The organism is Kitasatospora sp. NPDC127035 (assembly GCF_042726075.1).
Lineage (GTDB): Bacteria > Actinomycetota > Actinomycetes > Streptomycetales > Streptomycetaceae > Kitasatospora.
In genome coordinates this window covers 1-43,410 of record NZ_JBHXDN010000080.1, presented here as the reverse complement: position 1 = coordinate 43,410, position 43,410 = coordinate 1, and the positions used below count along the sequence as shown (strand labels likewise).

Genomic DNA, 43,410 nt, shown 5'->3' with positions numbered 1-43,410 from the left:
GCCCACCGAGGCGGGCACCCGGACGCTCGACGACCTCGATGGAGATGGAAGAGATGAAAGACAAAGGGGAGGCTCCCATGTGCAACGCCGAATGGCGGCGTGCTCGCGTTCAGGCGCAGCGTCTCGCCGATCTCGCGCGGCTGCGCCGCGTCCGCGACCGGATCGACAGGGAATACGCGCAGCCGCTGAACGTGGAGGCGCTCGCCCGCGATGTGAACATGTCCGCCGGGCACCTGAGCCGGCAGTTCAGGGCCGCCTACGGCGAGGCGCCGTACGCGTACCTGATGACGCGTCGCATCGAACGGGCGGCGGCGCTGCTGCGGCGGGGTGACCTCAGCGTCACCGAGGTCTGCTTCGAGGTCGGCTGTGCGTCGCTGGGGACGTTCACCACCCGCTTCACCGAGCTGGTCGGCATGCCGCCCGGGGCCTTCCGTCGCCAGGCGGCAGAAGCGGCGGATGCGGCGGAAACGACGGCCGACCGTGCCGATGCCCCGGGTACGGCCCCCGATGCGGGGTCGGCGATCAACGTGGAGGGCATGCCGGCGTGCGTGGCGAAGCAGGTCTCAAGACCGGTCAGGAATCGAGAAGCCCCGACCGCCCCACAGCCCCTAGCGTGATGGTCATGGCAACCACCGCTTCCACCGCAGCCCACACGTCCCTCGCGTCCGTCACCCTTGAGGTGGCCGACCCCGAGGCCGCCCGCCGCTTCTACAGCGCCTTCGGCGTGGACACGTACATCCACCTGCGGGCGTCCGAGACGCACTCCACCGGGTTCCGCGGCTTCACCCTGGCGCTCACCGTGTCCGGGCCGGCCACCGTCGACAGCTTCTTCGGCGCCGCCGTGGACGCCGGCGCCACGGTCCTGAAGCCCGCCGCGAAGTCGCTGTGGGGCTACAGCGGCGTCGTCCGGGCCCCGGACGGGACGATCTGGAAGATCGCGACCTCGGCGAAGAAGGACACCGGCCCCGCCACCCGCGAGGTCGACGCGGTCGTCCTGCTGATCGGCGTCGAGGACGTGAAGGCCACCAAGCAGCTCTACACCGGCCGGGGCCTGACCGTGGCCAAGAGCTTCGGCGGCAAGTACGCCGAGTTCGCCCCCGGTCAGTCCAGCCCCGTCACGCTGGCGCTGTACAAGCGCCGCGCCCTTGCCAAGGACCTCGGCGTCCCCGTCGACGGCACCGGCTCGCACCGCATCGTCCTCGGCAGCACCGCCGACGCCTTCACCGACCCGGACGGGTTCGCCTGGGAGGCCACCGCGTCGCTCGCCCCCACGCCGTCCTGAACCCCGGCCCTGTCCTACCGATCGACCGGCGAACACCCGCCGGTGTGACAACCGGGCACCGGCCCGGACGTCCGGCACGTACACATCCACAGTGCAAGGAGCAAGACATGAAGGCGCACGTCAGCTCGATCCTCCTCGGTGTCCGCGACATGGACCGGGCCAAGCAGTTCTACACCGAGGGGCTCGGCTGGAAGATCAAGGACGACTACGGCGTCTCGGTGTTCTTCGACTCGGACGGCGCCTCGCCGGTCGGCTTCTACGGTCGCGAGGGTCTGGCCGGGCAGGTGGGCACCGACCCGGAAGGCAGCGGCTTCAGCGGGCTGGTTCTGACCTACGTCGTCCGCAGTGAGGCACGGGTCGACGAGATCATGACGGAGGCCCAGAAGGCCGGTGCCACGATCCTCAAGCCCGCCGGCGCTCTGCCGTGGGGCGGGTACGGCGGCACCTTCGCCGACCCGGAGGGCTACATCTGGAGCCTCGGCTACAGCGCCCCGGGCCCGGGGGCCGACCAGCCCTACGCCGAGTAACCACGGTCTCCTGGCCTTACAGCCGCCCCCAGGACACGGCGACGGTCCCGGTACGGGACGTGGGAGCGGCTGGATCGGAGCCGGGCGGGCGCCGGATCCACGGTGAGCCTGCAGAACGACAGGAGAAGGATCATGAAGTTTCGGGCCCACGTCGAACCACCCGAGCCCATGCGGGGCCTGGAGGTTCCGCCCGACGTGGTGGCAGCGCTCGGCGGCGGCGCGCGGCCGCCAGTGACGATCACGGTCAACGGGCATTCCTGGAAGAGCCGGGTCGCCATCATGCGCGGCCGCCACCTGCTCGGCCTCAGCAACGCCAACCGGCAAGCCGCGGATGTCGCGATCGGCGAGGAGGTCGAGGTCGAGCTGGAACTCGACACCGAGCCGCGCGTCGTCGTCGAGCCCCCGGACTTCGCCCGAGCCCCGGACGTCGACCCGGTCGCCCGCGCCACGTACGACAACCTTTCCCAGAGCCGCAAGCACGAGCATGTGCGCGCCGTCGAGAGCGCGAAGAAGCCCGAGACGCGCCGGCGGCGCATCGAGAAGGCCATCGCCACCCTGCGGGACTGACCCCCGAGAGCAGCGACTCCGGCGGCACTGCCATCGCCGATCCGGTCACTTCGGCAGATCGGCGGACAGGAAGGGATCAAGGAGCGCGAACAACGCGTCGGGGCGGTCGAGGGGGATGATGTGGCCGCAGTCCTGGAGGTGGTGTCCGACCAGGTCATCGGCGATGGGGCGGAGTTGGCGTTCGAGCCCGGTGCCGACGGGGTGAGAGCCGACGGCCATGGTGGGCATGGTCAGCCGAGCCGTCGCGGCGGCGTCCTGGATCTGCTGCGCGCTGGTGGGCAGGGCCCGGTAGTAGGAGAACGCGCAGCGAAGGGCCTCGCTCCCGGTGTACGCGTGAACGAAGGCCGCACGGATGTCGTCGGGTACTCCTCGTCCGAGCGTCCCCGAGTCGAGGAACCAGTCGATGTACGGGGCCTCGTTACCGGCCAGGACGGTCTCGGCGAGGCCGGGGACGGCGTGGAAGCCGAACCACCACGGGGGGCCGCCCGCGACGACGTGTTCGGCTCCGGGCAGGCGGCCGAGCAGTGCCTCCATCACGACCAGGCGCCGGACGAGGCCGGGCCGGCGCAGCGCGAGCAGGACGGCGGGGGCGGTGCCCGCGTCGATGCCGACCACCGCTGCCGAGGGCTCGCCGAGTGCGTCGAGCAGCCCTTCGGCGTCGGCGGCCAGGGTGCCTGCGTCGTAACCCTCGACGGCACGTGCACTGGCGCCGAAGCCTCGCAGGTCCGGGGCGATGACCCGGTGCCGTCCGGCCAGTCGGCCCATGATGCCGCTCCAGAGCTGCCAGGTGTGCGGGAAGCCGTGCAGCAGGAGGACCGCAGGTCCGTCCCCGGCGATTGCGACGTTGAGTTGAACGCCGTTCGTCGCGATGCGGCGCAGGTGGTGTGCGGTGGTGACGGGCATGACGGCTCCTCCGACTGGTTACCATTGGTGACCACAGAACGATAGGTAACTGTCCGGCTGCTTCCTAGACGGCACTTTCAGGGAAGGTGGTGAGCCACAGGTGACCACCCCAGGAGCCGGGGCCGCCGGTCGTGGGGTACGCGGCGATCTGTTCGATCCCCACTGCCCGACGCGGCAGTTGCTGGACCGCATCGGCACGAAGTGGACGTCCATGGCCGTCAAGACGCTCGCCGATGCCGCACCGGACGAGGTGCGCTTCGCAGAGCTGAGACGCCGGATGCCCGGCGTCTCGCAGAAGATGCTGTCCGTGACGCTGCGAAGCCTGACCCGCGACGGGCTGGTGTCGCGTCGGGTCGAACCGACCGTACCGCCGCGGGTCTTCTACCGACTCACCGGACTCGGGCTGTCCCTGGAAGCCGCGCTTGCAGGGCTGCGGACCTGGGCGGAGGAGCACATGGCCGAGATCGACCGCGCCAACCAAGCCGTCGACCAGGAGGTCGACGAGGGATAGGCAGGCCGGTTCCGCGCCCGGTACCGGTTGGCTCGGCTACTCGGTGCGGCCGGCGTCGCCGCCCTGCCACCACGTAGGAGATGGAGGGGATGTCGCCGGCGCGCGGTGGTTGGTGACGAAGGAGCCGGCGATCGACGTCGTCCCCTGTCAATCCTTCCGTGCCTCCGGGAGAACGAGATCTGCTCCCCTGAATGACACAGATCCTCTGGAGGCCGATGTCCGTCCAGTCGACGTGGCCATCCTCGAAGAGTTGGGGATGGAGGTTTGCCACCTCCTCCCATTCGATTCTTTCGATCGGGTGCTGATCACTTTCCGGCCGACACTCTGCGCGGGTGATAGGGAATTCGTAGCCCGACGACCGCCCTCTCCCCTGCGATCCGTCAAGATCACTTGGCAGAGGAGTGCCGTCTGGCGCCGCCCGTGATCGCCAGGACAACGCCCGGCTAGCACGACAGGACGGGCGACTCCGGCTTCGCACCGGCCGCGCTCAGCCTGGCGAAGCCCTTCAGTCCGGGGGAGAACGCCAGGGTGGCCTGGACGGTGGCCCGCACGGCGGTGGCCTGGTCGAAGCCGGTCGAGTTGTACGGGACGGCGCCGCGCTGCTCCGGAGCAGCGGCGCAGCGCAGCTGGCGCGGCTCCAGCCACTTGAAGGCCCGGTATCCGCCGCTGGAGCCGACGGTGAAGAGGGTGTGGGATGCCCGGCCCGTGGTCACGGCGTTGGGCTCGGTGGCGCCGGGGGACACGAAACCGCCGTCCGGGCGCTGCTGGTTGACCAGCCAGCCCATGGCGTACCCGGAGGAGCCCGCGCCGTTTCCGGCGTTGAAGCCCTGGATGCCGAGCGCGGTGGCGTCGGGGTCGCCGGTGCAGGTGGTCGGGCCGAAGGCAGCGGGGTAGCCGCCGGTCAGGCACTGGCCGGCGCTCAGGAAGCCGCGGGCGCTCTGCGGGATACCCGCCGCAGTGCGCGAGAGGGCGATCAGGGCGAACGACTGGCTGGCGACGTCGCTACGGTCGCCCGACTGGGAGCGGTCGGCGAAGCGGCCGTTCGGGGCCAGCAGCGAGAGGAGCCGGGCGACGAGGTCGACGCCGCCGAAGTTCGTCGGGTCCAGCCCGCGGACCTGGGCGAGCAGCAGCAGCTTCGCGGTGGGGCCCGCGTAGGCCTCGGTGGTGCCGTCGCCGAGGTAGTCGGCGAGGATGTCGGGGCGGGCCAGCCAGGCGGTGGCGCGGGCTCCGGCGTCGTCAGCGGTGGCCGCGGCGGCGAAGGCCAGCACGGCGTCGACGGTGAGGTCCTGGTCGGGGCGGACGGTACCGGCGACGACCCTCTCGAAGTGGTCGCCGTCCACGAGTTGCCGGGCCAGCCAGCCGGCCGAGACCTCGCGCGGCAGGAGGGTGGTGACCAGGGCCGGCGAACCACCACCCGCGGCGGGGAAGGCGGTTGCGGGGGCGATAGAGAGCGGCAGAAGGACGGCGGCCAGCGCCGGTGTCGCGAGCAGGCGAACGAGCCGGTGACGCGGGGGCATGGGGTGCCTTTCCGGGCCCGGGCACGGGAGATCCGCCGGGCGAGGCGCGGCCCCGGGAACCCCGGTCCCGCGGACCACGACGGGAGGAGGGGACGACACACCCGTCGACGGGCCCCGCCGCCGACCGGGGACCGACAGCCCTACCCAGACGGGCCGGCGCCGGGTACGGGGCGGACTCCCCCGTCGGCGGAATCGTTATGTGACGGTCCATCATGTTTACGTCGGGGCAAGGGGGTCAAGACTCCTCCGTGTCCGGATGAGGCCAGCTCGAAGGGGTTCCTCCGCAGGCGACCGCACGGTGCCGAGCGGCTGGGCGGCCACCCACGGCGCACCCCACTGAGCACCGTGCCGAGGGCAGCCGCCCGCTGCCCTCCCCGCGCGGGCGGGGGGTCGGGTCGGGCGCCGGTATCGGCATCTCCCGGACGACGTTCGAGCAGGTCCTCCCCGCGCGGGACGGGGGTCAGCCTGTAGCGCGTCTGGTAGACGGCTTCGTGGGCCACGCGCATCTCCGGCCGCTCCGGGGAACTGCGCCCGCAGAGCCCGGCCTGTCTGCTCCGGACTCCGCCGTTCGTCCAGCATCACCCGGAGCGTGTCCGTAGCTCCGGAGGGGAGCGACCTCGCGGCCCTCAGCGCTCGCGGAGCCGTGAGTCGGTCCGGGGGGCGCAGCGCGGCGAATTCCCCGTCGGCGACTTCGAGATCTACGCCGCTCACCGCGTGAACGTCTCCGCTGCTCGTCGCATAGGTCCGGTGAACTCCGGAAAGACTGACGCTTGCCATTTCTTCTTCCTCGTTGATCCGGTGCAGAGTGGGCCGCCCCGGCGAGGCGGCCCACCGGGTGTGCCCAAGCCCGAGTCAGTGGATATTCCGCGTCAGCACCGAGTCGACGCCGAAAAGAAGCTAGCAGCGCAGGGAGCGCCATGCACTCACTGGCTTCATCACTCCGGCCGATTACTCGGAGTTATCGATTCCGCTTTTACTCCGTCCACTATCGCATGCCGCTTTTGCCTGATTGTTCCTGGAGGATTGCAGGGAACTTCCCTGCACGCCCCGTCGATCCTTGTGGAACTTCGCGACTCGGTGTGGTCGCACAGGCGGACCGACCGGGGAGTGGAGCCACGTGGGGTTGGCCCCGCGTAGCGCCCGTTCGTGCGGGCACTACGCTCCCCGGACCGCGTCGAGGCCGCGAGGCGGCCGGCTCTCGTCGTTCAGCTGATGCAGGGGGTCGGCTGATCGATGGTTCCGTTCGCAAGGGACGAGCGGTACACGGATGTTGTACGCGCCGCCGCGTCCGCCCCGGGGAGGGGCGCGCTCGCGGCCACCCGGAAGAACGGCGCACCTGAGGGCACTACGCCCCGACGTTCCGCAGGACGCGGTCGGCCACCAGTTCCGGCCGGTCGGTCGGCAGGGCGTGGCCGGCGCCCGGCACGATCTCGACCCGGACCGAGGGCGCGACCCGGCCCAGGCGGTCGGCGACGGCGCGCGAGTCGTGCAGCGCGCTGCGCGCCCCGAGCAGGAGCAGCGCCGGGACCCGGACGCGGCCCAACTCCTCGTCGGAGAAGACCGGAGGCACCGGGAGCGCGCGGCGGAAACCGGTCGAAGCACGCATCAGGCGCATCAGCTCGCCCTCCAGGATCGCGCTGTTGCCGACCAGCCGAGCCAGGCCGGGGCGGAGCGGACGCGGCGCGGTGGCAGCGAGGGCGCCGACGATCAGCCAGCCGTAGAACCGAGGCCCGAACCCGGCGAAGCCCGCGGGGTCGACCAGGGTGAGCGAAGCGGTGCGGCCGGGACGGTGGATCTGGTGGCTGAGCGCGAGCCAGCCGCCGTAGGAGCAGCCGACGAGGTGGGCGGCCGGGACGCCCAGGGCGGCCAGGAGTTCGTCCAGCCAAGCTGCACCGTCGCGGCCGTCGGCCATCGGCGCGGTCTGCACGCTCGCGCCCGGTTCGCCGACGGTGTCGACGGCGAGGACCGGACGGCGCCGGGCCAGGACCTCGACGTACCGGTGCCACATCAGAGCGTTCCCGCCGGAGCCGGGCAGCAGCACGATCGGGTCCTCGTCGGGACCGTCGCTCGGTGGTCCCGTTCGGTAGACGCGGGTGGTCCCGAAGGTGGTCGGCACGTCGAGCGCGGTCCGCGCTCCGGGCCACAGTTCCGCCAAGGCCCGCTCGTAGGCAGTCCGGTATCGCGCCCCGGCCTGGTCGTTCTTGAACCGACTGATTCGCATGGTACAGGTGTATCACGGCATGATACGGATGTACCAGGGAGGTGTGGATGAAGGTCGACCACGAGGAACGCCGCCGACAGATCGCGGAGGCGCTGCTCCGGATCGCCGACACTCAGGGCCTGCAGTCGGCCAGCATGCGGGCGGTGGCGACCGAGGCGGGCGTCTCCCTACGGCTCGTGCAGTACTACTTCGAGACCAAACAGGGGCTACTCCTGGACGCACTGACCAGGATCGCCGCCCAACTCCAGGCCCGGATGGAGCGGTGGATCGCCGAGACGGCGGGCTCCCCGCCCACGCCTCGCGGCGTCGTGACCGCGATCCTGTCGAGCATCCTGCCGACCGACCCGGAGAGTCGCCGGATCACCCGGACCTACGCCGCCTACTACACCCTGGTCCTCAACGACCCCGAGGTGATGGAGAAGCACGGCGCCCGGCAGCCCGAGGTGCTGGAGGGCTTCCTCGCGAAGCAGCTCCGCGCGGCCCAGGAGGCCGGGGAGATCGCCCTCGGCCGGGATCCCGGGATCGCCGCCGCCGGGCTGCTCGCCATGGTCAACGGCCTGGGCTCCAGCGTTCTGGGCGGCCAGCGCACGGGCGACGAAGCGCTGGCGATCCTGGCCCGCCACCTGGAGGAGCTGTTCCTGACGCCATGAGGGCGGCGGCGGGGCCGGGTGCGGCACCCTCGCGGTGACCCGGCACCGTCCATGCGCGAAGTCCTTTGTTCGGGTGTGGTGTTGACGGCGCCGGGCGCTCCGAACCGGCTGCGGGACGGCGGTAGGCTCGGGCACTTCTGGACGGCCGTCCGGGCAGCGGGGCCGGGACACCCGCCCGTTACCCGCAGGTAGGTGATGACGGATCGTCGGTTCACTGTGAGGCTCCCGGCGAGGGTCCGGCAGCCGGGCCCCGCGCGCCGCCTGTCACCCGCCCGGAAGAGGGACAGGTGCCGGTGATCCGGAGGTCAGTGATGAGGATGGCCCAGGAGCGGAGCGGATCACGGTTGCTGTCGATGGACGAGAGGGTAAGGCGCGAACCTGCCCATCCCTGCGTTCACATGACCAGCGGGTCGCCCGGCTGCGCAAGTTCGAGCGCCTCCGCAGGCGCTACGAGCGCGGGCGGCGGCCGTGTCAGCCGGGCGGGAGCAGGAACTCGCGCAGGGAACGCCGCACCTTGTCCAGGGACTCCTTGAGTTCCTCGGGGTCGTCGTGGCGCAAGGACCAGGTGACGCCCTGCAGTTCACGTCGGACTCCGGCGAGCCTGGTCTCTTCGTGCAGGACCTCGTAGTCACAGGCGTTCCGGGCCGCGTAGGCACGCACCGCCTCCTCGGCGAAGTCGCGGCCCAGGTACCAGACACCGCACAGATCGACCGCCCGCGGGCCGACCCTCGCCTCGTCCCAGTCCAGGGCGCCGGACAGCCTCCCGGAGGTGTGCAGGAGGTTGCCGGGCCAGACATCACCGTGGATCGGCACGACCTCGGCACCGGCGAACCACCGCCGATAGGCGGTGGCCCATCGTTCGAACACCTGTCGCTCGCGACCGGCCAGCAGGTCCGCGGTGGCTGCGGCCGTCTCGGCGTCAAGGACGTCGACCCCCCGTCCGGCCCCGTCCGCTCGGAGGATGCCCAGGAGCGGTTCGTCGCCGCAGTTGTGCAGCGCCGAGAGGAAGGCGGCCAGGTCACCGGTGAACGCTTCACGATCCGCGCGAGCGACGTCATCGTCCACGACAGCGCCTGGCAGCTTCCTGAGAAGCACGGCGCCGAACGGCAGCCGCGGCCCGGTCGGAAGCACTCCGAGCACCTCGGGGACGGCCAGCGGCAGGAGCGGCAGCCGCCGCAGGACCTCGGCAGTGTGCTGGCTTCTGCCCTTGGCTCCGGGAGTGCGCGGCACCCTGATGAGGACGTCGGCGCCGGCCCGGAGCACGACGTTCGAGAAGCCCCAGCCCACGATTTCGACGGGATCCCCGCTCCACGGGAACGGCAGGTCCTGCAGGCTTGATGCGACGGCTTCGAGCGTCGCGTCAGGGTCGAGGAGCATGAGCAGTCCTTGGTTGTTGAACGGTGCCGGTGTAGGCCGACGCAGGCCCGGCGGCGACGCCCACCCTGCTGGTGCCGCTGATTCGGACACTACTGGTCGTTCCAGATTGCTGTCCGGAGCCGCCGTAGGCGGATCATGCTGCAGGCGAGTTCGGGCAGGCCCGGGTTGAGGTCGGCGCGTCGCTCGTAGCGGGTACGGAGCCGTTTGAACCGGTGCAGCGGGGCGACGGAAGCAGAGCCACCCGCTCCCGCAGGTCGTCCGGAACAAGAACAGCACGCACCCGGATGCTTTCCGACCGAGATCGTCAAGCGCAAGACCTGCGGCTCAAGGCATCCGGGTGAGAGTCGTGTGGCAGCGGTGACCACGCCTCGCCAAGTCGGCACAACATGCCCGACGTCAAAGGGAATTGAAGGAGTCAGGTCGAACAGGCCTGTCCGGGTGCGCCTTTCGGGCACCGGCGGCAGGCCTTCAGGTCGCTACCCGCCGGTTCTGGATGACGCGGCGCCAGGACGGCTGTGATGCTCCTGCCGTCTCACTCGATCAGGAGGTCAGTGATGAAGGTGAAGAAGCCCGGTAGGACGTTCGCGTCGGCGGCCGTGATCGCTGCCACGGCGCTGGGGACCGCCGTCGCAACAGCGGGCACGGCCCATGCCGGAAACGTACAACTGACGGCGTACCGCCACCTGCAGTGCAACGCGAGGGGCGTCACCATCTTGCCGCTCATCCCCGAGGGGGGAGGTGTCTTCCCCTGCGGGGACAGGTTCAACGCGTTCATGCCCAGGGCGTCGATCAACGGCCTCACGCACGTCTTCGCCGTCGGGGCGGACTACGCCGTCTGGGTCTACTACGGCACGCAGTGGCAGTCACTCGGTGGTCGCGTGGGGCGGGATTGGGTTTCCATCCACGAGATCAGCGACTCCTCGCTGACGCTGCAGGTGTACGACACGAACACGAACTCCTGGTACAACACCCGTGATTCCGTCGGCCGTTGGACCGGCTGGCACCGGTAGCCGCCAGGAGGTGCCCCGGAGTGGGGTGTCGGCCCGGCCGACATCCCACTCCGGGCCTGCGCCGCGCTGACTCGCCGGACCTGGACGGCCGCGCCGTCGACGGCCCCCACACGTCCGGGCCCCGGAGGGGGTCGTGTCGGCCACTCGCGCGCCAACCGCACCCGCCTCGACTCCGAGCACCACCTGCCCGTGGCGCACGCGCTGCGTCGCCGCGACACGGCAGACATCCGGGCATCGCCACGCATTTCTTACCAACTGGCTCGCCAGTAGCTACATTTGACTCATGACCCTGCGAAGCCCGGACCCGTTGGCGGGAGTGGTGTCGACGACGGCATCGGGTGAGCGGCTGGTGTTCGTGCCGAGGAGGATCCAGGAGCTGGGACTCGCGCTCGGCGGCGGCGTCATGGTCCCGTTGTGGATCGCGGCCCCCATCCTGCTGCCGGTCCTCCTGGTCGCAGCGCTCACCGGTTCCGGACTCCTCTGGGCCGTCCTCTGGGCCGGCCTGGGGCTCGCGGTCGTGGCCGTGATCGCGCTCGCCACGGCCATGGTGTTCGTGTCGGCGGCCACGATGGTGCGGTGGATCGAGTTCCGCCCCCAGGGGGACGCGGCCCGCGTCGTGATCGCGCGTCTCCTTCGCTCCTCGACCGTTTCCGCAGCCGGCCTCCAGCGCGTCGTCGTCATCGAGCGGCTCAGGCTGGGGCGACGAAAGTCGATTGCCGTGGTCCTGCACACCCGCGAAGGGGCGGCAGTGAAGTGCGAACCGGCGTTCCGGGCCCCGCTGTGCGAGGTCCGCACGGAGGCACTGATCGACTGGCTGACCGCCCGACTCGGTCCGACCTCCGTGGCGGTGGAGCATCGGACGGAGGTCGACCGGGAATTCCTGTACCCCGACGAATGGTGGACGGGATCGGACCTGGCCGCCCTGTGGCACGTGCCTGTCAGCGCGGTCGACGAACTGGCCACCCGGCACGGCGTCCGCAGCCGCCGGTACACGCCCCGGGCCGGCGCGATGTACTCCGCGCCCGAGGCGGTGACGGTCTACCACCCCGGTCGGGCCCACGAAGTCGCCGGGGCACTCCGCGCGGAACGCGAGACCGGCCCGGAGACGAACGGGACTCCGCACCCGCCGGACCAGCCGCCCGACCACCGCTGAACACCGCTGAACACCGCTGACTTCCGCACGGCGAGTGGGTCTCCGAACCGGACAACGTCCAGGCGCTGACGCCCCCCGGCCGTCCTGGCTGTACGGGTGGTTCGCTCTCGGCACCGCGCCCCTCCAGCAGGTCGGCGACGACCTCGTCCACCGTCGTCGGCAGCGCGCCGCTCTCCCCCTTCACGGCGACCGTCCCCGTCTCGACTGCCGTGACCTGCTGACCGTACGGACTGTCCGACCGGGCCGGAGGGCGGCGACGGGCGCCGACCGGGGTGGCGCCCGTCGCCGCTGCGGGTCAGTCGAGCATGGGCCGGAGGTGCATCCCGGTGTAGAGGAGGAGCACGGCGATGCCGGACGCGAAGAGCAGGTCCGTCGCGTGGGCCGGGTCCGCAGTGCCGGCCAGCGAGGGGAGTGAGGCCAACAGGACCCCGCCCACCACCACCGCGTGTACCGTCTGGGCCACCGGCCGCCAGGCGAGGTCCTGGAGCCCGTCCTCCTCCGTGGCGAAGCCGATGGTGACCACGAACGACAGGACGAGCACGACGGCCAGGGCCAGTGCTGGAGCGTCGGCGCTTGTCAGACCCCAGTCGTGGTCGAGGTAGCGCGACATGTCGGTGGCGTAGTGCACGCGCCCGCCCAACTCCGGTGCGGAGGGCGCCCAGAGCACCTCGACCTTGGTGTCGGGCTCCGGTTCCTCGGGGGTGTACGCGCCCTCGGCCCGGACGGTGCCGCCGCCGGGCAGGGCCAGCGTCAGCTTCGAGAAGTAGCCGACCACGTCGCCGTCGCTGAAGTTCTCGCTGATGTCGTCCGCCTGGATCACCGTCGCGGTGGAGACCGAGGCTCCGGCGCGGACCACCGAGCGGACGGTCTCGGACTCGTACGCCTGGGCGAACCCGGCCAGCGCGGCGCAGGCCACGGGAAGCAGCAGCCAGACCGCCACCTGCCGGGAGTACACCCACCCCTTGCTGTCGAAGTCGAACGGCTCGCGTGACGAGAACCGGGAGCTGAACCGCCTGCGCGGCGCGTCCTTGACCAGGGAGACGGACCGGCGGCGGGTCGCCGCCCGTGACAGCCACCCGTGGTTGTCGTCCGACCACCAGAGCCAGAGTGCGGCGACCCTGAGCCAGAGCAGTCCGAAGGCGATCCAGGCGGCCGTCGTCAACCCGCCCACCGGCAGGGCGACTCCCCCGGGCAGCCCGGCGGTCCAGAGGACCACCGTGGCCATCGCGGCGTACGAGAGCGCGGACAGTATTCGAACAAGCCAGGTCAACACGACGTCTCTCCCCCGGATGATCAACAGTCGGGGCGAGTATCCCAGCCACCCCGGACGAGGGGGTAAGGGGGTCGTGGCCGAGGGGTCGCCTGTATCAGCGGTCCGACTGCCGGGCGGGACGTTCCATACTCCGGCACCGTTCCAGCAGCTCAGCGGCCGTCGGACACCGGAGCAGGCCCTCTGTGGTCAGGATGGTCCCACCACTCCCCCCGGCAACGGTCCATGGGGCGGCGGTGGTAGGACCGGCGGCACCGAGAACTCATCACCCAGCACGCCATCTCCGGTCGCAGGCTCCGTACCGGCGCCGTCGACGATGCCGGTCGGTTGCCCGGCCGGGCTGCGCGGGCCGAGCCGGGACCCGCTGTCGAGGTACGGGCGGTACACACGCTCAGGCCGGTGCGGGCGTTGCCTCCTCGGCCGCGCAGCTGACGTGCTCCCAGGCAGCCCAGCTGTCCGTCCGCTGCGTTGAGTTCACCGTCCGAGTCGGATCGACAGAGCAGCGGGGAGCGAGCACTCGCCGGGACCGGTGCGAGGGCGGCCTCCGGGCGGCTCGTCGGTGGCTTGCCCGGGGCCCGACGAGCCGCCCCGGGCATCACGCAGGAGCGCGTCACGGCCACGCCGGGGCGGGCCTCGGCGCGGTCGGCGGTTCAGCCCGTCAGGGTGGCGAGCCAGTCGGTCAGCAGACGGTTGACCTCCTCGGGGCGTTCCTGCTGGACCCAGTGGCCGCAGCCGTCCAGGAGGTGGGAGGCCGTCAGGCCGGGGAGGGTGGTGGGGAAGGCGGCGATCGCGTCGGACATCCAGGTGGTGGAGGCGTCCAGGGCGCCGCCGATGAACAGGGACGGCTGGGTGACCGGGGCTCCGCGGTGGGGGGCGAGGTCCTCCCAGTCGCGGTCCATGGCGCGGTAGCGGTTGAGGGCGCCGGTCAGGCCGGTGCGCTCGAACTCCCCGGCGTAGACGTCGAGGTCGTCCTCGGTCAGCCAGGCCGGCAGGGCGCCGGCGGGGAAGCGGTCGCGCAGCCGGCCGCCGCGGGCGACGAAGTGCGGGTCGGGCTCGCCCCGGGCGGGCATGGTGTCGGCGGACAGGGCCGCGTAGAAGCCTGCGAGCCAGCCCCGGACATCGAGCTCGATCTCCGCCTCGGCGCGGCCGGGCTCCTGGAAGTAGGAGACGTAGAACTCCTGCCCGGGGCCGCCGATCCGGTCGAACACCTCGGTGGGGCGGGGCCCGCCGGGCGGCGCGTAGGGGACGCTCAGCAGGCCGACCGCGCGGAACACCTCGGGGTGGAGCAGGGCGGAGGCGGCGGCGATGCTGGAGCCCCAGTCGTGGCCGACGACCACCGCGTCCTCCTCCCCGAGGGCCCGCACGACGGCCACGTTGTCCTCCACGAGGTCGAGCATCCGGTAGGCGTCGGTCGCCGCAGGCTTGGAGGAGCGGCCGTAGCCGCGTACGTCGATCGCCACCGCCCGGTAGCCGGCTGCGGCGAGGGCCGGTAGCTGGCGGCGCCAGGAGTACCAGGACTCGGGGAAGCCGTGCACGAGCAGGACCAACGGGCCGGTGCCCTGCTCGACCAGGTGCAGGCGCCCGGCCGGGGCCTCGACGATGCGGTGGCTCGGGGCGGCGGACGGCTCGGACTGCATGGGGAGTTCTCCTCGGTTCGCCGGTGATCGCGGGTGGTCGCGGGTGATCGCGGGTGATCGCGGGTGGTCGCGGGTGGTCGCGGGTACCCGTCGATCATGCGGCGCGGCGACCGCCCGAGGCGATCGGCGTTGCCGTTCTGGCAAACTCGCAGGACAGGGAGACGGTCGCCAGGTTCGTTCGGGAGGTGCAGCGGCGGTGGCAGATGACGACGTGGCCGGGACACTGGCGACGATGGGGCCCCGCCTGCGGGCCGTGCGCGAGCGCCGCGGCGCCACGCTCACCGGAGTCAGCTGTGCGACCGGCATCTCGCCGAGCACGCTGTCGCGGATCGAGACCGGCCGGCGCAAGCCCACCCTGGAGGTGGTACTGCTGCTGGCGAAGGAGTACGGCGTCTCCCTGGACGAGCTGGCCGGCACCGCCCCTGCCGCTGCCCCTGCGGCCGAACGCCGAGCCTCGGTGCCGCTGAGTCTCGGCGACGACAAGGCAGTCCTGCCGCTGACCCGCTACGTCGGCGGACTGCACGCCCACAAGCACGTCCTGCCCTCCGTCGACGGCCGGCCGGTGCGACCGCGACAGGTCTCCCACGACGGCTACGAGTGGCTGTGCGTCCTGTACGGGCGGCTGTGGCTCGCGCTCGGCGAACAGGACCTCGTCCTGACCGCCGGGGACGTCGCTGAGTTCGACACCCGCACCCCCCACGGGGTCGCGAACGCGGGCTCGGGCGGGCCGGTCGAGTACCTGATCATGTTCGGGCCCCAGGGCGAACGCCTGCGACCGCGCACCCCGCCCGCCACCGGCCGCGGGGCCCGGTAGTCAGCGGGGCTGTCGAGGGACGGTCGGCGGCGCAAACGACGCCCGGACGGTTTCGGTGGCCAGGTCCCGCAGCCAGGTGTGGGCGCGGTCGTCGTCGTAGCGCTGGTGCCACAGCAGGTACAGGGGAACCTCGGGCAGCGGGAGTGGCGGCGGCAGCGTGACCAGGCCGAGCCCCTCCCGGGCTGCGCGGGTGATCGCGTCGGGGAGGGTGACGACCAGGTCGGTGTCGAGGGCGAGCTGCAGCGCGAACGCGGCGGTGGGCCCGGCGGCGACGACGCGTCGTCCGAGGCCGCGGGCCGTCAGGGCGTCGTCGATCGGGTCGCGCAGGCTACCGCGTCGCGAAACGGTGAGGTGTTCGGCTGCCGCGTAGCGCTCGACGTCCAGCGGCCCCTCGCTGAGGGGGTGGCCCGGGCGGACGGCGACCACCAGCCGGTCGGTGCCGACGAGGCGGTGCCGGATGTCGGGGAGCGTCGGAGCGCTGGAGCTCGATTCGAGGTCGACCTCGCCCCGGCGCAGCTCGGCGTCGTCCGTCCCGGGTTCGGCCGACAGACGCAGCCGGACGCCGGGGGCCCGGTGGCGGACGGCGGTGAGCAGAGCGGTGCCGCAGGCGGCGGTCAGCGCGTCGTGCCAGCGCACGGTGAACACCCGGTCCAGCGCTGCCAGGTCGAGTTCCTGCTGCGCGGAGAGGAGGTGGTGGGCCTGCTGTACGAGGGCGTGGACCTGGGCGCGCATGGCCAGCGCGCGGGTGGTGGGAACCATGCTGCGGCCGGTGCGGACCAGGATCTGGTCGCCGGTGGCCTTGCGGATGCGGCCCAGGGAGCGGCTCATCGCCGGTGCGGTGACGTGGAGTCGGGCTGCGGCGCCGGCGACACTGCCCTCTTCCAGCAGTGCGTCAAGGGCGGTGAGCAGATTCAGATCCAATTGCATGTCAGTAATTCTACAAGTGAATAGCATGCACTTGTTGTTAATGACCGGGAGCCATACCTTCGAAGTGCAGGCGCGAGACCGACCGCCCGCGCACATCGAACCCGGGAGCCCGCCATGAGCACCGCCATGCCTTTCGCCGCCGACACGACGCTCCTGCCCGAGGTGACCGCCGCGGTGAGGACCGCAGGTCTCACCCTGCGCGGGCGCCACACCCCGCACGCCCGGGGTGTGAGCCTGGACGAGGTCGTCGCCGAGATCCACGCCAACGACGACGCGGTGCTGGACGTGCTGCGGGAGCCGCTGCTGCGGGCCCGGCCCGGATCGCAGTGGGCGGAGGACGAGCTGGCCGGCGGCGCGCTCCCGCCCGGGGAGTGGTGGGTCGTCGACCCCGCCGAGGGCAACATCAACCACGTCCACGGCATGGACGACTGGTCCGTGACCGCCACCCTGGTCCGCGACAACCGGCCGGTGCTCACCGTCGTCCACCTGCCGCTGACCGGCGACACCTACACCGCCGTGGCCGGCGGGGGTGCGCACCTCGACGGCCGGCCGCTGCAGGTGTCCGCCAAGACCGACCTGGGCGCCGCGCTCGTCGGCACCGGCCAGGCCAGGCCCGGCGAGGACGAGCGCACCTTCCGGCGGATCGGCGACTCGGTCACCGCCATGCTCGTCAACGGTCTGGTCGTGCGCGTGTCCGTTCCCGCCACCATGCAGCTCATCCACGTCGCGGCCGGACGCACGGACGCCTTCTGGCAGTTCTCCGACGTCCGCTCCGGGCTGGTCGCCGGTGCCCTGCTGGTCGCCGAGGCCGGAGGCACCGTCACCGACCTGGCGGGCGAGCCCTGGACCACGGGCAGCCGCGACTTCCTGGCCTCCGCCCCCGGCATCCACACCGCCGCCCTCGACGTCCTGTCCCCGCTCGTCTGACCGGACGCCCTCCGCCCCGCCCGCCTCACACCACAAGGAGCATCACCTCATGACCAGCATCGGCATCCTGGGCGCCGGCCGCGTCGGCGCCAACCTCGCCGGCAGGCTCTCCGCAGCCGGACACCGTGTCACCCTCGGGGTCCGGAACCCGGGAGAGGCCGCGGCCCTTGCCACCGGCAGCGCCCCGCGGACGGCCTTCGCCGACCAGCGCACCGCCGCCCGCACCGCGGACATCGTGATCAACGCGACGCCCGGCCACACCTCGCTGGACCGCTTGGCCGGCCTGCGCACCGAGCTCGCCGGGAAGCTCCTCGTCGATGTCTCCAACGCCACCCGCGACGCGGATGACGGCCTGCCCGGCGACCTGTGCTACCCCGGCAGCAGCCTCGCCGAGCAGCTCCAGGCCGCGCTCCCCGACACCCGCGTGGTGAAGACCCTCAACACCATGCTGTTCATGGTCATGACCGCTCCCGAGAGCCTGGCCACCCCACCGACCGCCTACCTCTCGGGCGACGACGAGAACGCGAAGAGGACCGTCACCGGCCTGCTCGGCGACCTGGGCTGGCAGCCCGCATGGATCGAGGACCTCGGCGGCATCGCCACGGCCCGCGCCACCGAGGCCATGATCCTCGTGGTTCCCCACGTCCTGCGCCGACACGGCTTCAAGCCGTTCGCCGTCTCCCTGGCCCGCTGACCCGTCGGGGCCGGTTTCGGAGCAACGCCGGGAGCGGGCCCGTGCGAGGCGGCCGGGAGTGCGATCCGGGCACGGACGGCGGTGCGCCGGATGAGGCGGTCGGCGGGTACGAAAGCCCGGTACCGGCGCGGCGATGAGTTTTCCGGCTCCGACAGGTCTACATCTCGACCGGGACGACCAACTCATCGGGAGTACGGATATGGGCCTCATCCACATCGAGCTGTTCACGACCCTCGACCTCGTCGGGCAGGCACCCGGCGGCCCCGACGAGGACCCCGAGGGGTTCCCGTTCGGCGGCTGGCAGGCACCCCTGCTCGACGAGGTCACCGGAGCGCAGATCCTGGCCGCGTACGAGGGCACGGACGCCCTGCTGCTCGGCCGGCGGACGTACGACATCTTCGCCGCCCACTGGCCGCACCAGGAGGGCGGCGAGATCGCCGAGCTGTTCAACAGCGTCCCGAAGTACGTGGCCTCCCGCGGCAGGCCCGACCTCCCGTGGGCCGGGTCCACGCAGCTCGGCCCGGACCTGGCGGGCGCGGTGCGCGAGGTCCGTGACCGGCACGAGCACGTGAAGGTCGTCGGGAGCCTGGACCTGGTGCAGACCCTCCTGCGCGAGAAGCTCTTCGACCGCCTCGACCTCTGGGTGCACCCGATCGTGCTCGGCGTCGGGAAGAAGGTGTTCGACGGCGGCGCGGTCCCCACGAACGTCACGCTCCTCGAACCCCCGGTGGCGGGCCCGCAGGGCGCCGTGTACCTGCGCTACGGGCTCGCCGACGGCACACCCGCGACGGGCGACATGAGCAGGCCCGACCGCGGTCTCGGGCACGACGACGACAACGGCCGGTGATCCGATGACCACCCTCGACACCGACGAGGTCACCCTGGGCATCGAGTCGTTCGGTGACCACGACGCACCGCTCGTTCTGCTCGCGGGAGGGCCCACGATGCTCTCCTGGCCCGACTCGCTCTGCGAGCGCCTCGCTGCCGGCGGGCACCGGGTGGTGCGCTACGACCTGCGTGACAGCGGGGAGTCCACGACGACGGATCCGCCGGCACCCGCCTACACCCTGCGCGACCTCGCCGCCGACGCCGCGGCCCTCGCTCACGCGCTCGGCGGTGCGCCCGCGCACCTCGGAGGGATCGGCGTCGGTGGGATGGTCGCCCAGGTGGCCGTGCTCGACCGTCCGGACGCTTTCTGCGCGCTCACCCTGGCCAACACCCGCGCGGTCGCCCCCGGCCCGCCCGACGACGACCTCCCCGACCACGACCGGGCGACGATGAGCCGGCTGTTCGCGCGTCCGATGCCCGACTGGACCGACCGCGAGGCGGTTGCGGAGTTCGCCGCCACCGGCGCGGCGATCCTCGGCGACGACCCCGACGGCGCGCGCGCCGTCGCCGCGCGCATCTGGGACCGCACGCCCGGCACCGCGCCCCCCGTCCAGATGGCCAACCAGATGGGCCTGGTCTTCTCCAAGCTGGACTGCACACCCCGCTGGCGCGAGCGCCTGCCCGGGATCGAGGTCCCCACGCTCGTCGTCCACGGCCGCCGCAACCGGTTCTTCCCGGTCGGCAACGGCGAGGCGATCGCGCGCGAGATCCCCGGTGCACGACTGCTCGTCCTCGACGAGGCCGCCACCGCGGTCCCCGACTCGGCCGCCGACGAGGTCGCCGGGGCGATGCTCACGCTCGGGCAGAGGACGGCGGGTGCCCCACGGGTCCGGCCTCCGGGCGCGTGACGGGCTGTGGCTCCGAAGGGCGGAACGCCGCAGGGCGGAACGGCGCAGCACCGGCGCGACGCTGCGCGAGCCTGGGAACCGACCAGCCACTTGGCATTCGATCAGAAGGCAAATTCCTGAACGGATCGTTAAATGCAAGGCCCTGGACCGACTTTGGGTGTAGAGTCTGAAGCACAGAGGGTGGCCCGAAGGGGCGGCGTCAGGGTGATGCCGCCGGATCACCCGTCGACAGGGGGAGCATCATGACCTACCACATCGACGTTGCGCGGGCGACGATAGACGACCGTCTGCGGGAGGCCGAGAAGCACCGCCTCGTGCGCGCGCTCCGCCTCAAGAGCCGCGCCGAGCGCAGCGCCCGACGCGCGCACCGGGCCCTGACGAGTCTGGCCGGCCCGACCGTATGAGCGCACCACCCCAGATGGGCCGTCACCACGACACCGGTGACGGCCCATCTGCCTTTCTGCAGCGGGAACCCTCCGCGAACCGGCCCGGTGCCGCCGTGCGGCAATGCGCTCGGCTCAGGTGTCGGCGCCGTGGCGCCGGTCGGGAGTGAGCAGGTAGGCGGTCGCCATGTCGCCGAGCTCGTCGGCGCAGCGGCTACCGTCGGAGCGCGTCCCGCGGGGCGCTTCTCGTCTCGCGCCCGGCCGGACGGAAGGGTCGTTCCCAGGTGCGGCCCCGCGGGGTCACTGCTTCAGCCGCGGGACTTCCGTGCCACCCACGCCCGGGCCTGCCGAGCCGACGCCGGCCCGCAGCCCGGCCTTGCCCAGCGAGCGCAGGGCCACGAGCAGGAAGCCGATGTCGTCCAACAGGATGGGGTCGGGCAGCAGGTCCACGGGGCTGACCAGATAGGCGATGGACGCCCAGAACAGGACCTTCTTCGACATCGGGATCCCTGATGCCCCCAACAGCTTCCGGGCCCGGACCAGCTTCACCACCAGAACGCCCGCGACCACGAGGGTGGCCAGGACCACCCCGGCCCCGACCACCCAGAACACACCGTTTCCGTCCATCCCGGCCACCTCTCGCTCGAACCGCCTCCAGGAACCTGCTCCGTGCCCGCCAGACCATGCGCACCAGCCCAACAGCATCAAGCTTCGCATCCACGACCGGGGCGGGATCCGCGGCTGGGCGGCCGGGGTGGTCCCACGGCCCGCAGCGCCGGAACGCGGGCATGACCGCGGGCCCGTCGAGTCAACGGAAATCGCGTTCCGCTGTCACCCCTGGAACGAGCTCGGCTCCCAGGCCCGTCCGTCGGCCGGGTAGACGTACAGCGGCCGGCCCTTCACCGCGCTGGTGCGAAACGGTGTGCCGTGGCCGAGGTCGACGGGGAGCGTCCCCTTTCGGTCACCGCTCGACCACTCCAGTTCCAGGTACCAGCTCACGTCGTGGGAGTCGGTCACGGCGGTGACCTCGATGGCCTCCGGGTCGCCCTCGCTCACCTTGACCGGCAGACCCTTGCTGCCCGCGGCCAGGACCGGCCGCGGGCGGGCCGCGTCCAGATCGAGGTCGTAGGAGTGGACGCCGACCCCACCGCCGCAGCCCTCGGCCATGGAATAGGCGTTCCAGGCGAGGGGACCCGCGATCCGGGTGACCCGGACGTTGAGGCCCGACAGGACCACGGTCTCCCTGCCGGTGCCCTGCACGATGAGCTCGATCGACTGGTGGCGGCCGGCAACCGCGCCGATCCCGGAGGCCCAGCCCGCCACGTCCGGCACCGCGGGCGGTCGAGGGACCTCGGACGGCGGGCGGTCCACCAGGTACTGATCGCACGAGCTGTTCCACCCGGACGGCCGGACCGAGACCGTGATCGGAGCGCTCGTGTCCGTCCCGCCGGTCGGCCCCGGCGAGCCCGAGCCCGCACCGGTGGAGGCGGCGGCCGAGACGGAAGCGGGGGTGGAGGCGAGAGCCGGGGAGGGTGGCGAGTCGGGGGTGCCCGGAGCCGGGGATCCGGCGGCCGACCCGCCGTTCGGGGCCCGACCGGGACCGGTGTCACCGCCCGTGGCCGACTTCAGCCCCATGGCGACGGCGCCGGTGGTGGCCAGCACCGCGGTGACCGCCACCGCGGCCAGGACCGCACGGTGGCGGACAGGCCACCGCCGCGGCGCCGCCCCGGGGGCAGGGTCCGGTTCGGCGCGGGCGACGAGGACCCGCCCGGCCTCGACGCCGCCTCCCCCGTCCGGCGCCGCCTCCACCTCCGCCTCGACCTCGACCTCGGGCTCCGTCCCCGTCCCTGCCTCCGTCGGGTCCGTCGGGTCCGCCGGACCCGTCTGACCTGCCGGTCCGGGGACGGGTGAGGTCCTGCTTCCCCGCGCCGAGTGGACGACGGCCCACAGTCGGTACAGCTCGACGCGTTCTTCCGGCGTCGCCCTGCACAGCCGCGCAAGGTGGTCCAGCGGGGCGAACTCCGTCGGCACCACGTCTCCCCTGCAGTAGCGGTGCAGCGTCGAGGTGCTCAGATGCAGCCTCTTCGCCAGCGCGCCGTAGCTGAGCCCCGACCGGCTCTTCAGCTCCCCGAGCAGCCGCGCGATCTCGTCCCGCTCCCCCAACTCCCCGAACCCCTCTGGCACCGTTCCTCCGCCTCGCTCTTGCATCCAGCAGTGATCGCGCCCCGCCGTCTCCGGCCGCCACCGGCGGTCGGGCGCGGCGCTGTCGCGTCCCCCCGCGGCCGGACCGACGTGAAGCGATCTCCGGGACAGAAGCACGCCGCTGACGCTCCCGTGGTTCCCGCCGCCGGCCACGCCGTTCCCCGGTCGCACGGACGCGTCCCAGGAAGGTTACGTCTTCCCAGGTCAAAGCAGGTAACGGCGTCCCAGCGTCCCAGATCGGGCGCCGGCCGTTGCTCCTGGGACGAACCGGCCGACAGGCTTTCGGTGATCACCGAGAAGGAGCGACAGTGAGCACTGTTCAGGCGACCCGGACCGCGATACGCACGGGCGACCGTTTCAACCGCAGCGCGGTGGCGCTGACGATGGGCGGCATTCTGCTGATGACCGCGGCCTGCGGCGACGGCGAGGGCGACGGGGCCTCCCGGGCGACGGGCGCCGCTGCCGCCGGCGGGCCGGCGGCCACGACTACCGCCACGACTACCGCCACGACTGCTGCCGCGCCTGCTGCCGCGCCTTCGGCCGCGACCGGGCCGAGGACGTCGGCCGCGGTGCTGAACGTCGAACCGAAGGACGGCGCCCGGGGCGTCGCGCCGAACGCGCTCCAGGTGTCCGTCTCCCACGGCAGGCTCACCACCGTCGACGTGACCGACAAGAACGGCAGGCCCGTCCCCGGCACGATCACCCCGGACGGCACCGGCTGGAAGCCCGCCGCCGCGCTCGCACCCGGCACGGCGTACACGGTGAACGCCCAGGCGGCGGACGCCGACGGTCTCGCGGCCGCCTCCACCACCGCGTTCACCACGCGCACGCCCGACAAGCAGGTCTCCACCAACGACAACATCGCCGACGGCCAGACCTACGGCGTGGGCATGATCGTCAAGGTGGAGTTCAGCACGAAGATCGTGAACAAGGACGCCGTCGCCAAGGGAATCACCTTCGAGACCGACAACGGCACCGAGGTGAAGGGCCACTGGTTCGGCGACAACCGGCTGGACTTCCGCCCGGCCGAGTACTGGAAGCCGGGCACCAAGGTCACCATCCACTACCGGCTGAAGAACGTCGAGGTCTCACCGGGCGTCTACGGCGACGTGGACAAGGACGAACCGTTCACCGTCGGCCGCTCGCAGGTGTCCACCGCGGACGCCGCCACGCACCGGCTCACGATCGTCCGGGACGGCAAGACCACCACCGTGCCCGCCACGCTCGGCGACGAGAAGCACCCCTCGTGGGGCGGCACCATGGTGATCATGTCCAAGGAGAAGGTCACCCACATGAACTCCCGGACCGTCGGGCTCGGCGACGAGTACGACATCCCCGCCGCCCCGCACGCGATGCGGCTGACCGAGAGCGGCACCTACCTCCACGGCAACTACTGGTACAAGGGCGACCCGTTCGGCAAGGAGAACACCAGCCACGGCTGCGTCTCGCTCAAGGACGTGGAGGGCGGCAGCGACACCTCCGTCGCGGGAACGTTCTTCAACAGCTCGCTGATCGGCGACGTGGTCACGATCGTGAACTCGAAGGAGAAGACCGTCTCCCCCGACAACGGACTCGGCGGCTGGAACCTTCCCTGGGCGAACTGGTAGACCCGTCCACTCGACCGCACCGCCCACCCGCGCACCGTCGTGGCCGGCGGCTCGGTCGAGGTCCACGACGAACCCTCGAACGGCGGCCGGCACGCCGACCGCCGCACCACGGAGGTCGTACAGAACCCCCCGTCGGATCCCCGTCGGATCCCCCGGCGGTACCCGGACCGCCGAAACGGACGCTGCTCAGGCCCTGCTCAACGAGGAGGAGCGTCGGCCGCCGCGGTGCCACCGGCGTGCCGGCGCGGGCCGTGAACCGGGTCGTTCAGCCACACGAACCGGCCGTCCGGGCGCACCGTCATCCCGTACTCGTACGGACCCGGCCGCCCGAGCTCCTCCCACTGCGCCCAGGCGTGGAGCAGTTCGTCACCGATGCGCCGCGGGCCGCCCTGGTACATGGTCGCGGTGCCGTCGCCGCCGGCCGACAACGCGGCCCAGGACCGGTGGCCGTCGTGCACCCACGCCAGGACGCCGTCCTCGTCCGTGCCGGTGACGACCACGGCGTCCGGCACGGCGACCCGCAGCGCGAACCTCAGGTTCCAGTCCGCGGCCAGCGGCGCGGGATCCCGATCCACGACGCGCTTCACCTCCGGCGCCGCGGCGCCGCGCACCGCGGCGTACCCCGCGTGCCCGCCCACGGGCGCCGGACCGGCGGCGCGGTCGCCCATGAACCGGGCCAGGCCCTGCACCCGCCCGCTCGCGCTGCGCCCGTCGTCGGCGACGGTGAGGGCGACGTGCCCGAGCCGGCCCCAGGGAACCACGAGCCGCCCGCCGGGCCGGACCGCCCCGACCCACGACCACGGCACCCGTTCGACCGCGTAGGTGGCGATCAGCCGGTCCACCGGGCCGTCCGGTACCGTGACGGTCGCGTCCGCCACCACGACGTCCACCCGCAGGCCGGCCGCGGCCAGACGCTCGCGTGCGAACGAGGCCAACACACCGTCGATCTCGGTGGACACCACCCGCCCCGGGCCGGCCCGCCACGCCGCCAGCGCCGCGTTCCAGCCCTGCCCCGTCCCGATGTCCCACACCCGGTGCCCGGGCTCCAACAACAGGCTGTCGAGCATGTCGACCACGACGCCCTGCGCCGACAGGCTCGACGACGCCGGCCCGTCCGTCACCTGGGTGACCGCGGCCGCGTCCTGCTCGCCGTACAGCTCCCGTGCCCAGCCGTCCGGATCGCTCTGCCGGTCCACCGGCACGTACGCCCGCCCGTCCCACCGCAGCAGCCGGTCCGGCGCGAACAGGTCACGCGGCAGCGCCGCCACCGCCTCCCGCAGCCACGGCGCCCGCTCGGGCCAGGCCCCGCGCTCGTCCATCGCCTCGTCCAGGCGCGCCCGCAACGGGGCCGGCCCGGTCACTTCTTCCCGTGCTTCGGGTCACCCGGCGGCAGGGGGACGGGCACCTGTCCGTCCGCGTTCCCGGGAGGCGGGGACCCTTGACCCGGACTCGGCAGCTCCGGCTCCTTCTTGTGCTTCCCCATCCGGACCCCTTCGCGCGCGACAACAACCCGGTCATCCTGACCCGCCCCCACACACAGGCGACAGAGGGTGAAGCAGGACGCAGGGGGCGCCGGACCCGGCCCGCACGCCGGGCGAGGGCATGGTCATCGCCGGTGACGTGCTGCGCGCAGGCCGACGCCTCCGCCCAGGACGCCGGACGCCACGGCGTTCGACAGCTCGGTCGTGTAGTCAGGCAGATCGACGCTGCTGACCTGCTTGCCCATCTCCAGCATCTTGTCGAGGATCCAGCGCCGGTTCAGCAGCCCGTTGCGCACCCGCAGCCCGGTCGCGGTGCCGGGCGCCAGGAACGGGCCGGTCCGGTCGCCGCCCTTCTGACAGCCCTGGGCGTAGTCGCGCACGGTGTGCTCGTAGCGGGCGAAGGCGGTGCGGTGGTCGCCGCAGGCCCGGGCCAGCTCGCCGGCCAGGACGTACGCCGCCACCACAGCGGTGCCGGTACCCATCCCGCCGATGGTGGCCCCGCACGCGGCGTCGCCCAACAGGGCGATCCGACCGCTGGACCAGGCGGGGACGTCGGCCCGGCTGATCGAGTCGAAGTACAGCTCGGGGGCCTGCCTCAGGCTCTCCAGGAGCCCGGGCACCTCCCAGCCGAGGCCCGCGAAGGCGTCCTGGATCAGCGCCTTCTGCTGCGCCACGTCGTGGCGGTCGTAACGGAGTTCGGTCGAGGCGAAGACGAAGAAGGCGCCCGCCCGAGTCGGGTCGCGGTGGTCGGCGCCGACGGCGGCCAGCCGGCCGGGGACGTTGAGGCCGACTGAACCAGGAGGCAGACCGAGGTAGTTGGGAAGCTGCCAGGTGGCCGCGTAGTAGCCGAGGTGGCGGACGTAGTCCTCCTCCGGGCCGAAGGCGAGCCGACGGACGTTGGAGTGCAGTCCGTCGGCGCCGATCACCAGGTCGAACTCGCGCGGCGCGCCGTTCCGGAAGGCCACCCGGACGCCGGTGGGCGTCTCCTCCATGGCGGTGATCGAGTCGCCGAAGAGGTACTCGGTGTGCGGGAGGCTGCGCCGGCGCAACACCTGGGCGAGCTCCCCGCGCGGGACCTCGACGTCCCCGCCCGCGAAGTCGGCCGGCAGGCGGAGCAGTTGACGGCCGCGCCGGTCGACGAAGGTCATCGGGCTGCCGCCGGTGTCGAGGGCGCGCAGCTCGTCGAGCACACCCATCCGCTCCAGCACCGTCAGGTGGGTCCGGCCTCGGAAGTCGACCGCCTGGCCGCCACCGCGCAGGGCGGGGGCCAGCTCGACGACGGTGGTCTCGAAGCCGTACCGCCCCAGCCAGTAGGCCAGTGCGGGGCCGGCGATGCTCGCGCCCGAGATCAGGACCTTGGTGCTCACGTGAACCACTCCATCCGAGCTGCCCGATTAACTGTGTCCCATGGACACTGTTTCTTGCTGTGTACGGTAGACGCAGTTGGGCCGCCCCGCAAGGGCAGCCGGAAGACACGAGACGGAGCGGGAATTGAGCGAGGAAGCGAACGAGGCGGTGCGGCTGCTCTGGGGACCGCCCGCCAGGCCGTCCCGGGGACCGAAGCCCGCGCTGAGCCTGGGGCGGATCGCCGCGGCGGGCGTCGCGATCGCGGACGCCGAGGGCCTCGGCGCCGTCTCGATGCAGAAGGTCGCCGGCCTGCTCGACTTCACCAAGATGTCGCTCTACCGCTACGTTCCCGGCAAGGCGGAGCTGGTCGCGCTCATGGTGGAGGCCGCGGTCGGCGAACCGCCGCCGGCCGTGGACGGACTCGGATGGCGCGAGCAACTGACCTCCTGTGCGGACCAGTTGGCGCAAATGCTCACCGATCACCCCTGGCTGCTCGACGCCACCGTCGGAGCACGGGTGGTGGGCCCCAAGGAACTCGGCTGGCTGGAGCGGGTGGTCGCAGCCCTGGACGGCCACGGACTGACCGGCCCCGAACGGATGGACTCCGCAGTGCTGCTGGCCGGGCACGTCCGGGGCATCGCCGAACAGGCCCGTGCGGCCCGGCCGGACGGCTCGCCCGAGGCGAAACTCCTGGCCGTCCTCGGCCCCCTGGTCCACCAGCACGCCGACCGCTTCCCCGCGCTCGCCGCGGCAATGGCCACCCAGGACGGCCGGGACCAGGCGCTGAACTTCGGCCTGGAGCGGATCCTCGACGGCCTGGAGGCCCTCATCACGCGCCGAGCCGGGTAACCCTCGGGGAGGATCAGCCTCGGCTCACCTCAGTGGGCCGCCCCGCGTCCATGCAGCACCGGACGGGGGCGGGCAGCCGCGGGTGGATTCGCGAGCCGGCGCCGTGGTGGTCGTGTCCCCGGGGATCGAGCACCCGGGTCCGGCGTGGACCAGGGGCTCAACCAGCCCCACCGGCCCAGACCGGGTCGACCGGGGTGAGGACTCCGAGCCGGTCCTCGATCGCCTCGGCCGCGGCCAGGCACAGGTCCTCGCGGAACGCGCGCCCGACGATCTGCACGCCGGACGGCAGCCCGTCGGCCGTCCCGGTCGGCACGGCCACCCCGGGCACGCCCACGAAGCTGGTCACGGTGCACAGCCGCATTCCCGACCCGACGCGGTCCCGCCCGGCCCGGTCGCGTGACTCAAGCCCCGGTTCGACGGGCGGTTCGGTGAATGACGGGCCGAGCAGGAGCGGGTACTCGTCGAGGAATTCGGCCCAGGAGCGACGGATGTTCATCCAGACGCCCATGAGCTTCATGAACTCCTCCGCGCTCGCGGGCGGCGTCTGTTCCATCATCATCCCGACGTAGCGGTCACCGCCCGAGCCGAGCAGCTTGCGCACCACCGGCCAGGTCGGGGCGAACTCGGTCACGGTGATCCGGCCGTAGGCGTGGAGCGCCTCGTCCAACCGTGGCACGTCCGGCACTTCGCGCACGTCGTACCCGGCGTCCCGCAGCGCGTCGGCCGCGGCGGCGACGGACGCGCGCACCGTGGGGTGGACGCCGTGCCCGCCGGGGTCCGCCACGACCGCGACCTTCACCGGCCCGGGGAGGGGCGCGCCGTACGCGGGCACCGGCACGGCGCGCGGGTCCCGTGGATCGGTGCCGGCCAACACCTCGTACGCCAGCCGGAGATCACCCACGCTTCGGGCGAACGGGCCGTCGGTGACGAGCAGTTGGGATGCAGGGCCGGGGTCGTCCGGGCCGAGGATCCGGTGGTCGGCGGGAAACCGGCCGGTGGTCGGCTTCAGTCCGGCCACACCGCAGAACTGGGCCGGGACCCGCACCGATCCCCCGGAGTCGTTGCCGAGGCCGAGCGCCGCCATGCCCGTGGCGACGGCCACCGCGTCACCCCCGCTCGATCCGCCGGGAGTCCGGCCACGATCCCAGGGATTGAACGTGTCTCCGAACAGCTCGCTGCGCGTGTGCATTCCGGCCAGGATCAAGGTGGGCATGTTGCTGTGCCCGATGGGGATCGCCCCGGCCGCGCGCAGCCGGGCGACCGGGGGCGCGTCCGCCGGCGCCACCAGATCGCGGAAGCGCGGAGTGCCGAACGTGGTCGGCACCCCCTCGACGGCCGTGGACTCCTTCACCGTGAACGGAACCCCCGCGAGCGGCCCCAGCTCCTCGCCGGCGGTCCGGCGCCGGTCCGTCCGCTCGGCGGCCTCCCGGGCGCGATCCGCCAGAAGCAGGGTGACCGCGTTCACCTCCGGGTTGACCTCGGCGATCCGCTCCAGATGGCTCTCCACCAGCTCGACGGCGGAGACCTCGCCAGCGCGCACGGCCTCCGCCTGCGCCGCAGCCGACAGCTTCCACAGGGCGTCACCCATGATTCTCGTCCTCCCCGTCCCACGTTCCGATGCGCTTGCATCGGAACTGTAGCCTGGGAACCGATACGACCGCATCGAATTACGCGTCGCCGCACGGAGGCCACGAGCATGCCCAGACAGGTTGATCACGAGGAGCGACGTCACCGCATCGCCGAGGCGGTCTGCCTCCTCGCCGACGAGCACGGACTGGAGGGCGTGACCCTGCGCGACGTCGCCGCCCGCGCGCAGGTGTCGATGGGCGCCGTGCAGCGCTGCTTCCGCAGCAAGGAAGAGATGCTCGTGTTCACTCTCGCGAACATCGGTGAGCGGATCACCGAACGCGCCCGGGCCTGCCTCGTCCGGAGCCCGGCCCAGTCGGCCGCCACCGCCCTGGGTCACGCGGTCACCGAAGTCGCGCTGCTCCGGGAAGAGCATCACTCCGAGGCACGGGTCTGGCTCGCCTTCGTCGCGCAGGCCGCGGTCAGTGAGCCGCTCGCAAACACGCTGAAGGCGAGCTACGCAGCCCTGCAGGAGGCGTTCACCCGGCTCATCCGGGAAGTCGGCGAGAGCGCCGGACACGGTGCGCCCGTCGACCCGCAGCACGAGGCCCGCACCCTCCTCGCCCTCGCCGACGGCCTCACCGTCCACGTCCTCATCGGCCGCCTCACCTCGCAGGAGGCCCAGGACGTCCTGCACGCGCACCTGGACAACCTCTGGGAGCGGCACTCCTGACGGGTCACACCACCCTCGACAGTCCAGGCCGCCGACCAGCCGCGAAGGCGTCGTCAAGGCGGTGCTGAGCGGTTCCGGCACCGTCGGCGAAAGGCCGATCACAGGTACACGTTCGAGCCTCTTTGCGCCAATCCCCGAAGCGCCATGGACCGTCAATATCCCCTCTTGTCAGGATGATTGACGCCTGGTCGCGTCCGGCCGGGTACAGACCGAGGTTTCGCTCGAAGGGAAACAGATGCACATCGATCGCCAACGGCCCACCACCAGGCTCGTCACAGCAGTCGGGTTGGCGGTCCTGACGGCCGCCGGTATGGCGGCCCCCGCCGCCGCCGCGGATTCCGAACCGGCCGGCGCGCCACGGACCCAGATTTCGCGGGTGCTGGGCGGCGTGGTCACGACATGGATCAACGGGAACGTCAGGTACGGACCGTCCACGGACTACGCCATCAACTACCCCGTGTCCGCAGGCTTCACTTCGTACGGACTCTGCTGGAAGACCGGCGGTTGGGTCAACGCCAACGGGGTCGCTCACGACAAGTGGGTCAAGCTCTCCGACAACGAGTGGATCTGGGGCGGCCTGCTCAACGGTGACGAGACCGGAGGCGTCAGCAACTACTGCTGACCACGGCAGCTCGGCCGCACACCCGGCGCCGGGCCTGAACGGCGCACCGCCGCGGTCCGTCCGACGCCCCAGTGGGCGGGTCGGACCGCGGCGGAAGTGTGCCGGCCCGGCCCGGCGTCACCAACTCGACCGGCGCCCCGGGTCCTGGGCACGGCTCCCCCGCCACCCGCTCCGTCCCCTCGTGCAAGCCCCCGGCCCGTCCGCCCGTTGCGGGCCGCCCGCATGTGAACCCACCCCCGCTCCCCGGCAGATCAACTCAACCCGCACCGAGTGCAGTTCGCCGGGATTTCGGCGCCCGCACCGGCGTGTCCCCGCCGCCTCGGGGTACCCGCATGGCGCCGCGGCAGAGCGCTGCGGCGAGGGCGCACAGAGCGGAGAGAGCGAGATGGCACTCCTCAGACGTAGCCGGTCGGCCGGGTCCGACAGCGCCGGCGCACCGGAGCAGAACCCCGACGACACGCCTCGGCGCTCCCCGGGCGACAAGGCCCCGCCCCGCCGCGAGCGCCGCCGCACCCCCTGGTACGTCGGCCTGCCGGTGACCCTGGCCGCGATCGTCGCGTTCTTCCTCGCCGGGGCACACCTGGGCCTGTTCCCCTCGATCCCCAACCCGCTGGAGCGGCGCACGGTGGACCGCAGCCAGCCGGTGCTGCTGCGCTCCATCCAGGACATGAAGCACTTCACCGGCGCGCAGGGCAACTTCCAGCTCGTCGTCGACCTCGACCGCGAGGCCGCCTTCCTGCCTTCGGCCCTGCTCGGCCACCGCACCCTGTACGTGGCGGCCGGCACGGTGGACGCCTACGTCGACCTCGCCGCCCTCGAAAAGGGCGCCGTGACCGTGTCCGGCGACCGTCTGAGCGCCACCGTCGTGGTGCCGCACGCCCAGCTCGCCGCGCCCGCCCTGGACGTGGGCCGCTCCTACGTCTACCTCCAGCAGCGCGGTCTCTTCGACCGGATCGGCGACTTCTTCAGCTCAAACCCCGGCAACCAGCGGCAGGTCGAAATGCTGGCCACCCAGAAGATCGAGCAGGCGGCCAAGGACACCGAACTCGCCCAGCGCGCCGAGCAGAGCACCCGCAGCATGCTGGAGGGACTGCTGCGCTCGGCGGGGTTCACCACCGTGACCGTCACCACGGCCCCCTGACCCACTGCCGCCCCACCACGGCGGGCCGGACGCGCCGGCCGTCCGCCGTCGAGGCGGCCGGCCGGACCGGCTCCGGCGGCAACCCCGAACCGGGGTTCCCGGAGGCCGTCGCCCTGGCCCGCCCAGGCCGGGGGCACGCGGAAGCGTGCCCCCGGCCTGCGGCGCTGCCTTGGCGCGGGCCGCGCAGAGCCGGGGCGTGATCCTCGCGGATCGCGCCCTTTCGCACTTCGGGAGCCTCGCTCCACGCTCTCGTGCGCACAGGAACCATTGCGCACGCTGGGATCGGGCGCCTCCTGCGACCGCCGCCTCCCGAGGCCCCGACAGACCGCGCGCGCCGTAAGTCGCCGGCTCCCCCCTCCAGTCCCCGTGACCGACCTCGTCGAGGGACGGCTTCGCTCCCTGTCGCCTCGACCGGAGCCACCGCTCCCGCATGCCGGCCGCCCGCTCGTCCGCTCCTCGGGGCCTCCGGGCCGGCCGAACCTCCAGCACGCGACCTCGAACGAAGGGGAAGACCATGACCACCCCCGTCCCGTCCCGCATCACCCTGGTGAACGGCAGCTTCGAGCAGCCCCCCATCGGCAGCGGCAACGCGATCCTGCCCGACGCCTCCCAGGCCTCCAGCCCGAACCACGTCCCGGGGTGGCTGACCACCGCCACCGACCACCTCATCGAGATCTGGCACGACGGCTTCAACGGAGTCCCCTCCGCCGACGGCGCCCAGTTCGCCGAACTCAACGCCAACCAGGTCTCCACCCTCTACCAGGACCTGCCCACCACCCCGGGCGCCACGCTGTACTGGCGGCTCTACCACCGCGGGCGGCTGGGCCAGGACACCATGGCCCTGGACATCGGCAGGCCCGGCGCGGCCGTCCAGCAGCGACAGTTCACCGACGGCAACACCGCCTGGGGCTTCTACACGAGCACCTACACCGTCCCGGCCGGGCAGACCACCACCCGCTTCGCCTTCCGCTCCGTCTCCTCCGCCGGCGGCAACCAGTCGGTCGGCAACTTCCTCGACGGCATCTTCTTCGGCACCGCCCCGGCCGTCACCCTCACCAAGTACGCCGTCCCCGACGGGCCCCTCGAAGTGGGTGACATCATCACCTACCGCGTGGTCGTCAGGAACGAGGGCGGTGGCAACGCCGACGCCCTCGTCCTGACCGACGCCGTGCCGAGCGGCACCACCTACCTGCCCGGATCCCTGCGGATCGTCAACGGTCCCAACACCGGCGCGAAGACCGACCGGCAGGGCGACGACCAGGCCCACTTCGACCCGGCCGGCGACCGGGTGGTGTTCAACCTCGGCAACAGCGCCACCGCCGACCGGGGCGGCAGCCTGCCCAACACCGACGCCCTCCCGAACGGCACGACGGTGGAGTACCGGGTCACCGTCGACGAGGCCAGCGCCGGCGGGCACGTCACCAACACCGCCACCGCCGCCTACGAGAACCGCCTCGGCCCCACCCCCCAGGCCCTCACCGCCACCTCCAACCAGACCGACACCCAGGTCCTGCCGGCCGCCGACCTGAGCGTCGTCAAGTCCGCCGACGCCACCACCGTCACCGTCGGCCAGACCGTCACCTACCGCGTCACCGTCCGCAACGCCGGACCCGACACCGCCACCCACGTGACCGTCGCCGACAGCCTCCCGGCCGGCCTGGTCTTCGTCTCCGCCACCGCCGACACCGGCACCTACAGCCCCGACACCGGCCTGTGGAGCGTCGGGACGCTGCCCGTCGACGCCTCCGCCACCCTCGTCCTCCGGGCGAAGGCCACCGCCACGGGCCCGGTCACCAACACGGCCAGGGCGCACGCGACCGAGACCGACCTCCACCCCGCCGACAACACCGACTCCGTCGCCGTCTGCGTCGAGGCCGCCCCCACCTGCTCGCCCTGCCCGAAGCCCGGCTCCGAGAAGGCGGGCGGCTGAGAGCCGCCCGGCGACCGCGCGGGCGACGTGGCCGTCCGGGCCCGGACGGTCACATCGCCCGTGGACCAGATCGCCGGTGCCCTGCGGTGTCAGGTCAACTCAGGTCGTACTCGTCGACGTTCGACGCCACGTCGTACCACGGGCCGTAGAGCCCGTCGTTCAGGTACAACTCGTGGCCGCCGTTGCGGTGGCCGATGCGCGTCCCCGCCACCTGGACGTCGATCGCGTCGTTGGCGGCCGGCCACCCCGGCGTCGATCCGGATCCGGCTCCGGGAGTAGATCAAGTATCCCCATACCCGGACGTGCTTGTCACCCTGCGCCAGAACGATCTTTTGTGGTGATTTGCGCGCTTAGGGTTGCCAACGACCGGCAAGACTCACCCCCTCGGGATTCTTGGAGCAGGAATGACACCCGAAGTCGCCGCGGTCGCGGCGGAGCTCGCGGACATGGCTGCGGCGGACCACCGGGCCACCGTCCAGGCGAACAGCGACGACTACGCGGAACAACTGGCGTGGCGTCGCCTGACCGCCCGGCACGCAGACCGTCTCCACGAACTCATGGACGCGTACGGCTGGCCCACCGCGGACCTGGTCGGCGAGGATGCGGCGCGGGCAGCGTGGCTGATCGCCCAGCACGCCGACCGGCAGCTCGACGTCCAGCGCCAGGCGCTCCGGCTGATGGAACAGGCGGTGGCAGCGGGCTCGGCGAGCCCACGGGAGCTGGCCTTCCTGCGCGATCGCACCCTCGTGAACGAAGGACGCAAGCAGATCTACGGCACGCAGATCGCCGGGATCCAGGACGGCTCGCCGATCCCGTGGCCCTGCGAGGACCCCGAGCGCATGGACGACAGGCGGGCCGAGGCAGGCATCCCACCGTTCGGCGAGTACGTCGCCCTGTTCTCGGTGTCCTGACTCGCCCCGGCCCCGCCCGGCGGATCACGCCCCGGCCCGATCCGGTCCGAGTCAGGAGGACAGCGTCTTGCTCGCCAGTACCCTCCCCTGGGCGTCGTAGGCGGCGAGTCGGATGCCGTCGAGCGGGTGCGCCGCCTTCGGGGCGTCGGGGCTCTTGCTACTGGGGCCCCAGACATAGCCGGTGGCGTAGCCCGGGTCGCCGGGGAGGGACGCGACGGTGGCCCAGTACGCCCGGCCCTCCACCTCGATGGTCATCCGGGCCACCTGCCCGGGCCCGTGGTAGACGAGGTTGTACAGGCCCTCGCGGTACTGCGGCGGGTTCCCGTAGTACTGCATGGTGATCTCGGTGGCGCCCGCCGCCCAGGAGTACCCGCTGCAGCCCGGGCCGCTGCCGTAGGCGGGAGCGTCGTGGACGCAGATCTCCTGGTCCTTCAGCTGCATCCACCAGTCCTGGCGGCCCAGCGGCAGCTGCGTGCCGGGCTCCACCACCACGGCCTCGGGAGCCGGCCCCTCCGGCACCTGCGGAGCCTGCGAGGCCGGTGCGACGGCCCGGGAGTCGTGCCGCTCGGACAGTACCGCCCCCGTGCCGGCCACCACCGCGAGCGCGGCCGCCACCGCCGACGCGCCCATCGCCACCCGGCGCCCGCGCCGCTGTCGGCGCACGTGAGCCCGCACGGGCCCGGCCGACCAGTCCGCCACCGCGACGCGGGCCGCCTCGTCCCGCAGAGCGCCGCGCACCATGTCCTCGGTGTCCCTCACTTGTTGCCCCCGTCCGTGCCGTCGATCGTTGAACCGGTACCCACCGCGTACGAGACCAGCGCCGGGTGGCCGCGCAGTTTCGCCAGGCCCCGACTGGCCTGGCTCTTCACGTTGCCCGGCGAGCAGTCGAGCACCTCGGCGACCTGGCCCTCGCTCATGTCCTCCCAGTAGCGCAGGACGACCACGGCCCGCTGGCGCGGCGGCAGCTCCGCCAGCGCCTGGAGCAGCACCGAGCGCTCCTCGACGCCGCCGTGCCCACCGCCCGCGGTGGACGCGCGGTCGGGAAGGACGGGCACGAGCAGCTGCCTGACGCGACGCCGCCGGTGACGGCTCAGGTTGTTGTTCACCAGCGCCCGGTGGATGTAGGCGTCCGGCTCCTCCAGACGGCTGATCCGGGACCAGTTCCTGAAGACCTTCGCGAAGGTCGCCTGCACCACGTCCTCGGCCTCGTGGTAGTCGCCAGTGAGCAGGTAGGCCGTGCGCACCAGCCGTCGCCAGCGCGTGGCGGCGAACCCCTCGAAGTCGAGCTCACGCGGGCCGGGGCCGCCCGCAGTAGCCGGTGCCGTCACGGGCCTCGGCCCGTCCTCCACCGGGATGTGCAATACGCTCGCGGTCATCCAAATCCTCTTCGCCTCCGCGCGACGACCCGATCGGACCGTCGCTCTGCCCTATTCACCGCCGCGCCGCCGCAAGGGTTGCACGGCACTGTCCGCGACCACGGGCTGCGGCTCACCTTCCGGGCGCCGTCGCCGTGACCGAGCGGCCCCCTGCCGGTCGGTCACGGCGACGGGGAGAACGGCGCGCCCACACGGCCCCGCCCCGGCCGAACAGGCGCACGGGGGGTCCTCAGCTGCGGACGGGGACACGGCCGAGGGTGCGGATCGGACGGGTGAGCAGGAGGGCGACGGCGGTGAGGAAGGCGACGACGACGCCCACCAGGAGGACCCGGTCGGTACCGAAGGCGTCCACGGCCGGGCCCGCCAGGGCGCTGCCGATCGGGTACATGCCGACGGATCCGGCGACCTCGTACGCGTGGACGCGGTTGAGGACCTCCCCCGGGACCTGGGTCTGCACGCTCGTGGCCCACATGACGCCCCAGACGCCGATGCCGACACCGACCGCGACCTGGGCGGCGGCGAGCGCCCAGACCGGCCAGCCGAGCACGATGCCGAGCGGATAGAGCGGGTAGGTCGTGATCGCCACGGCTCCGGCGGCGAGTGGGCGTCGCGGCTTGTAACGGATCGCCAGCAGGCCGCCCGCCACGGTGCCCGCGCCGAGGGCGGCGTTGAGCAGGCCGAAGGCGGACGCGCCGTACTCGGGCACGACGACACCGGCGGCCACCGTCAGTTGCGGCCCCCAGGAGAGCACCGCGAAGACCATCCAGATCACGATCACGCCCCAGAGCCAGGTGCGGGCGCGGAACTCCCGCCAGCCGACCGCCAGGTTGTGCCACAGACCACCGCCGGACGGCGGGGCGGGCACCGCGCCGAGCCGCAGGGCCGCCAGGCACACCGCGCTCGTGCCGTAGGCGACGGCGGAGAGCGCCATCACCCAGCCGGTGGCCCCGAAACCCACCAGGACACCGGCCAGCGCCGGGCCGCCGAGCCCGGTGAGCGCCTCGGAGGTGCGCAGGATCCCGTTCGCGCCCTGCACGTCACGGGCCACCAGGGGGACGGTCGAGGCGGAACCCGGCTGGAACATCGCGTTGGCGGTGCCGGCCGCCACCAGGAGGGTGTACAGCTGCCAGAGGTGGTCGATGCCGTGGAGGAACAGCAGGGCGAGCAGCACGTGGGCGACGAGGTTGGCCAGGTCGGCGGCGATCATCAGCCGGCGGGCGGTGAACCGGTCGGCGAGCACCCCGCCGAACAGCACCAGGCCGGCGAACGGGCCCACCAGGAAGGCCATCGCGTACCCCGCGGTGTCCAGGCCGTACCCTCCGCTGAGCAGACCGGCCGAGATCGCGACCGGCAGCATGGCCCAGCTGAGCAGACCGGCGCTGCGGGCGGTGAAGTAGTAGCGGAAGTTGCGGGACCAGATCGCCGGTTCCCCGGACGGCCGGGCCACGGACCCGGGCCTTCCGTCCTCCGGTGCGCCGGCGGACGGTGCGCCGGAGAGGTGGTCCTGGATCTGTACGGATGTCGCCGCCGCTGGGTGGTCGGTGGTGCGGTCTGCCATGGCTGTTCAACCTCAGGTCGTGGGTCGGGCGGTGTGGGTCGGGCGGTGTCGGTCCGCGGGTCCGCGCCGGGCGGGACGGGTCTGTGCGGTCAGGCGCGGGCGGCGAGCTCCGCACGCAGGGCGGCGTTCTCCTGCTCCAGCCGCGCCAGGCGGTCGCGGACCGGGGCCAGGGCACCGGCGAGCTCGCGATCGCTGAAGCGGGGGGTGATGTGGTTGGGGCAGTTCCAGGCGGTGGCCTCGACCCGGATGGTGACCAGCTGCTCGACCGTGCCCTCGGTGCGCGGCGAGTCCAGGCGCTCGGCGAGCACGGGGTCCTCACCGGGCAGGACGGCGCTCGCACGGCCGAACAGCTTGAGGCGGGTCTGCCGGGCGTGGTCGATGAAGAAGAGCGCCACCCGGTCGTCGCCGCGCAGGTTGCCGGTGGTGATGTACTGCCGGTTGCCCCGGACGTCCAGGTAGCCGAGCGTGAACGCGTCCAGGACGTGGACGAATCCGGGCGGGCCGCCCCGGAACTGGATGTACGGCCAGCCGGTCTCGCCCACGCTGGCGAACAGGAAGCCGTCGAGGCCACGGATGAAGTCGGCCTCGGACCCGGTGAGCGGCTCCGGCTGCTCGGCCGGGTCCCGCAGCCGGCGGTCGGCCGCCGTGGCGCTGCCCATCTGCTGCTGTACCCGGCGCACCGGGGCGGTGTACGCGAGGCGGTCGAAGCGGCTCATCCGACGCTCCCCGCGCGGGATTCGGTCCGGGAGCCGGTCGAGGTACCGGTCCGGGGGCCGGTCGAGGTACCGGTCCGGGGGCCGGTCGAGGTACCGGTCCGGGGGCCGGTCGAGGTACCGGTCCGGGGGCCGGTCGAGGTACCGGCCGGGGCGGCGGTCCGGGAGCCGCGCCGGGCTGCGGGGCGGGGTGCTGGGGGCTGCGGCAAGGTGTCACCTCGTGGGTCGGCGGTCGGGGCAGGTCGGCCGGGCGCTCGGGGGCGGAAATCGTCCGACGGCGCGGGAACGGCCCTGCGGTGCGACCACCGTACGGAGCCCGCCTGGTCAGGCACCTGCATCCCGGCCAGAGGACCGCGGGCCCTGCGGACCGCCCGGAACAGAACGGCCGCACCCCCGCCGACCTGCGGTTCTGTCGGACGGCAGCGGTCAGGACCGGCCCCACCGGCAGAACTACGGGAACTGCCGCAACCGGTCCTCCTGCCGCCGGGCCACCGACAACAGCCGCCCCACGCCCGGCGGACCCGTCCTGCCTGTACTCAGCGGATCCGGGCCGCGCCCGTCGCCCGGGAGAGCCTCAGCGCCTCGCGCCAGTGCCCGACCGCGCCGCCCGGCTCGCCGAGCACCGACCGCGCCCGGCCGAGCACCAGCCGGGCGCGCGCCTCGCCCGGGCGGTGCCCGGTCGCACGGTGCAGGGCGAGCGCCTCGTGGCCGTGCTCCAGGGCGGTCCGCGGCTCGCCGAGCCGCACCCGTAAGCACGCCAGGACGGTGAGCGCGCTGCCCTGGAGCATCCGGAACCCGCAGGCACGGCCGAGCGCGACGGCGCGTTCCGCAGTCTCCAGGGCGGCCTCCGGTTCCAGGTACGCCTGGGCCGTGGCGAGCCCGACGAGGGCGGCGGTCTGCCGGAAGCCGTCGTTCGCGGCCCGGGCGAGGCGGAGCGACTCCCGGTAGCTGCCGGCCGCGTCGGCGAAGTCGTGGGCGCGCTCCTGCACGCAGGCCAGTGCGAGGAGGGCGTCGGCCTCCGGCGCCCGGTCCGCCAGGGCCTGGGCGGCGGCGAGCGCGGTGTGGGCCAGCAGCCGTCCGGTGGAGTGGTCGCCCAGGTCGGTGTAGGCGCCCGCGAGGCAGCTCAGCGCCGCGCTCTCACCGTGCCTGTGACCGTGCTTCAGGTGGACCGGAAGGGTCTCGCCGAGCACCCGGACCGCCTCGCCCGGCCGCCCCAGTGCGCGGTGGACGACGGCCAGGGCCGTCCGGGCGACCGCCTCCTCGCCGACCGATCCGGACGCCCGGAGCAGCCGGGCGGCGTGCGCGAAGTGCCCGGCGGCCTCGTCGAGCCGGCCGAGCTTCCAGCAGACCTGCCCGAGATCGGCGAGCTCTTCGGCGACCCCGGGTCCGCTGTCGCGCCCGCCGAGCGCACGGGCCCGCACGAGGTGCTCGTACGCCGCCAGGACGGCGCCGTTGTCGTGGTGGGCGGCGCCGATGCGGCGCAGGGCGAGCGCTTCGCCGTCGAGCCAACCGGACTGCCGGGCGAGTTCCAGTGCCCGGCCGACCAGTTCCATCGCCCGCTCGTCGTCGGCGAGCACCCCGTGGCACTCGGCGCGCCGCAGCTGGGCGGCGGCCTGGGCCCGGACCTCACCGTCGGCGACGGCGGCGAACAGGCTGGCGGTGGCGACCTTGAGGCAGTCGCCCGTGTACATCCCCGCCGAGAGGTAGCTGTGGAGGCTCTCGGCCAACCGCCAGGCGACGGCGGTGAATCCCGCGCCGGACGCCTCCAGGACGGCGCCGGCCAGGTTCTCCCGCTCGCTGTCCAGCCAGTGCGCGGCCTGACCGTGGTCCGAGATGGCCGGGGCGGCGACGGGTCCGGACGCGGGGACCGGGGCGAGGGCGGGCACGGACGGGGTGACCGGGGTGACCGGGGTGACCGGGGTCGGCGGCGCCGCCGGGAAGGCCGTGGGGGCGGACGGGCCCGCGGCCGGCTCGGCGGGGTAGAGCAGCCGGGCCGCGGCGTCGGTGTGGTCGAGGTACCAGTCGAACAGCCGCTGGCGGGCCGTGTGTGCCTCCTCCTTGCCGACCAGCTCGCGGGCGTAGGAGCGCAGCAGGTCGTGCAGCCCGAAACGGCCGGCCGCCCGTTCCTGCACCAGGTGGGCGTCGGCCAGGGCGACCAGCAGTCCGGCCGATTCGGCCGGGGCGGCGTCCGCCAGCGCGGCGGCGCCGTCCACGGTGAGGTCCGGTCCCGGCATGAGGCTGAGCAGCCGGAACATCCGCCGGACCGGCGCCGGGAGGGCGCTGTAGGAGAGGTCGAAGGCGGCTCGTACGGCCGAGCTCCGGTCGCCTTCGACGTGGAGCCGGCTGAGCATGTCGTCGCCCGCCAACTCGGCGTACTGGTCGGCGATCGTGGCGTTGCGGGCCACCAGGTTGGCACCCGCGATCCGGATGGCCAGCGGCAGGCCGCCGCACACCCGCACCAGCTCGCGGGCGGCCTCCTCCTCGGCCGCGACGTTGCAGTCGCCGATGGTGCCGCCGAGCAGCCGACGGCCCTCCTCGGGGTCGAGCACGTCCAGGGCGAGCCGGCGGGCACCGTCGCTCGCGACCAGCCCGGCGAGCCGGCTGCGGCTGGTGATCACCACCGCGCAGCCCTGGGCACCCGGGATCAGCGGCCTGACCTGCTCGGCGTCGCGCGCGTCGTCCAGCAGGACCAGCATCCGCCGGTCGGCGAGCAGGGTGCGGTACAGCGCCGCGGCCTCGTCCTCGTCCGGGGGCAGCCGGTGCGGCGGCGTACCGAGGGCCCGGAGGAACTGTGCGAGGACGTCGCCCGGCCGCAGCGTCGGGAGCCGGGAGCGTCCGCGCAGGTCCACGTAGAGCTGGCCGTCCGGGAAGTGCTCGCGCCGGGTGTGCGCCCAGTGGATGGCGAGGGCGGACTTGCCGACGCCGGGCGCGCCGACCACGGCCACCATCTGGGGACGGCGGGCCGGGTCGGGGTCGACGAGGGCGTCCAGGTCCAGGATCTGCCGCTGCCGCCCGATGTGGGGCCCGGTTCTGGCGGGCAGTTGGGCGGGTGCGGGGTGCGGGACCGGCGGTGTCCGGAGGCCGGCCACGACGGCGTCCCCGGGTACCCCGAGCTGCCCGGGGCGCTCGACACCCTCGACACCCTCGGGGCGGGGAGGGGGGCCAGGGAGCCCGGGGTGCCGGAGGTCGGGCGGCAGTTGGCGGCGCAGCACCCGCAGATGGGCGTCACGGACCTCCGCGCCGGGCCCGACCCCCAACTCCTCGTCCAACCGGGCCCGCAGGCGGTCGAACACCCGGAGCGCGGCGGCCTGCTCCCCGCTGCCGGCCAGGGCGAGGATCAGCCGGGCGTGCAGGCCCTCGTGCAACGGCTCGGCGTGCACCAGGTCCCCCAGCACCGGGACGGCCTCCCCCGCGCGCCCCAGCAACATCGCGGTGTCCGCGTGCGACAGCGCCGCCGCCACCCGCCGTTCATTGGCCGCGACCGCGGCCGGGTGCTGGCGCAGCACCAGGTCCGCGTCCGCGAGGACCGGGCCGCGCCAGCACCGCAGCGCCTGTGCCAGCAGCTCGTACCCGGCCTCCCGCTCCGGCCCGCGGTGGACGCGCTGCGCCCGGTCGACCAGCTCGTCGAACCCGCCGAGGTCGATCCGGCTCCGGGAGTCCTCCAGCCGGTAGCCGGTCGGCGTGCGGACGACGGCGGGCCGCGGTGCGGCGCGGTGGCCGTCCGGCTCCAGGAGCTGGCGCACCTGGCTGACGTAGGTGTGCACCAGGCTCTGCCGGGACCCGGGCGGCCCGGACGGCCAGAGCGTGTCGGTGATCTCCTGCTGGGTGGCCGGCTCGGGGTGTTTGAGGGCGAGCAGTCCGAGCAGCCGGCGCAGCATCGGGCTGGTGACCGGGACGGTGACCCGGCCGCGCCGGAGGTCGAGCGGGCCGAGGATCAGCAGGCGCGGCCGGAGGGCTCCGCGCGGCGCGGCGTCGCCGGCGGCGGCAGACAGCCCGTCCAGCTCGCGGTCGGTCAGCCCCAGCACCTCCGCCAACCGCTGGAGGGTACGCGCCTGCGGCCGCTGGACCCGGCCGTGTTCGATGTCGCGCAGTGCCCGCGTGCTGATCCCGGCCCTCGAAGCGGCGTCCTCCTGGCTGAGCCCGGCGCGACTGCGGAACGAGCGGAGCCGCGGACCGTACGGACCCGGCTCGCCCGACGGACCGTCCAGGGCCGGCCCGGTGGCCGTCACCCTCTCCGACATGACATCCCCTCACCCGCCGGCCACACACCACCGTCCCCCGGACGGCGGCAGGCGAAGGCCGCGCGCGGCCGCTACCGCGGGAGACCTCGGCCATGATCAGTCTGGACCAGACCATTGCCCCGGACAAGGGACGTCCGCCACGATCCCGCCGGGATCACGGGTTCGGACGGCGCTCGGTGAACACCAACAGGTTCTGGATGCGCCCGTGCTGCCCGCCGCCCGTTCCGGGGGCCTGCGGAATCGCCGCCAGGCGGCGGGGCGACATCGCGCGTCGTCACCGGCGCAGCGGCCCCGGGCCGTCACGGAGGGCCCGGGCCGTCACGGAGGACCCGGGGCCGTCACGGAGGACCCGGGGCCGTCAACGGGTGAGCAGGGCGCTGACGGTCTTGCCACCGGCGTCCCGGTGGGTGACGGCGGTGGTTCGGGCGAGGCGGTTGACCATGGGCCAGCCGAATCCGCCGGTGCCGTCGTCGAGGTCGGGGGTGCGCATGCGCGGGGCCTGCGGGCTGTGATCGTGCACGGCCACTTCGACGCTGTCCGTGTAGGCGGTCAGTTCCAGGGTGAACGTGCCGCCGCCGTGGCGCAGGGCGTTGGTGACGAGCTCCGAGACAACGAGGACCACGCTCTCCGCAGCCCCGGGAGCGGGCACCGGCACGAGGCTCCCGAGGAATCTGCGCGCGCGCTCGCGCGCACCGGCGACGGACGAGGCGGAGTGGAGGGCTTGGACCTCGACGCACATCAGGTCCATCAGGTCACCTCTTCCTGGGGCGACAGCCCCGCTCCGGCCTACCCGGCCCTTGTTCCCCGGTATCGCAGCACCAACCCTTCCACGGCGATCATTCGGACCGAACCCGTCTCTCCCCGGGCTGCGGGCCGCCGAGCGGTGGGGTCGGGACGGGTCGTGGAGGTCGCGCTGGTTCAGGGCCCAGCGAGTGCCCCGCCCCGCCGTGCCGTCCGGTCGTCCGCCCCGGAAGCGCAAGGGTCACATCGGAGGGAGGGGGTGGGACCCGACGCTCACGCGTCGGGT

Annotated in this window: 39 protein-coding genes; 21 read left to right on the top strand and 18 right to left on the bottom strand. The window is 72.9% G+C overall.

What is annotated here, in order from left to right:
* Positions 1-77: 77 nt before the first annotated feature.
* From ACFWIC_RS35390 to ACFWIC_RS35375, 4 genes are all read left to right on the top strand, one after another.
* Entirely contained in the window at positions 78-617 is a 540-nt protein-coding gene (locus ACFWIC_RS35390) for a helix-turn-helix transcriptional regulator (protein WP_380521045.1), read from the top strand.
* Positions 617-1,282, top strand: a complete 666-nt coding sequence (locus ACFWIC_RS35385; RefSeq protein WP_380362908.1) for a glyoxalase — start codon at positions 617-619, stop codon at positions 1,280-1,282. The genes ACFWIC_RS35390 and ACFWIC_RS35385 overlap by 1 nt, the downstream gene beginning before the upstream one ends.
* 107 nt (positions 1,283-1,389) lie before the next feature.
* Entirely contained in the window at positions 1,390-1,809 is a 420-nt protein-coding gene (locus ACFWIC_RS35380; protein ID WP_380521043.1) for a VOC family protein, read from the top strand.
* Positions 1,810-1,941: 132 nt separating this feature from the next.
* Positions 1,942-2,376 carry a YdeI/OmpD-associated family protein gene (locus ACFWIC_RS35375; RefSeq protein ID WP_380521041.1) on the top strand — a complete coding sequence of 145 codons (435 nt, stop codon included), beginning with the start codon at positions 1,942-1,944 and terminating at the stop codon, positions 2,374-2,376.
* A 45-nt stretch (positions 2,377-2,421) separates the two neighbouring features.
* On the opposite strand, the gene ACFWIC_RS35370 is transcribed toward ACFWIC_RS35375, so the two are convergent.
* Positions 2,422-3,279, bottom strand: coding sequence for an alpha/beta fold hydrolase (locus ACFWIC_RS35370; protein ID WP_380362891.1), 858 nt, complete (start codon positions 3,277-3,279; stop codon positions 2,422-2,424).
* Positions 3,280-3,379: 100 nt separating this feature from the next.
* Between ACFWIC_RS35370 and ACFWIC_RS35365 the strand changes: the two genes are divergently transcribed.
* Positions 3,380-3,790 (top strand): winged helix-turn-helix transcriptional regulator, encoded by a 411-nt coding sequence (locus tag ACFWIC_RS35365; RefSeq protein WP_380521039.1) that lies wholly within the window; start codon positions 3,380-3,382, stop codon positions 3,788-3,790.
* 443 nt (positions 3,791-4,233) lie between these two features.
* Here ACFWIC_RS35365 and ACFWIC_RS35360 read toward each other — a convergent pair whose 3' ends face one another.
* On the bottom strand, positions 4,234-5,307 hold the full coding sequence (locus tag ACFWIC_RS35360; RefSeq protein WP_380521037.1) for a peptidase: 1,074 nt from the start codon (positions 5,305-5,307) through the stop codon (positions 4,234-4,236).
* Positions 5,308-6,652: 1,345 nt separating this feature from the next.
* On the bottom strand, positions 6,653-7,528 hold the full coding sequence (locus tag ACFWIC_RS35355; RefSeq protein ID WP_380362901.1) for an alpha/beta fold hydrolase: 876 nt from the start codon (positions 7,526-7,528) through the stop codon (positions 6,653-6,655).
* Positions 7,529-7,575: 47 nt separating this feature from the next.
* Here ACFWIC_RS35355 and ACFWIC_RS35350 point away from each other — a divergent pair, with 47 nt between their 5' ends.
* Positions 7,576-8,178 carry a TetR/AcrR family transcriptional regulator gene (locus ACFWIC_RS35350; protein WP_329949042.1) on the top strand — a complete coding sequence of 201 codons (603 nt, stop codon included), beginning with the start codon at positions 7,576-7,578 and terminating at the stop codon, positions 8,176-8,178.
* Between the two features lie 471 nt (positions 8,179-8,649).
* On the opposite strand, the gene ACFWIC_RS35345 is transcribed toward ACFWIC_RS35350, so the two are convergent.
* The gene (locus ACFWIC_RS35345; RefSeq protein ID WP_380521035.1) at positions 8,650-9,555 is read right to left on the bottom strand and encodes a phosphotransferase family protein; all 906 of its coding nucleotides are present in this window, start codon (positions 9,553-9,555) and stop codon (positions 8,650-8,652) included.
* 554 nt (positions 9,556-10,109) lie between these two features.
* Here ACFWIC_RS35345 and ACFWIC_RS35340 point away from each other — a divergent pair.
* Both ACFWIC_RS35340 and ACFWIC_RS35335 read left to right on the top strand, forming a co-directional pair.
* Positions 10,110-10,565: a hypothetical protein gene (locus ACFWIC_RS35340; RefSeq protein ID WP_380521034.1), complete on the top strand. Its 456-nt coding sequence runs from the start codon at positions 10,110-10,112 to the stop codon at positions 10,563-10,565.
* A gap of 283 nt (positions 10,566-10,848) precedes the next feature.
* Positions 10,849-11,718 carry a hypothetical protein gene (locus ACFWIC_RS35335; RefSeq protein WP_380364832.1) on the top strand — a complete coding sequence of 290 codons (870 nt, stop codon included), beginning with the start codon at positions 10,849-10,851 and terminating at the stop codon, positions 11,716-11,718.
* 295 nt (positions 11,719-12,013) lie between these two features.
* Here ACFWIC_RS35335 and ACFWIC_RS35330 read toward each other — a convergent pair whose 3' ends face one another.
* Together ACFWIC_RS35330 and ACFWIC_RS35325 are read right to left on the bottom strand one after the other, a co-directional pair.
* The gene (locus tag ACFWIC_RS35330) at positions 12,014-12,991 is read right to left on the bottom strand and encodes a hypothetical protein (protein WP_380521032.1); all 978 of its coding nucleotides are present in this window, start codon (positions 12,989-12,991) and stop codon (positions 12,014-12,016) included.
* 647 nt (positions 12,992-13,638) lie between these two features.
* Complete coding sequence (locus ACFWIC_RS35325) at positions 13,639-14,625, bottom strand: alpha/beta fold hydrolase (RefSeq protein WP_380521030.1); 987 nt, start codon at positions 14,623-14,625, stop codon at positions 13,639-13,641.
* 196 nt (positions 14,626-14,821) lie between these two features.
* Between ACFWIC_RS35325 and ACFWIC_RS35320 the strand changes: the two genes are divergently transcribed.
* Positions 14,822-15,439: a helix-turn-helix domain-containing protein gene (locus ACFWIC_RS35320; RefSeq protein ID WP_380359962.1), complete on the top strand. Its 618-nt coding sequence runs from the start codon at positions 14,822-14,824 to the stop codon at positions 15,437-15,439.
* Here ACFWIC_RS35320 and ACFWIC_RS35315 read toward each other — a convergent pair whose 3' ends face one another.
* On the bottom strand, positions 15,440-16,366 hold the full coding sequence (locus ACFWIC_RS35315) for a LysR family transcriptional regulator (RefSeq protein WP_380521028.1): 927 nt from the start codon (positions 16,364-16,366) through the stop codon (positions 15,440-15,442).
* 114 nt (positions 16,367-16,480) lie between these two features.
* On the opposite strand from ACFWIC_RS35315, the gene ACFWIC_RS35310 reads away from it, so the two are divergent.
* From ACFWIC_RS35310 to ACFWIC_RS35290, 5 genes are all read left to right on the top strand, one after another.
* A complete protein-coding gene (locus ACFWIC_RS35310; RefSeq protein ID WP_380359958.1) occupies positions 16,481-17,293 on the top strand; it encodes an inositol monophosphatase family protein in 813 nt (270 codons plus the stop codon).
* Between the two features lie 49 nt (positions 17,294-17,342).
* Positions 17,343-17,987 carry an NAD(P)-binding domain-containing protein gene (locus ACFWIC_RS35305; protein ID WP_329879769.1) on the top strand — a complete coding sequence of 215 codons (645 nt, stop codon included), beginning with the start codon at positions 17,343-17,345 and terminating at the stop codon, positions 17,985-17,987.
* A 199-nt stretch (positions 17,988-18,186) separates the two neighbouring features.
* Positions 18,187-18,834: a dihydrofolate reductase family protein gene (locus ACFWIC_RS35300; RefSeq protein ID WP_380521026.1), complete on the top strand. Its 648-nt coding sequence runs from the start codon at positions 18,187-18,189 to the stop codon at positions 18,832-18,834.
* A gap of 4 nt (positions 18,835-18,838) precedes the next feature.
* A complete protein-coding gene (locus ACFWIC_RS35295) occupies positions 18,839-19,723 on the top strand; it encodes an alpha/beta fold hydrolase (protein WP_380521024.1) in 885 nt (294 codons plus the stop codon).
* A 242-nt stretch (positions 19,724-19,965) separates the two neighbouring features.
* The gene (locus ACFWIC_RS35290) at positions 19,966-20,127 is read left to right on the top strand and encodes a hypothetical protein (RefSeq protein WP_329879766.1); all 162 of its coding nucleotides are present in this window, start codon (positions 19,966-19,968) and stop codon (positions 20,125-20,127) included.
* Between the two features lie 279 nt (positions 20,128-20,406).
* On the opposite strand, the gene ACFWIC_RS35285 is transcribed toward ACFWIC_RS35290, so the two are convergent.
* The gene (locus ACFWIC_RS35285; RefSeq protein WP_329879765.1) at positions 20,407-20,733 is read right to left on the bottom strand and encodes a YkvA family protein; all 327 of its coding nucleotides are present in this window, start codon (positions 20,731-20,733) and stop codon (positions 20,407-20,409) included.
* 204 nt (positions 20,734-20,937) lie between these two features.
* Positions 20,938-22,290, bottom strand: a complete 1,353-nt coding sequence (locus ACFWIC_RS35280; protein WP_380521022.1) for a helix-turn-helix domain-containing protein — start codon at positions 22,288-22,290, stop codon at positions 20,938-20,940.
* 326 nt (positions 22,291-22,616) lie between these two features.
* On the opposite strand from ACFWIC_RS35280, the gene ACFWIC_RS35275 reads away from it, so the two are divergent.
* Complete coding sequence (locus tag ACFWIC_RS35275) at positions 22,617-23,915, top strand: Ig-like domain-containing protein (RefSeq protein ID WP_380521020.1); 1,299 nt, start codon at positions 22,617-22,619, stop codon at positions 23,913-23,915.
* 197 nt (positions 23,916-24,112) lie between these two features.
* Here ACFWIC_RS35275 and ACFWIC_RS35270 read toward each other — a convergent pair whose 3' ends face one another.
* Both ACFWIC_RS35270 and ACFWIC_RS35265 read right to left on the bottom strand, forming a co-directional pair.
* Entirely contained in the window at positions 24,113-25,276 is a 1,164-nt protein-coding gene (locus tag ACFWIC_RS35270) for a methyltransferase domain-containing protein (RefSeq protein WP_380521018.1), read from the bottom strand.
* 245 nt (positions 25,277-25,521) lie between these two features.
* Positions 25,522-26,763 (bottom strand): FAD-dependent monooxygenase, encoded by a 1,242-nt coding sequence (locus ACFWIC_RS35265; RefSeq protein ID WP_380521016.1) that lies wholly within the window; start codon positions 26,761-26,763, stop codon positions 25,522-25,524.
* A gap of 124 nt (positions 26,764-26,887) precedes the next feature.
* On the opposite strand from ACFWIC_RS35265, the gene ACFWIC_RS35260 reads away from it, so the two are divergent.
* Entirely contained in the window at positions 26,888-27,592 is a 705-nt protein-coding gene (locus ACFWIC_RS35260) for a TetR/AcrR family transcriptional regulator (RefSeq protein ID WP_380521014.1), read from the top strand.
* 157 nt (positions 27,593-27,749) lie between these two features.
* On the opposite strand, the gene ACFWIC_RS35255 is transcribed toward ACFWIC_RS35260, so the two are convergent.
* Positions 27,750-29,180, bottom strand: a complete 1,431-nt coding sequence (locus ACFWIC_RS35255; protein ID WP_380521012.1) for an amidase — start codon at positions 29,178-29,180, stop codon at positions 27,750-27,752.
* 108 nt (positions 29,181-29,288) lie between these two features.
* On the opposite strand from ACFWIC_RS35255, the gene ACFWIC_RS35250 reads away from it, so the two are divergent.
* The 5 genes from ACFWIC_RS35250 to ACFWIC_RS35230 all read left to right on the top strand — a co-directional run bounded on the left by ACFWIC_RS35250 (position 29,289) and on the right by ACFWIC_RS35230 (position 34,495).
* The gene (locus ACFWIC_RS35250) at positions 29,289-29,891 is read left to right on the top strand and encodes a TetR/AcrR family transcriptional regulator (RefSeq protein ID WP_380521010.1); all 603 of its coding nucleotides are present in this window, start codon (positions 29,289-29,291) and stop codon (positions 29,889-29,891) included.
* 235 nt (positions 29,892-30,126) lie between these two features.
* On the top strand, positions 30,127-30,513 hold the full coding sequence (locus tag ACFWIC_RS35245) for a hypothetical protein (RefSeq protein ID WP_380359941.1): 387 nt from the start codon (positions 30,127-30,129) through the stop codon (positions 30,511-30,513).
* A gap of 385 nt (positions 30,514-30,898) precedes the next feature.
* The gene (locus tag ACFWIC_RS35240) at positions 30,899-31,654 is read left to right on the top strand and encodes a DUF4230 domain-containing protein (protein WP_329949025.1); all 756 of its coding nucleotides are present in this window, start codon (positions 30,899-30,901) and stop codon (positions 31,652-31,654) included.
* Between the two features lie 514 nt (positions 31,655-32,168).
* Positions 32,169-33,584 carry a hypothetical protein gene (locus tag ACFWIC_RS35235; protein ID WP_380359939.1) on the top strand — a complete coding sequence of 472 codons (1,416 nt, stop codon included), beginning with the start codon at positions 32,169-32,171 and terminating at the stop codon, positions 33,582-33,584.
* A gap of 404 nt (positions 33,585-33,988) precedes the next feature.
* On the top strand, positions 33,989-34,495 hold the full coding sequence (locus ACFWIC_RS35230; RefSeq protein WP_380521008.1) for a DUF6624 domain-containing protein: 507 nt from the start codon (positions 33,989-33,991) through the stop codon (positions 34,493-34,495).
* 51 nt (positions 34,496-34,546) lie between these two features.
* On the opposite strand, the gene ACFWIC_RS35225 is transcribed toward ACFWIC_RS35230, so the two are convergent.
* The 6 genes from ACFWIC_RS35225 to ACFWIC_RS35200 form a co-directional block, all read right to left on the bottom strand.
* Entirely contained in the window at positions 34,547-35,254 is a 708-nt protein-coding gene (locus ACFWIC_RS35225; RefSeq protein ID WP_380359933.1) for a hypothetical protein, read from the bottom strand.
* Positions 35,251-35,871 carry a SigE family RNA polymerase sigma factor gene (locus ACFWIC_RS35220; protein ID WP_329879752.1) on the bottom strand — a complete coding sequence of 207 codons (621 nt, stop codon included), beginning with the start codon at positions 35,869-35,871 and terminating at the stop codon, positions 35,251-35,253. Before ACFWIC_RS35220 ends, ACFWIC_RS35225 begins: the two co-directional genes overlap by 4 nt.
* A gap of 229 nt (positions 35,872-36,100) precedes the next feature.
* Positions 36,101-37,429: an MFS transporter gene (locus ACFWIC_RS35215; RefSeq protein ID WP_355408818.1), complete on the bottom strand. Its 1,329-nt coding sequence runs from the start codon at positions 37,427-37,429 to the stop codon at positions 36,101-36,103.
* Between the two features lie 89 nt (positions 37,430-37,518).
* The gene (locus tag ACFWIC_RS35210; protein ID WP_329879750.1) at positions 37,519-38,145 is read right to left on the bottom strand and encodes a pyridoxamine 5'-phosphate oxidase family protein; all 627 of its coding nucleotides are present in this window, start codon (positions 38,143-38,145) and stop codon (positions 37,519-37,521) included.
* 533 nt (positions 38,146-38,678) lie between these two features.
* The gene (locus ACFWIC_RS35205; protein ID WP_380521005.1) at positions 38,679-42,383 is read right to left on the bottom strand and encodes a BTAD domain-containing putative transcriptional regulator; all 3,705 of its coding nucleotides are present in this window, start codon (positions 42,381-42,383) and stop codon (positions 38,679-38,681) included.
* 358 nt (positions 42,384-42,741) lie between these two features.
* Positions 42,742-43,131, bottom strand: a complete 390-nt coding sequence (locus tag ACFWIC_RS35200) for an ATP-binding protein (protein WP_329879748.1) — start codon at positions 43,129-43,131, stop codon at positions 42,742-42,744.
* Positions 43,132-43,410 lie beyond the last annotated feature (279 nt).

Bases quoted from the DNA above. Each gene is read 5' to 3' on its own strand.
- ACFWIC_RS35370 (WP_380362891.1), bottom strand. From the start codon at position 3,279: ATGCCCGTCACCACCGCACACCACCTGCGCCGCATCGCGACGAACGGC.
- ACFWIC_RS35325 (WP_380521030.1), bottom strand. From the start codon at position 14,625: ATGCAGTCCGAGCCGTCCGCCGCCCCGAGCCACCGCATCGTCGAGGCC.
- ACFWIC_RS35200 (WP_329879748.1), bottom strand. From the start codon at position 43,131: ATGGACCTGATGTGCGTCGAGGTCCAAGCCCTCCACTCCGCCTCGTCC.
- ACFWIC_RS35385 (WP_380362908.1), top strand. From the start codon at position 617: ATGGTCATGGCAACCACCGCTTCCACCGCAGCCCACACGTCCCTCGCG.
- ACFWIC_RS35350 (WP_329949042.1), top strand. From the start codon at position 7,576: ATGAAGGTCGACCACGAGGAACGCCGCCGACAGATCGCGGAGGCGCTG.
- ACFWIC_RS35345 (WP_380521035.1), bottom strand. From the start codon at position 9,555: ATGCTCCTCGACCCTGACGCGACGCTCGAAGCCGTCGCATCAAGCCTG.
- ACFWIC_RS35295 (WP_380521024.1), top strand. From the start codon at position 18,839: ATGACCACCCTCGACACCGACGAGGTCACCCTGGGCATCGAGTCGTTC.
- ACFWIC_RS35210 (WP_329879750.1), bottom strand. From the start codon at position 38,145: ATGAGCCGCTTCGACCGCCTCGCGTACACCGCCCCGGTGCGCCGGGTA.
- ACFWIC_RS35205 (WP_380521005.1), bottom strand. From the start codon at position 42,383: ATGTCGGAGAGGGTGACGGCCACCGGGCCGGCCCTGGACGGTCCGTCG.
- ACFWIC_RS35215 (WP_355408818.1), bottom strand. From the start codon at position 37,429: ATGGCAGACCGCACCACCGACCACCCAGCGGCGGCGACATCCGTACAG.
- ACFWIC_RS35360 (WP_380521037.1), bottom strand. From the start codon at position 5,307: ATGCCCCCGCGTCACCGGCTCGTTCGCCTGCTCGCGACACCGGCGCTG.
- ACFWIC_RS35235 (WP_380359939.1), top strand. From the start codon at position 32,169: ATGACCACCCCCGTCCCGTCCCGCATCACCCTGGTGAACGGCAGCTTC.
- ACFWIC_RS35380 (WP_380521043.1), top strand. From the start codon at position 1,390: ATGAAGGCGCACGTCAGCTCGATCCTCCTCGGTGTCCGCGACATGGAC.
- ACFWIC_RS35315 (WP_380521028.1), bottom strand. From the start codon at position 16,366: ATGCAATTGGATCTGAATCTGCTCACCGCCCTTGACGCACTGCTGGAA.
- ACFWIC_RS35290 (WP_329879766.1), top strand. From the start codon at position 19,966: ATGACCTACCACATCGACGTTGCGCGGGCGACGATAGACGACCGTCTG.
- ACFWIC_RS35250 (WP_380521010.1), top strand. From the start codon at position 29,289: ATGCCCAGACAGGTTGATCACGAGGAGCGACGTCACCGCATCGCCGAG.
- ACFWIC_RS35240 (WP_329949025.1), top strand. From the start codon at position 30,899: ATGGCACTCCTCAGACGTAGCCGGTCGGCCGGGTCCGACAGCGCCGGC.
- ACFWIC_RS35285 (WP_329879765.1), bottom strand. From the start codon at position 20,733: ATGGACGGAAACGGTGTGTTCTGGGTGGTCGGGGCCGGGGTGGTCCTG.
- ACFWIC_RS35355 (WP_380362901.1), bottom strand. From the start codon at position 7,528: ATGCGAATCAGTCGGTTCAAGAACGACCAGGCCGGGGCGCGATACCGG.
- ACFWIC_RS35390 (WP_380521045.1), top strand. From the start codon at position 78: ATGTGCAACGCCGAATGGCGGCGTGCTCGCGTTCAGGCGCAGCGTCTC.
- ACFWIC_RS35340 (WP_380521034.1), top strand. From the start codon at position 10,110: ATGAAGGTGAAGAAGCCCGGTAGGACGTTCGCGTCGGCGGCCGTGATC.
- ACFWIC_RS35300 (WP_380521026.1), top strand. From the start codon at position 18,187: ATGGGCCTCATCCACATCGAGCTGTTCACGACCCTCGACCTCGTCGGG.
- ACFWIC_RS35220 (WP_329879752.1), bottom strand. From the start codon at position 35,871: ATGACCGCGAGCGTATTGCACATCCCGGTGGAGGACGGGCCGAGGCCC.
- ACFWIC_RS35255 (WP_380521012.1), bottom strand. From the start codon at position 29,180: ATGGGTGACGCCCTGTGGAAGCTGTCGGCTGCGGCGCAGGCGGAGGCC.
- ACFWIC_RS35375 (WP_380521041.1), top strand. From the start codon at position 1,942: ATGAAGTTTCGGGCCCACGTCGAACCACCCGAGCCCATGCGGGGCCTG.
- ACFWIC_RS35305 (WP_329879769.1), top strand. From the start codon at position 17,343: ATGACCAGCATCGGCATCCTGGGCGCCGGCCGCGTCGGCGCCAACCTC.
- ACFWIC_RS35245 (WP_380359941.1), top strand. From the start codon at position 30,127: ATGCACATCGATCGCCAACGGCCCACCACCAGGCTCGTCACAGCAGTC.
- ACFWIC_RS35335 (WP_380364832.1), top strand. From the start codon at position 10,849: ATGACCCTGCGAAGCCCGGACCCGTTGGCGGGAGTGGTGTCGACGACG.
- ACFWIC_RS35230 (WP_380521008.1), top strand. From the start codon at position 33,989: ATGACACCCGAAGTCGCCGCGGTCGCGGCGGAGCTCGCGGACATGGCT.
- ACFWIC_RS35310 (WP_380359958.1), top strand. From the start codon at position 16,481: ATGAGCACCGCCATGCCTTTCGCCGCCGACACGACGCTCCTGCCCGAG.